This window comes from Actinotignum schaalii (genome assembly GCF_028864145.1).
GTDB lineage: Bacteria > Actinomycetota > Actinomycetes > Actinomycetales > Actinomycetaceae > Actinotignum > Actinotignum schaalii_B.
Window position 1 is genome coordinate 1 of record NZ_JARBHJ010000019.1, and the last position, 44,916, is coordinate 44,916.

The 44,916-nt window shown below is 61.1% G+C and carries 39 protein-coding genes; 11 read left to right on the plus strand and 28 right to left on the minus strand.

Annotation, left to right across the window (positions count from 1 at the left end; genetic code table 11):
- The first annotated feature begins 403 nt into the window (after positions 1-403).
- Positions 404-886 (plus strand): hypothetical protein, encoded by a 483-nt coding sequence (locus PWJ82_RS05185; RefSeq protein ID WP_274735625.1) that lies wholly within the window; start codon positions 404-406, stop codon positions 884-886.
- An 84-nt stretch (positions 887-970) separates the two neighbouring features.
- Here PWJ82_RS05185 and smpB read toward each other — a convergent pair whose 3' ends face one another.
- The 13 genes from smpB to PWJ82_RS05250 form a co-directional block, all read right to left on the minus strand.
- Complete coding sequence (gene smpB, locus PWJ82_RS05190) at positions 971-1,501, minus strand: SsrA-binding protein SmpB (protein ID WP_274735626.1); 531 nt, start codon at positions 1,499-1,501, stop codon at positions 971-973.
- 15 nt (positions 1,502-1,516) lie between these two features.
- Positions 1,517-2,218: a hypothetical protein gene (locus PWJ82_RS05195; RefSeq protein WP_274735627.1), complete on the minus strand. Its 702-nt coding sequence runs from the start codon at positions 2,216-2,218 to the stop codon at positions 1,517-1,519.
- Positions 2,219-2,344: 126 nt separating this feature from the next.
- Positions 2,345-3,658: a M23 family metallopeptidase gene (locus tag PWJ82_RS05200; protein ID WP_155875951.1), complete on the minus strand. Its 1,314-nt coding sequence runs from the start codon at positions 3,656-3,658 to the stop codon at positions 2,345-2,347.
- 86 nt (positions 3,659-3,744) lie between these two features.
- A complete protein-coding gene (gene ftsX, locus PWJ82_RS05205; RefSeq protein WP_274735628.1) occupies positions 3,745-4,659 on the minus strand; it encodes a permease-like cell division protein FtsX in 915 nt (304 codons plus the stop codon).
- The gene (ftsE, locus tag PWJ82_RS05210; protein ID WP_016442972.1) at positions 4,659-5,351 is read right to left on the minus strand and encodes a cell division ATP-binding protein FtsE; all 693 of its coding nucleotides are present in this window, start codon (positions 5,349-5,351) and stop codon (positions 4,659-4,661) included. The genes ftsX and ftsE overlap by 1 nt, the downstream gene beginning before the upstream one ends.
- Before the next feature lie 169 nt (positions 5,352-5,520).
- Positions 5,521-6,672: a peptide chain release factor 2 gene (gene prfB, locus PWJ82_RS05215; protein ID WP_274735633.1), complete on the minus strand. Its 1,152-nt coding sequence runs from the start codon at positions 6,670-6,672 to the stop codon at positions 5,521-5,523.
- Between the two features lie 9 nt (positions 6,673-6,681).
- Positions 6,682-7,113 (minus strand): hypothetical protein, encoded by a 432-nt coding sequence (locus PWJ82_RS05220; protein ID WP_274735634.1) that lies wholly within the window; start codon positions 7,111-7,113, stop codon positions 6,682-6,684.
- Positions 7,110-7,550, minus strand: a complete 441-nt coding sequence (locus PWJ82_RS05225) for a hypothetical protein (protein WP_274735635.1) — start codon at positions 7,548-7,550, stop codon at positions 7,110-7,112. Before PWJ82_RS05225 ends, PWJ82_RS05220 begins: the two co-directional genes overlap by 4 nt.
- Positions 7,547-8,041 (minus strand): hypothetical protein, encoded by a 495-nt coding sequence (locus PWJ82_RS05230; RefSeq protein ID WP_274735636.1) that lies wholly within the window; start codon positions 8,039-8,041, stop codon positions 7,547-7,549. Before PWJ82_RS05230 ends, PWJ82_RS05225 begins: the two co-directional genes overlap by 4 nt.
- Positions 8,038-8,250 carry a hypothetical protein gene (locus tag PWJ82_RS05235; RefSeq protein WP_274735637.1) on the minus strand — a complete coding sequence of 71 codons (213 nt, stop codon included), beginning with the start codon at positions 8,248-8,250 and terminating at the stop codon, positions 8,038-8,040. Before PWJ82_RS05235 ends, PWJ82_RS05230 begins: the two co-directional genes overlap by 4 nt.
- Positions 8,251-8,291: 41 nt before the next feature.
- Positions 8,292-9,197 carry a type II secretion system F family protein gene (locus PWJ82_RS05240; protein ID WP_274735638.1) on the minus strand — a complete coding sequence of 302 codons (906 nt, stop codon included), beginning with the start codon at positions 9,195-9,197 and terminating at the stop codon, positions 8,292-8,294.
- 15 nt (positions 9,198-9,212) lie between these two features.
- Positions 9,213-10,211 (minus strand): type II secretion system F family protein, encoded by a 999-nt coding sequence (locus PWJ82_RS05245; RefSeq protein WP_274735639.1) that lies wholly within the window; start codon positions 10,209-10,211, stop codon positions 9,213-9,215.
- 2 nt (positions 10,212-10,213) lie between these two features.
- Entirely contained in the window at positions 10,214-11,419 is a 1,206-nt protein-coding gene (locus PWJ82_RS05250; RefSeq protein ID WP_274735640.1) for a CpaF family protein, read from the minus strand.
- 197 nt (positions 11,420-11,616) lie between these two features.
- On the opposite strand from PWJ82_RS05250, the gene PWJ82_RS05255 reads away from it, so the two are divergent.
- Positions 11,617-12,675, plus strand: coding sequence for a phosphotransferase (locus tag PWJ82_RS05255; RefSeq protein ID WP_274735641.1), 1,059 nt, complete (start codon positions 11,617-11,619; stop codon positions 12,673-12,675).
- Here the strand turns inward: PWJ82_RS05255 and PWJ82_RS05260 are convergent.
- Both PWJ82_RS05260 and PWJ82_RS05265 read right to left on the minus strand, forming a co-directional pair.
- Complete coding sequence (locus tag PWJ82_RS05260; RefSeq protein ID WP_274735642.1) at positions 12,623-16,465, minus strand: ATP-dependent DNA helicase; 3,843 nt, start codon at positions 16,463-16,465, stop codon at positions 12,623-12,625. The genes PWJ82_RS05255 and PWJ82_RS05260 overlap by 53 nt on opposite strands.
- The gene (locus PWJ82_RS05265) at positions 16,462-19,872 is read right to left on the minus strand and encodes an ATP-dependent DNA helicase (RefSeq protein ID WP_274735644.1); all 3,411 of its coding nucleotides are present in this window, start codon (positions 19,870-19,872) and stop codon (positions 16,462-16,464) included. The genes PWJ82_RS05260 and PWJ82_RS05265 overlap by 4 nt, the downstream gene beginning before the upstream one ends.
- Before the next feature lie 193 nt (positions 19,873-20,065).
- On the opposite strand from PWJ82_RS05265, the gene PWJ82_RS05270 reads away from it, so the two are divergent.
- Both PWJ82_RS05270 and PWJ82_RS05275 read left to right on the plus strand, forming a co-directional pair.
- Positions 20,066-20,290: a DUF3107 domain-containing protein gene (locus tag PWJ82_RS05270; protein ID WP_087070621.1), complete on the plus strand. Its 225-nt coding sequence runs from the start codon at positions 20,066-20,068 to the stop codon at positions 20,288-20,290.
- Positions 20,291-20,549: 259 nt separating this feature from the next.
- Positions 20,550-22,247, plus strand: a complete 1,698-nt coding sequence (locus PWJ82_RS05275; RefSeq protein WP_274735646.1) for a DEAD/DEAH box helicase — start codon at positions 20,550-20,552, stop codon at positions 22,245-22,247.
- A gap of 85 nt (positions 22,248-22,332) precedes the next feature.
- On the opposite strand, the gene PWJ82_RS05280 is transcribed toward PWJ82_RS05275, so the two are convergent.
- On the minus strand, positions 22,333-22,959 hold the full coding sequence (locus PWJ82_RS05280) for a MarC family protein (RefSeq protein ID WP_274735648.1): 627 nt from the start codon (positions 22,957-22,959) through the stop codon (positions 22,333-22,335).
- Between the two features lie 216 nt (positions 22,960-23,175).
- Positions 23,176-24,015 (minus strand): PHP domain-containing protein, encoded by an 840-nt coding sequence (locus tag PWJ82_RS05285; RefSeq protein WP_274735649.1) that lies wholly within the window; start codon positions 24,013-24,015, stop codon positions 23,176-23,178.
- A 72-nt stretch (positions 24,016-24,087) separates the two neighbouring features.
- Between PWJ82_RS05285 and PWJ82_RS05290 the strand changes: the two genes are divergently transcribed.
- Genes PWJ82_RS05290 through PWJ82_RS05310 form a run of 5 tightly spaced genes read left to right on the plus strand, consistent with a single transcriptional unit; the run spans position 24,088 to position 29,425 of the window.
- Positions 24,088-25,614: an aminopeptidase P family protein gene (locus PWJ82_RS05290; protein WP_274735650.1), complete on the plus strand. Its 1,527-nt coding sequence runs from the start codon at positions 24,088-24,090 to the stop codon at positions 25,612-25,614.
- Positions 25,614-26,966, plus strand: coding sequence for a magnesium transporter MgtE N-terminal domain-containing protein (locus PWJ82_RS05295; protein ID WP_274735652.1), 1,353 nt, complete (start codon positions 25,614-25,616; stop codon positions 26,964-26,966). Before PWJ82_RS05290 ends, PWJ82_RS05295 begins: the two co-directional genes overlap by 1 nt.
- Positions 26,959-27,600, plus strand: coding sequence for a DUF1003 domain-containing protein (locus PWJ82_RS05300; protein ID WP_087070615.1), 642 nt, complete (start codon positions 26,959-26,961; stop codon positions 27,598-27,600). Before PWJ82_RS05295 ends, PWJ82_RS05300 begins: the two co-directional genes overlap by 8 nt.
- Complete coding sequence (locus PWJ82_RS05305; RefSeq protein ID WP_274735655.1) at positions 27,587-28,741, plus strand: Mrp/NBP35 family ATP-binding protein; 1,155 nt, start codon at positions 27,587-27,589, stop codon at positions 28,739-28,741. Before PWJ82_RS05300 ends, PWJ82_RS05305 begins: the two co-directional genes overlap by 14 nt.
- Positions 28,742-28,801: 60 nt before the next feature.
- Complete coding sequence (locus tag PWJ82_RS05310) at positions 28,802-29,425, plus strand: O-methyltransferase (protein ID WP_274735657.1); 624 nt, start codon at positions 28,802-28,804, stop codon at positions 29,423-29,425.
- A gap of 167 nt (positions 29,426-29,592) precedes the next feature.
- Here the strand turns inward: PWJ82_RS05310 and PWJ82_RS05315 are convergent, their stop codons facing one another.
- The 9 genes from PWJ82_RS05315 to PWJ82_RS05355 form a co-directional block, all read right to left on the minus strand.
- Positions 29,593-29,760, minus strand: coding sequence for a DUF3117 domain-containing protein (locus PWJ82_RS05315; RefSeq protein ID WP_016442993.1), 168 nt, complete (start codon positions 29,758-29,760; stop codon positions 29,593-29,595).
- A gap of 55 nt (positions 29,761-29,815) precedes the next feature.
- Positions 29,816-30,598, minus strand: coding sequence for a TIGR00730 family Rossman fold protein (locus PWJ82_RS05320; protein WP_274735659.1), 783 nt, complete (start codon positions 30,596-30,598; stop codon positions 29,816-29,818).
- A 58-nt stretch (positions 30,599-30,656) separates the two neighbouring features.
- The gene (locus PWJ82_RS05325; protein ID WP_274735661.1) at positions 30,657-31,817 is read right to left on the minus strand and encodes a mannose-1-phosphate guanylyltransferase; all 1,161 of its coding nucleotides are present in this window, start codon (positions 31,815-31,817) and stop codon (positions 30,657-30,659) included.
- Positions 31,818-31,819: 2 nt separating this feature from the next.
- Positions 31,820-33,118: a YihY/virulence factor BrkB family protein gene (locus PWJ82_RS05330; protein ID WP_274735662.1), complete on the minus strand. Its 1,299-nt coding sequence runs from the start codon at positions 33,116-33,118 to the stop codon at positions 31,820-31,822.
- A gap of 70 nt (positions 33,119-33,188) precedes the next feature.
- Positions 33,189-34,019: an exodeoxyribonuclease III gene (locus PWJ82_RS05335; protein ID WP_274735664.1), complete on the minus strand. Its 831-nt coding sequence runs from the start codon at positions 34,017-34,019 to the stop codon at positions 33,189-33,191.
- A 1-nt stretch (position 34,020) separates the two neighbouring features.
- Positions 34,021-35,025 carry a bifunctional methylenetetrahydrofolate dehydrogenase/methenyltetrahydrofolate cyclohydrolase gene (locus PWJ82_RS05340; protein ID WP_274735666.1) on the minus strand — a complete coding sequence of 335 codons (1,005 nt, stop codon included), beginning with the start codon at positions 35,023-35,025 and terminating at the stop codon, positions 34,021-34,023.
- Positions 35,025-36,335, minus strand: coding sequence for a serine hydroxymethyltransferase (glyA, locus tag PWJ82_RS05345; protein WP_274735668.1), 1,311 nt, complete (start codon positions 36,333-36,335; stop codon positions 35,025-35,027). The genes PWJ82_RS05340 and glyA overlap by 1 nt, the downstream gene beginning before the upstream one ends.
- A 184-nt stretch (positions 36,336-36,519) precedes the next feature.
- Complete coding sequence (locus tag PWJ82_RS05350; protein ID WP_425536588.1) at positions 36,520-38,019, minus strand: amino acid permease; 1,500 nt, start codon at positions 38,017-38,019, stop codon at positions 36,520-36,522.
- Positions 38,020-38,239: 220 nt separating this feature from the next.
- The gene (locus PWJ82_RS05355) at positions 38,240-38,761 is read right to left on the minus strand and encodes a holo-ACP synthase (protein WP_206435388.1); all 522 of its coding nucleotides are present in this window, start codon (positions 38,759-38,761) and stop codon (positions 38,240-38,242) included.
- A 191-nt stretch (positions 38,762-38,952) separates the two neighbouring features.
- Between PWJ82_RS05355 and PWJ82_RS05360 the strand changes: the two genes are divergently transcribed.
- Positions 38,953-40,386, plus strand: coding sequence for a purine-cytosine permease family protein (locus tag PWJ82_RS05360; protein ID WP_016443002.1), 1,434 nt, complete (start codon positions 38,953-38,955; stop codon positions 40,384-40,386).
- Positions 40,387-40,477: 91 nt separating this feature from the next.
- Here PWJ82_RS05360 and PWJ82_RS05365 read toward each other — a convergent pair whose 3' ends face one another.
- Complete coding sequence (locus PWJ82_RS05365) at positions 40,478-41,425, minus strand: hypothetical protein (protein WP_274735669.1); 948 nt, start codon at positions 41,423-41,425, stop codon at positions 40,478-40,480.
- 234 nt (positions 41,426-41,659) lie between these two features.
- Here PWJ82_RS05365 and PWJ82_RS05370 point away from each other — a divergent pair, with 234 nt between their 5' ends.
- A complete protein-coding gene (locus tag PWJ82_RS05370; RefSeq protein WP_274735670.1) occupies positions 41,660-43,309 on the plus strand; it encodes a hypothetical protein in 1,650 nt (549 codons plus the stop codon).
- A 264-nt stretch (positions 43,310-43,573) separates the two neighbouring features.
- Here the strand turns inward: PWJ82_RS05370 and PWJ82_RS05375 are convergent, their stop codons facing one another.
- The gene (locus PWJ82_RS05375; RefSeq protein ID WP_274735671.1) at positions 43,574-44,677 is read right to left on the minus strand and encodes a DNA glycosylase AlkZ-like family protein; all 1,104 of its coding nucleotides are present in this window, start codon (positions 44,675-44,677) and stop codon (positions 43,574-43,576) included.
- Positions 44,678-44,916: the final 239 nt, after the last annotated feature.

Consider the following 44,916-nt stretch of genomic DNA (forward strand, 5'->3'; position numbering starts at 1 on the left):
ACTAGAAGACTCCACTAGACGGTCCAGTAGATCGTCATCAATAAACTCCCGACGCAAAGCATCAGCAGTAGAGCCATTAGCAGTATCAGGAACATCAGTCATAGTCATAGTCAATCCTCAATTTCTTACTCAAATCAAGCATTTACACAAACTATTTGACACCCTCAAAGACGTCAAAGCTACCGGTCTCACCAAATCGCCACCCTGGCCGGGAGAATCACGCTCGGATGATCCGCAGTAGGTGGCAGCTTCGCGGCGAGCTCTGTTAGTGACGGCCGATCACTCCTTAAGCGCTCGAGATTTCTGTCTATGTGGCCAAAAGAATAAGTGCACCGTACCAAGGAGAAATATTGCGGGACTTGTAGCACCGCCCAGCTCAGGGAACCACAACTAAAATTAGGGTGTGAAACGGCAGATTATCTTAACCATGATCGCCGCCCTCGCTCTCACCGCGTGCGGCACCACTAGCAAGTCCAAAGAATCAGCACCAACGGCAACCCCGACTCCCACAACAACGGCCACATTCAATAAATACAAGGGTAAAAGCCTTGAGGTGAGCATCATCGATAAAACACCTTTTGGAAACTCAAAAAATAATGGGGACGGCACTTGCACTCTGCTCGAGAATGTCGATATCGGCGTATACAAGCAAAGTGATACAAATCGGAATAACGTAATTGCCTTCGGCAGTGCCCCAGCGGGAACTCTCGGCGAACTTCGAGATAACTTCTGCGCATATTCGCCAATCCTCACCCTGCCCGCGAAAAGCTGGAACAATGGTGATGCGTGGTTCGTCGACTACATCACGCCAAGTAAAACCTTCATGAAAGCAATGCATGCGGACCGTACCGTCCGACTGGTCATCTCGGCGAACGGTTTGCGGTAGTCCAAGATGCGGCACCGTCACGGGGCGACTTCACCAGTCCCGCGATATACGGACTCAAGCCTTGCCACTTATTGCGCGGAAACGCTACCGCACCAGCCCTTCGCGGCGCCGGGCGGCAGACATCGCCCGCTGCGCCTCCCGATCCGCTTCGCGCCGGCGAATCGTCTCGCGCTTATCCCATTCCTGCTTGCCCTTAGCCACCGCGATTTCCAGCTTGGCCAGCCCGCGCACGAAATACAGCTCGAGGGGCACAATCGTGTAGCCCTTCGCCTCGACAGCCCGCGCCAGCTTCTCGATCTCCGATTTGTGCAACAGCAGGCGCCGCTTGCGGGTGGGCGCGTGATTCGTCCACGTCCCCATCGCGTAAATCGGAATATTGATCCCGTGCGCGTACACCTGCCCGCGATCCACCTCAATCCAGCCGTCCACCAGCGAGGCCCGGCCCATGCGCAGCGCCTTCACCTCGGTTCCAGACAGCGACATCCCCGCCTCGAAGGTGTCCTCGATGAAATAATCATGGCGCGCCTTCTTATTGCGCGCGATCACCTGATGCGCATCGGCCGCCGCTTTCGCCTGCTGGGCCGGGCTCAGCTTTCCTTCTTTTTTCTTCGCCACGCGAGCTTCTCCGTTCTAATCCTTGAGCTCACGCCGGTCAGTGATGAGGAACCACACAAAAACAAGGGTTCCGGCCAGCAGTACCACCGCTGGCGCGCTCACGTCCAGCAGATGATCGGTGAAGAACGACGGCGCAGCTGCCGCATCGATATTCACCGTCAAGGTGATAATCAATCCAATAACAAAAGTAGTCACGCCGGTAGCTACCCCGGCTACCGCGATCCCCCGCCGCGTGGCAATCGTATTAATCATGCGGCGTACCATCGCCAACACAATGAGAGCCGCGAAACCGACCGCGAAAAGCAACGTTCCCACCGCGTAAGGCGAATCGGTGATAGCAGCCCGATCCCAGACAAACCAGGCGAGTACCAGCCCCAGCACCCCGGTGAGCACCTCATAGGCGGTGGCCTTACGCTGCCCGCGCGCGTAGCGCTTCTCCAATTGCCGGCGCGAATACTTGCTCACGTCAGTTTTTTGCTTCTTCTTCGCCGCAGCTGGCGCTTGCCCCGCAGTCGGAGCAACTGCGCCCTCACCAGCCGGAGCTCCCTTCTCCGTTTCGCCGGGCTGGGTAACCGCCCCGGCCGGCTTATCCGTGCCGAGTGAGCTACCTAGCTGTTGCGGCGTCGTCGTACTAGAAACGCCCGGCGCGGTGTCACGTGCGGTTGAGGCTGCGTCGGTGGTGGGAGCGGGATCGGTCGAGCCGTGTGCTTGTGTCATGACATCCTCTTCGTCGATTCGTGGTTGCGCGCTTGGCTACGCCAGCACACCGGGATAGCCAACGTGCCAGGATGGCCAAATGCCGGGGCGCCGGGCTAGCCGCCCTAAGCCGGGCTGCCCCGCACGCTATTCGTAGAATCCAGGCAGGGACATCGGGTCGATAACCACGCCGTCCTGCCACACTTCAAAGTGTACGTGGCAACCGGTGACCATGCCCGTCATGCCGGTCCAACCGATCACATCACCCTGGCCCACGCTTTGCCCCACGGATACATTGAAGCCGGAAAGGTGATTGTAAACCACCACGTAGGACGAGCCGTTAATATAGCCGAGGTTAAGGATGACCTGGTTGCCGTGTGTGCCGTTACCTGAGGCCGGGCGTACCGCCGCGACCACGCCAGCTGCCGCCGCATATTGCGGATTACCACAGGCTGAACGCAAGTCCACGCCCTCGTGCATCCACCAGCCGCCATCGAAGGGGTAGACACGCATCCCGAAGGGCGAGGTCACGTACAGCGGGGCCGGCACTGGCGGAATGAGAGCACCCGAAGCTGCCGGGGGCGCTGCCGGGGCACCTCCCCCACCGCCCTGGGCTGCTGCTTCCGCGGCGCGCCGCCGGTTTTCTTCGTCAATACGGGCGATCTGCGCGGCGGTATCATCGCGGGCCGCGTTCATGGCCGACAGCGAGTTCTGGAATTCCCCGCGCCGCGCCTCCAAAGCCTGGGATTGCTGGGTGACAGAAGCTTCCAGGTCCGCGAGTTCCTTGGTGCGGGCCGCGGCGGCTGCCTCCTTCGATTTCTTTTCCGCCACCGCGGCATCGGCCTGGCTCTTGAGCTGGGAAATCTCCCCTTGTACTGCCTTTTGCCGCTGGGCACGGGTCCGGTTCGCCGCCGTTGTTTGGGTGACGTCGGTGAGAGTTTGGGATTGCACCCGGGTGATAGCCTGGTTCGCGGATAGCGCGTTGAAGAAATCCGCGCTGGACTTCGCGCCGATCAGAAGCTCCACGGTGGAAACCCGGTTATCACCGCGATATTCGGAACGCGCAATCTCGCCGAGGTTATCGCGAGTTTCGCTCAGTTTCTTCTCACCTTGCGCAATCGAGGTGGTGATGGAATCAAGCTCGCCCTTGGCAGCATCCAGGCGTGCCCCGATTTTTTCTTGTTCGCGCTGGGCTGCTGCGGCGTCGTTCTGCGCCTGCAATAACGCGGCCTGCGCCCCGGGAACCTGCGCCTGCGTTTCTTGCAGCTTGAGGTAAACGTTTTGCAGATCCACGTCCACTCCCTCGAGGGAAGAGCGCAGATTCTCAATTTCGGCTTCCTGCTGTTCTTGCTGGCGGACGAGGTCGTCGCGGTCATCGGCACGCGCCGGCGTCGCTAACCCGGCAACGCCCAGCGCCCCCGCAGCCAGCGCCCCCAGCCATCGTCTGCTCCCGATTCTCACCGGTTCACCTTTCCTATATCTATCTTTTCCAGCGGCCGTACCGTCAGGATTGGCGACGACGCCCCGGCGCCGTCGCCCCACCTCCGTTATACGCGTGCGTACCTGCGCAAAGCGATCCAGGACGCCAAGCCGGACACCAGCACTGAACCAATGAGCAGCCAGGGTGCCACCTGGAGGGCCTCGCTCACGCCGATCACTCGAATCCACGGCAGCGATTGGGAAATCCAATCCTCGAGCAGGAATTTCGCTGCCAGCCACAGCCCGCCGACCGCAAAAATAGCGCCGACAAGCGAGGCAATAATTCCTTCGAGAATAAAGGGCAGTTCGATGAAGAAATTCGAGGCGCCCACGTAGCGCATAATCCCTGTTTCGTTACGCCGCGACATTGCCGAGAGTCGGATCGTGGTGGGGATGAGGAGAAGCGCGGTGAGGATCATGACCGCGGCCAGCCCGCCGGCAATCGCGGTGAAGCGATTAAGGGTGGCGAAAACCGGTTCGATTTGCTCACGCTGGTCGTACACGCTCTGCACCCCGGGTCGGTTGCCGAGGTCTTCTACAAGAACCTGGTACTTTTCCGGGTCGTGCAATTTGACGCGGAATGAAACCTGCATTTGATCTGCTGTGACGGTGTCACGCCAGACCGAATCACCCATTTGTTCCCGGTAGTTTGCGAAAGCTTCTTCTTTGGTTTCGAATTCGTAGCGTTCCACCTGGGAAGCAAGCGGTTCGGTGGTCAGTGCGGTATCGATGGCTTTGATTTGTTCGTCGGTGGCTTCGTTACCGGCGCAGGGTTCGGTAGCATCATTCGCCGCGCACATGAACACCGAGACTTCCACCTGGCTGTACCAATCGGCACGTAGGTGGCTGATTTGGGTTTGGAGCAGCGCTGCCGCGCCCACGAAAAGGAGGGAAACGAAAGTGACGAGGGAAACCGAGGCAGCCATCGCCTTGTTATTGATAAGTCCCTTGAATGTTTGGGACAGGACGAAACGACTGCGCATTAGTGTTGCCCTCCTCCGTACTGGCCGCGATCCTGATCACGAACGATCACGCCGTTGGCCAGCTCAATGACGCGTTTACGCATCTGGTTCACGACGCTGGCATCATGCGTGGCCATAACCACCGTGGTTCCCGAGCGGTTGATCCGGTCCAGGAGGCGCATAATCGACAGCCCGGTGTTTTGGTCCAGGTTTCCGGTCGGTTCGTCGGCGAGGAGGATCTCGGGGCGGTTGACCATGGCGCGCGCAATGGCCACGCGCTGCTGTTCCCCGCCCGAAAGTTCGTTCATACGGCGGCGTTCCTTGCCATCCAGCCCGACCATTTCCAGTACTTCCGGAACTTCGGTGCGGATGCGATGGCGCGGGGCCCCGATGACCTGAAGCGCGAGCGCCACGTTGTCGTGCACATTCTTATCGGGAAGGAGCCGGAAATCTTGGAAAACCGTACCGATGCGGCGCCGCAGGAAGGGGACACGCCGCTGGGAGACCGTGGCGAGGTCCTTGCCGAGCACCTCGATTTTTCCGGATGTTGGCCGTTCGGCAACGTTGATGAGCGATAGCATCGTTGACTTTCCCGAACCGGAGGGACCCACGAGGAAAACGAATTCGCCGCGGTCAATATCCGCGCTTACCGAGTCCAGCGCGGGTTTCGCGCCCTTCTGGTAGAGCTTCGTCACCTTGGTAAATGTGATCATAAACTTGCCCTTAGATTACTACTATCGTGCTTTACCCTACGGAACAGGCCGTGAAATCGCGCGGGACGCGCCGCGCACTCGCAAAAGACGCGTCAATCACTCGCGCACCCGCCGCGTGCTCGTGCACCTTACTACTCGGTATGCGCGGTGCGGTCGCGTTATTCACCGTCTACTCCCCCACGTTATTACTTGTCTTTTCCCCTGCCTTTTCGCCCGTGGCACGCCAGCGGATACCAGCGTCGATAAAACCGTCAATATCACCATCAAAAATAGCGTCGGTATTCCCCGATTCGTACCCGGTACGCAGATCCTTGACCATCTGGTAGGGCTGGAGCACGTAGGACCGCATCTGATCCCCCCACGAAGCCTTAATATCTCCGCGTAGTTCTTTCTTTTCGCGTGCTTCCTCTTCCTGTTTGAGCAGGAGCAGGCGCGATTGCAAGACCCGCATAGCGGCGGCCCGGTTTTGAATCTGCGATTTCTCATCCTGCATCGAGACCACGATCCCGGTGGGCAGGTGGGTGATACGTACCGCCGAATCGGTGGTGTTCACGGATTGGCCGCCCGGCCCCGAGGAACGGAACACATCAATGCGGATATCGGTATCAGGAATATCGATATGGTCAGTTTGTTCGATCAGCGGAATAACCTCGACGGCGGCAAAGGAGGTCTGGCGCCGGCCCTGGTTATCAAAAGGCGAGATGCGCACCAGCCGGTGGGTCCCCGCTTCCACCGAGAGGGTGCCATAGGCATAGGGTGCGCTCACCTCGAAGGTGGTCGATTTCAATCCGGCTTCTTCGGCGTAGGAGGTGTCGAGCACTTTGGTGGCGTAGCCGCTACGTTCGGCCCAGCGCAGGTACATGCGTTGAAGCATCTGCGCGAAATCGGCCGCGTCCACTCCCCCGGCCCCGGAACGAATAGTTACCACGGCATCACGTTCATCGTATTTGCCGGAGAGCAGGGTGCGGATATGGAGTTCTTCCAGTGCCTTTTCTGTGCTTGTCATTTCTTCGCCGAGCGCTTCGTAGAGTTCCCGAGCCGAAGCCGGATCTGAAAGCTCTTCTTCTTGCGCTATTTCGAGCAGCGCACCGGCATCCTCGATACGCGCGCGCATGGTCTCGAGTTTCTCCAGTTCGCTTTGGGCGTGGGAGAGTTTCGAGGTGACTTCTTGGGCGCGGGCGGTATCATCCCAGAGCCCGGGAGCGGAGGATTCTTCCGTCAGCGCGGCGATACGCGCGGTGAGGCCCTCCACATCGGTCACCGCTTCGATTTGGTGAAAAACACTGCGTAGATGGTCAAGACGTTCGGAAAAATCACTCACGGCATAAGGCTACCTCAGGTCAAGGCGCGCCCGGGCCTGCGCGCGGAGTGGAACGGGCAGGTCCAGTACCGGCAGCCGTACTGTTTTTTCCAGGGCGACGACGACGCCGGCGCTATCCGCGCCGGTATCTGGCAGCACGCGCTCCGCGGGACATGTTGCGGCAGCGAGCTGGCGCACGGTGGTGGTGCTGGGATGGCAATCGGCCAGGGGCGCGCTGCTGAAATAGCATTCGCGAGTGATCTCTTGGCTGATCGCGAGCGCGGCGGAATCGGCCTGCCCCTGGAGTGCGTGCCGGGCGGTGAGGACGGTGGCGAGGTAGATAAAACCCAAGCACAGTAGGGCGCTGAGCGCCCAGGTTCCCAGGCCGAGGATGAGGATATTGCCGCGTTCCCGGGGTGTTGCTCGTGCCCGCAGTGCCGGAGATTTCGCCAGGGTGTTCACGGCCGCGCCTGTCGAAAACGATCCACGGTTGTTGAGGCACTCTGCTCGATAAGAACAGTGCGCCCAAAATAAACGAGCGGAACCGAGACCCCGACCGTGACGGTGATACGTGCTCCCGGTCTTAGGCACGGGTGGGCGGAGCAGGAGATCCGCGGGGGCGCGCCGCTTAGGGTGGCGCCGCTAACCGCGGCATCGCTCACCGCGGCGTGAACAACCGCCCGAGCTCGCGCTGTTCCACTGGCCGTGTTGTCCGCGGTTGCGAAACTGCGGGCTGCTTCCTGGGCTGCCTGCGCAGCGACCGCGCGGGCGCGGGTAATCCCGGTGCTTTCCACGGTAAATATGAGGAGCGGGAGAACAAGCACAACGAGGATAGCGAAGGCTTCCAGAGTTCCGTTTCCTTTTTCGCGGGTGCTTCGGTACCTCACCTGGTTTTTCATAACGGTGATCCTTTCGCGGGTGGCGGGTGGGTGTGCGCCCTACGAGCGGTGAGGACGTGTGCGTGGGCTCGCAGCTTGACTGGATGTGTTCCCAGGAGGGAGGAATATGTTCCGGCGATTTCGACCCGCAGGAATTCTTCTTCTCCGATGCGGATCGTGCTCGCGCTGGCTGTGCACTGGCAGGCGGGTAGGCGCGCGGTGATCTCCGCGGTGGCCTGGCCGGCTATCTCGGGCAGGCTGAGCTGGCGCACCGCTCCCGCGCGAGCGGCCCGTGCTGCGCAATCACGTATCTGTTCGATTGCAAAGACGCGGGATCCGAGAACCGCAAGCGCCAGGGCGGCGAGGACCATCGCCCCGGCGAGAAGACAAAAATCGACGACTGCACTGCCGCGTTCAGAATCTGGCGCACGAGGAAAGGGAGCGCTGGACACATGCTCTGCGGGGAGTGGCTTGCCGGAAAACAGCGCTGTGGGTTCAGGTATCGGTGTCATGAAAAACTCGAGATGCGTTCGATGGCGGTGGAGAAGAGGTTCGTGAGGGCCGGGCCGGCTATCGCCCAGATGGCGAGCACCAGGCCGACGGTCATGAGGGTGACAAGTACCCAGCCGGGCACGTCTCCGCGTTCCCGAGAATCCGGAACGGTCCACGTTGCGGCTGGTAGATCAGGGTGGATAAGCGCGCTGTGCGTACTGACTGGCATAAGTAGTTCCTTTCGCTAGCGGGGTTGGTTGTGGCGGTGGTTTATGGGGAGGTGAGGGGAAGGAAGGTGAGTCGAGCCAGGCCCGGGTAGAGGGCGATGACCACGATGAAGGGCAAGATGAGGAAAACAACGGGGATCATCATGAGGATTTCGCGGCGGCCTCCACGTTCGAGGAGCTGACGGCGGGCATAATCTCGTGCTTCTTCAGCTTGTACCCGCAAGGTATCTGCGAGCGGAGAGCCGTGGGCTAGTGCGGCAACTAAGGCTTCGCATAGGCTTTGCAAGGCCGGGTTGTGTACCCGTTCGTTAAGGTGGCGCACTGCGGTGGTAAGCGGGTCTCCGGCGTAGACGTCCCCGAGGGTTCGCCGCAGTTCTTTTCCCAGGGCTCCGCCGGCGAAGCTCGCAACATATTCAATAGCTCCCACGATGCTGGTACCTGCCCCGACCGCGATGCTCAGGAGGTGGGCAATATCGGGAAGTTCTGTGGTGATAGAGCCGTCGCGGCGGCGCAGGCGCGCGGTGAGCTGAGAGTCCACGCCGAGGATGGCGCCGATGAGGAAGAACAGTGGGCAGGCGGCCGCGAGCGCAGCGGGTAATCCGCGGGCCAGGCAGGCTAGCCCGAACACGATACCGACCGCTCCCGCGAGTACTCCCGCGCGTAATTGGGCAAAGCGGAAGTCTGCGACGTCGCCCTCCCCTAAACGGTGGAGGCGGCCCGTGACCGATGCGTGAGTGGAACCGAATTTTTCCGCGCCGCGCAGCGCCATTCTGATGATGCGATGGGGCAGGCGCGGGCGGGCACCGCCAAGGTAGGGCACGATGCGCGAAACCAGTGCGGGGCCTGGCCAGAGCCACCACCAGCCGAGGAGCACGAGGCCGGCCGCGCAGAGACTCCCGGTAAGTGCAGGGAGGGGTGCAGGAAGAAACGCGCGAAGGGGAAGAAGCATAGGAGCGGTCCCGTCCTATACTGCGGCGCGCCGGGCGCGACTGGGACGGGGCGGCGAGGACGAGCCGACCTGTGAGGAGGCTGGCGAAGCAGTGGGCAAGGTAGTAGGTAAGGCTCTCGGAGCGGATCTCGAAACCGATCCCGGCGCAGATCCCGGTGAGCCGGCCAGGACTCGTTGTTCTTCGGGGAGTCGGCCCAGGTGGAGCATGAGTCCGTAGGCAAGCAGTGTGGCGCCCAGGCCAAGCAGGAGGATGAGCGTGCCGGTTGGCGAGGTGAAGGCATCCATCGTGCCCGGCCTGGTGGAGAGCAGGAGGAGGACGAGCCACGGGGCAAGAGCGGCCACCCGTGCCCCGTTAACGGTCCATGATTGCCGGGCGAGGAGTTCACCCCGGGCCCGGTTTTCTGCGCGCAGGGATACCGCGAGGGATTCCAGGACGCGGGGTAGATCGTGGCCGCCGTGGCGCACCGCGAGTCGGAGAATTTCGAGGACCCGGTCCGATACCGGGTCGTGGAAGGAATCTTTGAGACGAGTCAGGGAGGCATCAATACTTCCGGTTCTTTGCAGGTGAGTGGCGAAGGAGCGCATTGCGGGCGGGGCGTCTGGCCGAGTGGCGAGATAGAGAAGAGCTTCGGGGATAGTGCGCCCGGCACGCAGGGAAGAGAGCAGCTGATCGATACGGTCGGGCCAGGCCAGACGCTGCGCTTCCCTGGTTTTTCTCCCGGTGTGACGAGCATGCCAGAATGGCAGCCATATTCCTACCGTTCCTCCGGCTACGCCGAGGAAAGGATGACCGGTGGTGAGCAAGGCACCCAGGGCCAGTCCAAGACCGCAACACAGAGCTATCCCGAGTCTGCGTGTGGGAATGGTGATGCGCGGCTTTCTTTGACGCGCAGGCCAGCCCGAGCGATCCCGCCAGCCCGAGCGATCCCGCCAGCCCGAGCGATCCGGCGCGGACAGGGCGCGAATAACTGTGAGAATTCCGGTGGCGAGTAAAGCTCCTACGATCAGTCCCATGATCAACTCGCCTTCCTCGTAAGAATGTGGCCATCTGGCCCAAGGCCGATTACCTCCAGAATCTGGGTAACCCGGCGCTGCCCGCTGGCGGCACGCGCCACGTGAATGACGAGGCTGATAGTGGCGGCAACGGTGGGTGTGACGAAGTTCGGGGTAATATTTTCACCCGCGAGGAGGGGGAGGATCTCCAATTTGGCCAGGGCTTCCCGCGCACTGTTGGCGTGAATCGTGCAGGCCCCGGGAATACCCGCGTTGAGGGCAACAAGAAGATCGAAGGCTTCTGCTCCGCGTACTTCTCCGATCACGATGCGGTCTGGGCGCATACGTAGACTTTCGCGCACGAGGTCACGGAGCGTCACCGCGCCGCGCCCTTCCAGGGAGGGCGGACGCGTTTGCATCGCGACAACATCGGGGAGGTCGATACCCAGCTCAAACACTTCCTCAGCACTGATGAGGCGTTCTGTTGGTGGTATCGCACCGAGCAGAGCACGTAAAAGAGTAGTTTTGCCCGCTCCGGTTGATCCCGATACCAAAATATTGCGCCCGGCGCTCATGGCTGCGCTCAGGTAGTCAGCCTGCGCTTCTTCCAGCATCTGCACATTCACCAGATCGCTGAGCTTGCGGGCCCGCACCGTGTATTTTCTGATATTGATCGCCCAGTGGCGTGCGGTGATATCGGGGATGGCCACGTGGAGGCGTTCTCCGCTAGGCAGCTGGGCATCGACAAAAGGGGTGGAGAGGTCCAGGCGCCGCCCGGAAGCATAGAGCATCCGCTCGACCAAAGTGTGGATCTCACCTTCGGTCATCGTGAGATCAACACGGGCGGATACCCCGGCGCGGGCCACAAAAATCTTATCGGGGGCATTGATCCAGATTTCCTCCACCTGCGGGTCATCGAAGAATTTTTGTAGCGGTCCGTATCCGCTCAACTGGGAGATGAGGTGGGAGCGCACGCTCTCCGTATCCGCCAGTGCCGCGTGCTCTCCGCGAACCGATTCGTCATTAAACGTGGTGAGGGTTTCTCCCACGATGGTTTCCAGGAAGGCGGTATCCCGGCGGGGATCAATTCCGCGGTGCCGAATCGTTGCCCGAACTCGCTCTTCTATGGCCTGCCGGGTGGCGGAGGCAGGGCGATAGGCACGACTGGCCGCGTGCGCTGAGCGAGCCGAGGCGAGGCCCGCTGGCCCCGGATATGCCGTTTCGTGCATGGCGCCCCCTTTGGATATTCGGGTGGTGATCGTGGTGAGGTGCTCTCACTGTAGGGTCTCCCGCGTCCGGGAATAGCACCCAGCCGGCTGGCTGTGGATAGGGGATGCGTTTCGCGATGATGTGGATAGATCCGGTGGCCGATCTATATCCGGGGTGTAGGCAAGCACGTGGCTGAGTTTTCGGATAAATTGAGGGGGTGACTACTTCTCCGCTCTATCTTGCTGCGCTTGCCGTCGGGGCTCTCGGCGTCGAGATTGTCTCCACGCGCCAACCGTTTGTTGAGACGGAAGATTTTGTTTCCGGTTGTGTCCTTGATTCCCAGGGGCGCCACTGGATGGTTAAAGTTCCTCAGAATGGCACGGCGGCAACATCCTTAGAAGCCGAGGCGGCTCTGGCCCCCCAGCTTTTGGAAGAATTACGGGCCGGTCGCCTACCTTTCGATATCATGCGACCGGCCGGTTTTGTTGATGCGGATACCGGGGGCCGCGCGGTGGTCTACCCGGAGCCTTTTGGGCGGGCGCTGGTTTTCGAAGCCCTCGGTGAGGAAGAAGTACGGGAGATGGGCCGCACGCTTGCCGCGATTCACAGTATTGATCGGGATGTGGTGGCTCGATCCGGGTTGCCTGTTTATACGGCTGGGCAGTGGCGTGCTCGGGTGCGGGCCGAGCTGGAGGCAGCCGATCAGGAAACGTCCCTTCCCACGATTTTGCGCCAGCGCTGGATGGATGTGCTGGATAGTGACGAGGTGTGGGATTTTGAGGAAACGGTTGTCCACGGTGATGTGGCTTCCGATAATTTCTTGTGGTCGAATGGCTCGGTTGCGAGCGTGCTCGGTTTTGGTGAGGCGCACGTGGGCGACCCGGCTCGGGATTTAGCGGCGATGCTTGTTCTTGATGACGAACAGTGGCCGAGTTTTATTACGTCGTATGAGAATGCGCGCTCGGTTGAGCTGAGGGAAGCGGATTACACCCGTATTATTTTCACTTCGGAGTTCGCGATTATTCGCTGGCTCATGTACGGGATTCGTACGGGCAGCATGGAGATTAGGAACGACGCCGTCCAGATGCTCGGCGCGCTGGCCGAGGATGTACGTGAAGCCCCGGATTTGCTCCCCGCTCCCCCGGCATCGGAGTCGGCTTTCAGTGAAAGTGCTTCCGATGCCGAGGCGAGCGGTGCGGATGAGCTGACCGGGGAGACCGCGGTTACTGCTCCTGATTGGGCAGACCCGCACGAAGCAGAATTTCCTCCTCGCTGAGCTTCCCGGCCCGTAGTTCCTCAGCTCTGTTTCCCCGCAGGTATACGAAGGAAGCGTCGATGTCCGCAAGGGGAACGCCGTGTGCCCGGGACCAGGCAAGCCGGTAGAGGGCGAGCTGAAGTTCGCGGGCAGCTTTCGTTTCCCCGTAGGGGCGCCGCCCGGATTTCCAGTCAACGATAGTCACCGGGGCACGCCCGGGTACCTGGGAGGTGTCGAAAACAGCGTCGAGCGCACAGTGGACAACATGCCCCCCGATAACCACACCGAGTTGCTGTTCGATGGCGAGCGGCGGGTAGCTCGCCCATTCGGATGCTTCGTAATTCTCATACATATGCACGATTTCTTCCGCGCTGAGAACAGGATCATGTTCGAGGGGATCCTCGCTATCAATATTGAGCACGGCGGCGCTCGCGTAACTATCAGCGATTTTTTCGTGCAGGATCGTCCCCAAACGCGCAGCTCGCGAGGGCTGGCGGGGAACCGGGCGGCGTTTATTGCGCAGGTATTCTTCCCGGTGTTCAGCCCGGTAGACCAGCTCGGTGGCGGTGTAATGCCCGCCGGCCTCGGTGTAGTCGGCTGTTTCCGCTTGCTGTTTGCGTGCGATGAGCCGGCCGATGACCTGGGTGAGTTCGGCGCGCTGGTCAGCATCGAGAGTTTCCGCCTCGATAGGGAGGCTGCGGGCCAGGTCACGCGGCCAGGCAAGCAGATCGGGCGCCTCGAAATAATGCGGTACGGGTTCGAGCACCGGCGGGTATACAACTTCTTCCCCGAAAATATCGACGAGCTCATCCACGCTCAAGCTGTCCGGTGCAATATCCGGGAATCCTTCCGGCAGCTTTACGGACGAAACCGTAGCAGGCGAGGCAACCAGCGTGAGCTCTCCGCTAGCGGCAGCTTCCCGCACCGCGCTCAGGAAGCACGAGGGAGGCCGCGTTTCAACGCCCAGCGCGTTCTCACTCCCATCTGCCGGGGTATCGGCAGCGTTCTTCTTCGCTTGCTTTTCTGCCTTCTGTACCCGGCCGGACACATCCTTCTCATCTTGGAAACAGTATCCGGCCAGCAGGAGCTCCCGAGTGGACCGGGTAAAGGCCACGTAGGCAAGGCGCCGCATTTCTTCACTTTCGTGGTACGCCAATTCGTCAAGGAACCGCGCATAGGTATTCGCGACGGTGATTTTGTCGAGATTACGAGCACCGGCCAGCGTAAATTGGGGCAGATACGAGTAGTCGGTGCGCAGGGGGTACGGGAAAATACCGGTATTGCGCGGCCAGGATTTCACACCTTCGGTCACTTCGGAGAACTGGCCTTTCACGAGTTCTGGTACGACGACGAGGTCACGCCATTCCAAACCTTTGGCAGCATGAACAGTCATCAATTGGATAACGCCGGGGATAACATCGACCGCGCTCTCCACCCGCGGAATATCTGCCCCGGATTCTTCTTCCCCGCCGTGTTCTTCTGTTTCCACCACATCGAGCCATTCCACGAATTCGCGCATACCGCGCTGACTATCACCGTGCGCATAGGTGCGAGCCAGGGAGATGAATTGGTCGATGGAGGTACGGACCCGCTGCCCGCCTTCGCTGCGGGTAGCGGCCGCGGTATCGAGGCCGAGCAGGTGAACGGCCCGATCAATCTGATCGCCCAAAGCATTATGCAAACCGGAACGCAAGGATGCGAGGGTGGCGTTCAAGCGCCGCAGGCGTTCCCAGCCACTGCCGGAGAATTCGGCTTGCGCGGATCGGGCTGCTTGCCCGAGCTCAGCTTCGCCCGTTTCCGCCAGCTCCGGCGTATCCACGTGCTCACCCGTGCGCTCACACGGAGTCGTCGGGGTGCCCGCCAGGAGCATAAGCGCGTGGAGTGCCTCACCCAAATTGGCTTCATCACGGCTGTTGAGAAGGGGTTGCACGGTGGCAGGTGTACCTTCTGCGCCAGGCTCGCCCTCGTGGACGGGTGCGGCGTCGTCGCTTATAAAACTGGCACGCACGTCGCTATTGACTTTGGTGACCGCAGCAGCCGCGTAGCGACGCGCCCAGCGCGAAAGCGCGCGAATATCTGCCACCCCGATATTCCAGTGGGCGAGTAAACGCGCGAGGAGGTCGCCGCGGGCCGGGTTGGCAGCCAGGCCGAGTGCGGCCCGCATGGTAATGATTTCCGGGCGCGCCACCAGTGATTCCCCGCCCACGATCTCAAAGGCGAGGGGCTGGGGCACTGTGCTTCCGGGGTGAGCAGCAGATTCCCTGGCTAGCTGGCTATTGAGTTCCCGCAGGGCGGCGGCCATCATATCGATATAGGAGCGTTTACGGCACAAAACCGCGATCTCTGCTCCGCGCGGTGCTTCACCGCGAGCGCGCCGCTCTTCGTTTTCCGCGGCCACCCGCTCGCGTACCGCGAGGATATGCCGGGCGATACTCCGGTAGGAGTCTTCGCGCAGCAGGGTACGGATTTCGCTGACGCGCCCGGCTCCCGCTCCCGGCCGTTCCCGCAGCCGCAGCGGCGCGATATCTGCACTATCCCCCGCGCTCCCCGCGGTTTCCGCGTTTGTTGGAGCGGGCCTGAATTCGGGTGGGAAATTCGGGTGGTCGCGATCTTCGCGTAGGAACGTGTCCCGTTCCAAGGGAGTGGCGACGGCGTTGCCTGCAGCGAGCACGGCTCGATCATTACGGAAAGCGGTGGAGAGCTGGAGTTTCTCTACGTGCCCGAAAATGCGGGTGGTGTGGCGTGCGAAGTTGGTGAGGGCCGCGGCGCTGGCGCCTCGCCACCCGTAGATGGCCTGGTTCGGGTCCCCTACCGCGGTGATGGATAGGAAGCCGTCTCGTTTCGCGGTGAGTGCGCTGAGGAGGAACTGTGCCTGATTTTCATCTGTGTCTTGATATTCGTCGAGCAGGATCAGGCGATAGCGGGAGGAGATTTCCTTAGCGATTTGGGGATACCGGGTCATGATGCGCCCGGCGATAGCGACCTGGTCGGCGAATTCGGTAACGTTGAGTTCTTTTTTGAGCTGGAGGTAGGCCTCCACTAGCCCGAGCACGACCTGTTGCTGTTTGGGTACTGCCACTCCCCCTTTCAAATTGGTGAATTTCTTGGAGGCATCCGGGTACCAGCAGCGCGCGCTCATGATGCGTGTTGAGTCGGCACACAGCGTTTCCAGGGCTTGATCCTGAGCGGTGAGGAAAGTGCGGGCTTCTGCTAGCTCCACGCCGTTGGTGAGGATTCCTTGGGCGAAGGTGAGGGCGTCGTTGATGAGGCTGGAACGGCTGCGTTCGGCAAGGACCGCGGTGCTAGCGCTGCTGGGCAGGGCGCTCACAACCTGGTCCATGAGCTGGACGCGTTCGGCATCGGTGATGAGGCGGGCGGTGGGATCGGCTCCGACCAGCATGCCGTAGGCTCCGGCGATGTCGTTCGCGAAAGAGTTGTAGGTGGATATCACGGGCCTGCGCATGGCGCTTCCCGCGTTGCTTCCTTCCGGGGCGAGGAGGCCGAGTTTTTCCAAGCTGGTGTTAACTCGTTCAGCTAGTTCTCCGGCGGCTTTCCGGGTGAATGTGAGGCCAAGAACCTCATCCGGGGTGACGTTGCCGCAGGCGAGGTGGTAGGCAATCCGGTCCACCATGGTTTTTGTTTTACCCGATCCGGCTCCGGCAACCACGAGGATGGCCGGCGCGGTGGAGGTGATAACCCGGCGTTGTTCCGCGGTGGGTGGGTGTTCTTGGCCGGCGAGGATGCGGTCTAGAGCGGCATCGGGTTCCGCTGGCGCCTGTGCTTTAACGTATTCGTGGGATGTGGGTGTCATGAGAAAATCCGTCCTTCTTGCGTGAGTGGACTAATGGATTGAACCCGGTCATTGGCTTCTTCCAAACTGGGAGAGACCGGCACGAAGCCACTCACCGCGATCTGGGCGGCGCTGCGTACCCGGTCTTCCGCGCGAGCCGCGCTCACCTCATCAAGAGGCTCTTGGGTGAGAACGGACGGGCTGTGCTGTTTCTTCAAGAAATTATGCGGGTGGACATATACAAGTTCCGCGCCGGCAGGGGTGTGTTTTTCACTCAGGGCCCACTGGTAGACCTGGAGCTGGGCGTGGTCCTCAGCCTGCGCCTCGCTGGGCTTATATTTTCCGGTTTTCAGGTCAATGACCCGCGCGCCTTCCCCGCGATTGACGAGGCGGTCAATAGAACCGGATACCCGTACGGGCGGGGTGCCGGGTAGCTCACGGCTAATCCGGCGTTCCACGCCTAGCAAGGTGTCATCCCGGTGGGAATCAAAATAGATATAGAGGTTATCGACCATGTCACTGGCTTGGTCGAAGAGGAGTTTGTCGTAATGGGTGGGAGTTTCGGATAGTTTTTCAGGCCAGAGTTCTACCAGTCGGGCGTGCATCTGCTCCTGGTTGGGTTCCTCAGCGAATTCTTCGGCGATACGGTGAACCAGGGTTCCGATGGAGGCGCTCTCAGTGCCTTCTTCCGAGCGCAGGCCCACCGCGGAACAGAATCCGTCAAGCGGGCAGGCAAGAAGGGATTCCACCGCTGAGGGACTCACGTAGACCGGACCGGGCACCGCTGCTTCGGTTGAGGTGGTGAGCTCATCCATCCAGGTGTGTGGATCCGCCGCGTTAAATCCGGCGCTGCGCATTTTCTCTAGAGCTGCCCGGGCGAAATCGCTGGATTCTCCCCCGGCGCGTAGTGCCCGGCGCAGTACCCCAACGGTTTCCTCACTGCTGAGGAGCGCGGGCGGAATCGGTTGGGCAACGAGGGGCCGGTGCCCAAGGGGAAGAGTCATACCCCATCGCGGATCGCTGAGTGAGCGCACGGTGCGTGGAAGATTGGAACCGCTCCCACCGGCTCCCGCGCCCGCGCTAACACTTGCTCCGGCTGAATTTTCCGAGATGTCAAAGCCGAGCAGGGGGAAGAAGCGCGAAGGGGTATCTCCCATGCTGTCCGTGGTGGTCACGAGGAGACTGCGCCGGGAACGCGTAACCGCGAAATGTAATTGGCGTAGTTCATCAGCGATGACCGCCGCCGTGGAATCGCGATAGACCGCGCCTCCGTTAGCCGCACTTCCTGTGGTAGCAGCACTTCCTCCACTAACCGCGGTTCCCGCACTAGCCGAACCGTCTGCACCAGCCGCGGCGGCCGAACTGGCTCCGCCGGTAAACCTTCCGGTCACAAGTTCACTCAGGAGTCCGGTACCCGTGAGGGCATCGCGCGGGCGCGGATTGGGCCATACTCCATCCACCACGTGCATGAGGACAATATGATCCCATTCGCGCCCTTGGGCTCCCGCGGGAGTGAGGAGGGAAACGCTATCGGCTTGCGCGCCACCGCGCGCAATGGAATCTTCGGGGAGTTCTTGGGAACTCACTCCCTCCAGGAGAGTATCCACCGTGACGGCTGGGTCACGGTCAGCCATGCGTTGCGCCACCCGGAAGAGAGAAATAACCGCATCGAGATTCCGGTTGGCCCGATCAGCATCCGGGCCGTGCCCGAGGGCTAATTGTTGCCATTCTTCGGATTTTCCAGCGCCCTCCCACGCGGCCCACAGCACTTCTTCCGCTTGCATGGCGCAGGCCTCCCCCGCCTCCCGGATATGAGCGAGCAGGGCCCGCAAGGGTTCGAGTTCCGCTGCGGTAGGCCCACCGCACCCCAGGACGGCTCCGGTGAGAAGTTCTGCTTCACTGCCACGCTGCCCGGAGAGGAGGGCTTGGGCGCGCAGCCACCTGCCTACCCGTTTAATTTCGAGGGGATCCATTCCGATCATGGGTGAGGCAAGTAATGCCGGGATATCAACGCCTTCAGGGGTGGCGAAGGCATGCGGGCCGCTGGTGAAGGCAGCGCGGAGGAGGTCAAAGAGTGCGGCGACTGCCGGTTCGCGGTGGAGGGGTTCATCGCTAGCCTGGGGTGCTACCGGTATTCCGCGCCGCACGAGTGCGTCGCGGATCCGCCCGTGTTCGCTGCGTGCACGGGTAAATACCGCCATCTGCGCGTAGGGGGTTCCGGTGCGCAGATGTACTTCTTCCAGGTAGGAGGCCACGTAGGCAATTTCTTCTTCCATGTGGGCGAAGCTGGCCCCGCGCAGCGCATCATTCCACGGATCGGTTACCGCATCACCGCCACTGCCATGATCCGAAAGTTCCGGCCCGGCTCCGCGGTGGGCGTGCACGCCGCCGCCCACCGGGAGGGCCTGCTCAATGCGCTGGGCTTGGCTAATGAGAACGGAACCGCCGCGGTGCCGGACGTTGAGGTATACAAGATCCGCATCTAGGCCGCGGGGAGCGGGATAGGCAAGATCACCGGGGAGGGAATGCACCCCACCACGGAATCCTTGGACCGCGCTATCGGGATCACCGGCCACGATGATCCGTGTTCCCTGATCGCGCATCACACCTAAGAGAGGAAGCATAGAACGCGGTGCGTTCTGGGCATCATCAACAAGGACCATTGCCCAACGGGGCCGCGGTACCGGGACCGTGCGGCCCGCTGCCGCCAGATGTTCTTCCCAATCCGCAAGCATATGGGTAGCCGCACCGACGAGCTGGCTGTGATCAAGACGATCCGGGCTAGCGGCCGAACCGGCCAGCGCATCCCCCAGAGTGCGCACCTCATCGTAACGGCGCATAAGCGCGCCGGCCAGGTGCCACATCTGCGCTTGGAGTTCGGGCACGCTGCGGTTTTCCGCCCAGGCTTCCAGCTGGCCGGCATCCAGGCCGAGTTCGCGAGCGCGGGTGATAAGGTTACGCAGCTCTTGGCGTAATCCGGGAAGATCACGTACATCCTCTGTAACAAAATCGGGGAATTGTATCCCCGAGTATTCATCACTGAGAATCTCCCGCACGATACGATCCTCATCAGGACCGGAGATCAATTCCGGTTTTTCCCGGCCCAGCGCTTGGGCGTAGCGCTGCACGATGGCGTAGGCGAAGGCAGAAAGAGTGCGGACCTCCAGGTTTTCGGGGCGCACCCCGGCCGCCAAGGTGAGCAGGTGTTGGAGGCGCGCTGCGGCGCGCCGATCCTGGGTGATCACCGCAATATTTCCCTCACGGAGAGCCGCGCGGGCGATATGCGCGAGGACGGTGGTTTTCCCGCTTCCGGGCGCGCCAATAATGCTCAGCGTGCCCGGGGCTAATCCGCCCGCGGACCGTGCCAGAGCCGCGCTGACCGCTGCCTCTTGCGAGGCATCGAGTTGTTCGACGATGCTGTCCACCACGATCCTTTCTTCGCAGGTGCGTTGTTAGGATTAACCATACGAGAGGCTTACGACAAAATTTTTTGTCGTAAGAGGCCGCTACTGTGGAGGCATCGCGAACGCTACTGTGAACGCATCGCGAAGATGAGCTATCAGGCTCCTTCACGGCGGTGCCTTATGGCCCCGCATCCCTAGAGTATTCAAGGAGAAACATATGGAAATCGTGATTGGTTTTCGTGAAACTACCCGTGATTTGATTTTGGAAACGGATGCCTCGGTTGAGGAATTGCGCGCACTTGTCGATGCCAGCCTGGGTGGAGAAGGCAAGCCTTTGCGTATTACCGCGAAGAAGAATCGTGAAGTCACTATTCCCGCCGATGCTATTGCTTTCGTGGAAATCCGCGAACAGGATACCCGCCGGGTTGGCTTCGGTCTCTAGGAGATTCGTGGTGCACGGGAGGTCGCGGCGGCCCGGCCGGGTTAGTGCCGTAGAATAGCCGGGAGCCTGAGGGCGTGTACGCCGCCTCCAGGCGTGATTGATATGTGTAGCTGCCCGGTCGCTGGGGATTGTCGCGATCGGCTGCTACGCCGGGTGGTGTGCTCGGTCGCCGGTGTGTAACCGGCTGATGTGGCATATATCGCAACTGCTGCACCCGCCCCTAGCTCGTGCGCGTTAGCGCACGCAGAAAGGACAGCATATGGCTTCCGGAGTGATTGATTCCTCCCGCGCTCATGAACCCACCGACACCTCCCCCGCCGCCGATATCACCGGTACGGGTGAAGGCCTCGAAACCAAGTCTTTCGCAGATTTCGGAGTTTCCGAACCCATCGTTCGTGCCCTGGCAGAGCACGGCATTACCCACCCGTTCCCGATCCAGGCACTTACCCTTCCCGTTGCCCTGACCGGGCACGATATTATCGGTCAGGCCAAAACCGGCACCGGGAAAACTCTGGGATTCGGCATTCCTCTCCTCGAGGTCGCCGTAGGCCCGGGAGAAGAAGGCTGGGATGCCATTTCTCCAGCAGATCAGGGTAAGCCCCAAGCACTCGTCGTGCTCCCTACCCGCGAACTGGCCAAACAGGTTGCTTTGGAACTGCGTAACGCCGCCGCCCACCGCAGCTTGCGTATCGTCGATATTTACGGTGGGCGCGCCTATGAGCCCCAGCAAGAAGCACTGGCCGAGGGCGTCGAAATCGTGGTGGGCACCCCGGGTCGCATCATTGACCTCATGAAACACGGTGTCCTCGCACTCAGCCGCGTTCGCACCGTGGTCCTTGATGAGGCCGATGAAATGCTCGACCTCGGTTTTTTGGACGACGTCGAAAAAATCCTCTCCGCAGTTCCACCAACCCGCCACACCATGCTCTTCTCGGCAACCATGCCCGGCCCCGTCATCACCATGGCACGCCGCTACATGACGAAACCGACCCATATTCGTGCCCATACTCCCGGTGATGACAGCGCCACCGTGAAAAATATTCGCCAGGTTGCCTACCGCGTCCATGCTCTCAATAAAGATGAGGTGGTCTCGCGCATTCTCCAGGCCCGGGGCCGGGAGCGCGCCATTATTTTCTGCCGCACCAAGCGCAATGCAGCCCGCCTGGCCGATACCTTGCGCGAGCGCGGATTCGCGGTGGGATCCCTGCACGGCGATCTGGGCCAAGGCGCTCGGGAACAAACCTTGCGGGCCTTCCGTAAAGGCAAGATTGACGTGCTTGTTGCAACCGATGTAGCTGCCCGCGGTATTGATGTGGACGATGTTACCCACGTCATTAACTACCAGTGCCCCGAAGATGAAAAGATCTATATTCACCGCATCGGCCGCACCGGCCGGGCCGGGAACAAGGGTACCGCCGTGACCTTCGTGGATTGGGAAGATATGCCCCGCTGGTCACTTATCAGCAAGCAGCTCAACCTCGGGATGGCCGATCCGGTGGAGACATATCACACCTCCGATCACCTCTACACCGATCTTGATATTCCCACCGATGCCGGCCCGACCCTCCCCGAATCCCAGCGGGTGCTAGCCGGCTTAGATGCCGAAGAAATTGAGGATCTGGGCGAAACCGGCCACTCGCGGGGCAGGCGCGGGAATTCCCAACGTCGCGCGGCTCGCCGTGGCGGGCACGAACGCCGTGGCTCACGCGAACGTGGCGGTGCGCGCCATTCTTCTTCCGCCGGTGGATCGCGCCGTGCCACATCCACGGACACAAAGACCGAGGGGCAGCGCTCGGGAAACGGGCGTCGTCGTGCTGAAGAAAAAGAACAGCGCAGTACTTCCGGGCGCACTCGTCGCAAACTCAGCACCCCCAGCACGCGGGCCGAAACTTCCGCGGCTAGCGAGCAGGCAGGAACGCAGCGGCGGCGTCGTAAACTCTCCCGCAAACTGGACTAAGAAGGATTAACAAGCTCAGGCGGGCAGCTCCACATTTCCCGGAGGTGCCCGCCTGCACTTTAAGAAGTGTGCGGAAAAGAAAAACTTAGGCGGCTCCCGGCCACACGGACACCGCGCCGGCAATAATAAGCTGCACCGAAATAGCGGCTAGCAGCATACCTGCGATGCGGGTGAGGAACACCGTGCCGCCTTCGCCGAGGAGCCGGTGCATGGGCGAAGCGAAACGCAAAACCACCCATTCAATAATGTGCAGCAGAATAAAGGCGGCGATGATCGCGAGGATCCCACCCAAAGAATCGCCAGATTCCTCCACCTTAATCATGATGGCAACAATCGCGCCGGGACCCGCCAGCAGCGGAATCCCCATGGGAACCAGGGCGATATTCACCGAGGAAGCCTTCGCTTCTTCTTCTTGCGGATTGGATTCGTCCTGCATGAGCTGGAGGGCAACGAGCAAAAGCAAGATACCGCCGGAAATCTGCATGGCGGCGGTGGTGATTCCCAGCAAATCCAGAATGTATTTACCGAAAACCGCGAAAATCGCCAGCACAATCGCGGAGGTGAGGACCGATTGCCAGGCCGCGCGATTACGTTCTTTATTGGTATTACGCGCGGTAAGAGCAATAAAAACCGGGAGGTTACCCAGCGGGTCGGCGATGACGAACAAGGTCATGAAGGTGGACAAGAAGATCGTGACATCAAAGACGGCCACGGGGCAGTACCTCCTGATTCTCCCCGGCGACCAGGTCCTCCACATCCGCAGGAGCGGTTTTACACCGAGCCGGACTTATAACGACACCATCCTAAGACATCCCCGCGATAATCGAAAAGACATCCTGAAAGTTTTCACGGCCGTGCCCGCACCAGCGAAGAATGGCGCTCGCAGGTACCCGGCTCCCGCCGGAACGCTACGGCAGTGAAGCGCGTTTTAACCTAGCACAGGCAAGGCGCTACCGTCGACCAACTCGGCGATAATTTCCGCGCTCGTGGTGTATTGCCCGAGCCGATTCGTTTTCCCACTCCCGTGATAATCACTCGCCCCGAAACCGCGTAGCTGCAGCCGCGCGGCAATGCGTTCCAGGCCCGGCACTAGCTCCGGAGCATTTTCCGGGTGGCGTAGCTCCACCCCAAAAAGCCCGGCCGCGGCCATCTCATCAAAAGCACGCTCGGGCACGACCTTATTGCGTGCCGGTGCCACCGGATGAGCCAGGACCGCTTTCCCGCCCGCCGCCGTGACCATCCGGATGGCCTCGCAGGCCTGCGGCACATAGTGGGACACATAATACGGCCCGTGCACGGAAAGATAGTGGGTAAAAGCCGCGCTCCGGGTGGGAACCACACCGGCCGCCACCAGGGCATCGGCAATATGGGGACGCCCGACCGTCGCCCCCGGAGGGGTATGAGCCACCACGTCATCCCAGGTGATCGGCACATCCGCGCTGAGCTTATCCACAATGGCCCGGGTTCGCGTCAGACGCGATGCCCGCGTGGTGACGATATGTTCCTGGATCGCATGATCGCTCGGATCGAAAAGATAACCAAGGATATGGCAGGTGATCCCTTCCCATTTCGTGGATAGCTCCATGCCACGGATAAGAACGACGCCGCAGGAGCCCGCCGCAGCGGCGGCCTCCTCCCACCCAGCCACCGTATCGTGGTCGGTGAGCGCAATTCCGGCCAGACCGATACGCTCAGCTTCCTCCACGAGTTCGCGTGGAGTGACCGTGGAATCGGAAGCGGTGGAGTGAGTGTGGGTATCAACAGCCATGCCCTCCAGCTTAGCCGACGGTGAGTGCGGGAAAAGTTCCCGGGGCTTTTTATGTCGGGAAAGGGTGCGATAATGGACGGTATGACTACCAAGGGACAGCACGATCAGGATACTGCGCAGCAAAATTTGCGCGCTCGCGGAAATAACCGTTCTCAGCAGCCCAGTAACCTCGAATTTCGGGAGTTCATGGGCTCGGATTGGGGCCCGCGCCCCGAACCGGCGCCACGCACGGAGGTGGCAGATTATTTGCCGGCACGCCACGCTGCTCTTTCCGCACTTTTCCCGGGTGAACGGCTCGTTATTCCAGCCGGGGAAACCAAGGTGCGCGCTAATGACACCGATTACCGCTTCCGTGCTCACTCTGCTTTCTCGCATATGACAGGCCTGGGCGGGGAACAGGAACCGGGCGCGGTGCTTGTTTTCAACCCGCGTGAAGAGGGCGGGCATGATGTCACCCTGTACTTCTACCCGCGCGCCTCGCGTTCCTCGGAGGAGTTTTATTCGGACCCGGCCCACGGGGAATTCTGGGTGGGAGCCCGCCCCTCCCTGGAGGAAGTGAGCCGCGCCACTGGATTGGCCACCGATTCTCTCGATAACCTGCCCGATGCCCTCGCGAAGGATCTCGGGGAAGGCCAGGTGAGTCTCCGGGTGCTCGCGGAAGCATCGGAACAAATCACCGCACAGGTAAGCGATTTGCGTGCCGCGGCCGGGCTGTCCCAAGATGCCGCTCAGGATATGGAGCTGGCCCAGGCCCTCTCTGAACTTCGCCTCATTAAAGATGATTTCGAGATCCGAGAAATGCGCAAAGCTGTGGCCGCTACCTATTCCGGTTTCGATGAGATTATTCGCAGCCTGCCCCGCGCGGTTGCCCACCATCGCGGGGAGCGCGTGGTGGAAGGTGCATTCTTTGCACGCGCCCGCGAAGAAGGAAACGGCTTGGGATATGACACCATCGCGGCCTCCGGTAACCACGCCAATACCCTCCATTGGATGACAAATGACGGCGAAGTACGCGAAGGTGATCTCATCCTCGTCGATGCCGGCGTGGAACTCGATTCTCTCTACACCGCAGATATCACCCGCACCCTCCCGGTCAGCGGCACCTTCACCGCAGAACAGGCGGAGGTGTATAACGCTGTGCTCGAAGCTGCTGAGCGCGCCCTTGAGGTAGCCGGTACCCCCGGCGTGAAATTCAAGGATGTGCATGCCGCCGCCATGGAGGTTATCGCTAGCTACCTAGAAAAGTGGGGTATGCTTCCGGGCACCGCCGCGCAGTCCCTGGCCCCCGAAGGCCAGTATCACCGGCGTTGGATGCCGCACGGCACCTCCCATCACCTCGGCTTGGATGTGCATGATTGCGCGGCCGCCCGCCGGGATATGTACCTGGATGCGGAACTGAAACCGGGGATGATCTTCACCATCGAACCGGGCCTGTACTTCCGCGAAGACGACCTCAAGGTTCCCGAACGTTTCCGCGGAATCGGGGTGCGTATCGAAGATGACATTCTCATCACGGAAAACGGCGCTGAGCGCCTCTCGGAAGATATACCGCGGACCATCGCCGATATCGAAGAATGGTTCACGCGGGTGCAGCGCTAATGAAAACCTCGCAAAATTCTCGCGTTTTTATCGGGCGGCTGGCCGGTACCCCCGTCTACGATCCCATTGGCGACCAGGTGGGTACCGTCCACGATGTCGTCGTGGTGTTCCGCGTCAAGGGTGTGCCTTCCGCGGTCGGGCTCACCATTGATGTGGTGGGGCGCCGCCGGGTCTTCCTGCCCATTACCCGCGTCACGTCCATCGCGAACGGCCAGGTCATCATTACGGGTGTGCTCAATATGCGGCGCTTCCAGCAGCGCAGTTCGGAAACACTCGTCATGGCTCAGCTCATTGACCGCGAAGTGGTGGTGCGGGAAACCGGCACCCGCATGAGCGTCGTGGACGCGGCCATTGAGCCCCTGCGCGGGCGCGAATGGGGCCTCACCCAGGTGTACGTACGCGGAATCGGCACGAATTCTCGCCATTCGGAAATCCTCAAGGTGAGCGAGGTGGCCGGACTATCCACCGCGAGCCACACCCAGGGAGCCGCCTCTATTGTCTCCCAGCTGGTGGATCTCAAGCCGTGGGATATTGCGGAAATTTTGCGTGATTTACCCGAGGAACGCATGCAATCAGTGGCCCGGGAACTTACGGACGAAAAGCTCGCGGACGTTCTGGAAGAACTCGGTGATGAGGACCGCGTAACGGTATTGGCCGGTTTGGATGTGGAACGTGCCGGTGACGTTTTGGACGTGATGCAGCCCGACGACGCGGCCGACCTCATGGCCGATCTGCCCTCCGAAACAGCAGCGATCCTCCTCGACTCCATGAGTGAAGGCGAAGCGCAGGATGTGCGCCGCCTCCTCACCTATGATGAGCGCACCGCCGGTGGTCTCATGACCCCCAACCCGGTGATCCTCGGCCCGGATGACACCGTGGCCCAGGCCCTGGCCGCGGCATCCCGTCCGGATATTCCCCCGGCACTGGCCGCGGTGGCTTTTGTGTGCCGCCCGCCCTTGGAAACTCCCACGGGGCGGTATCTGGGCGCGGTGCATATCCAGCGGGCGCTGCGCGAACCCCCCACCACGATGCTCGGTTCTATCCTGGATCGCAATACTGAAGGGGTGGATCCAGAAGCCCCCATCGGCTCGGTGACCCGCGAATTAGCAACCTATAACCTGACCGCTGTTCCGGTGGTGGATCAGGGGCTCCTCCTCGGGGCAGTCTCCGTTGATGACGTCCTCGACCATCTCCTCCCCGAGGATTGGCGTGATATGGACGATTCCTGGGAGGGCGCGGATTCCGAGGACGTGAATTCTACGGGAGCGCCCAACGATTCCGCCGCATCAGAAAACCCCACAGCATCGGAAGCCCCCGCCGCATCCACGACGAACGAGGTGAACCGTGGCTAATGATTTCAATGAACCACTCGAACGCCGCAGCCGTTTGTTTCGGCGCCGGCGGCGTAAAGATCCGGAAGCTGCCGGGCGCGCGGCGGAAAGCATTGCCCGTTTCCAGGGCACCGCGAGTTTCCTCGTTTACCTGACTATTTTTGTGGTGGCCTGGCTGGCGTGGAACACCATGGCCCCCGAGAAATGGCAGTTTGATTCCGCGGAATTCGGTTTCACCGCGCTCACGCTCATGCTTTCCTTGCAGGCCTCCTACGCTTCGCCCCTGATCCTGCTAGCCCAGAACCGCCAGGATGCGCGTGACAAAGTGAGCGCCGAACAGGACCGCCAGCGGGCGGACCGGAACCTGGCGGATACCGAATACCTCATGCGTGAAATTGCCGGCTTGCGCGACGCGGTCGGCGATATGGCCACCCGAGACTTTGTTCGTTCAGAATTGCGCGATTTACTCCACGAGCTTGATGACCGCAATATTGATCGTGCCGCCGAACGCGAAGAACGCATCCGCGAATTGCAAGAAGAACTCGATGCGGTTAAAGCCCAGCGCGAAGCACGTGACGTTCCCGTTGATCCGGGAGATGACCACGCCCGCGCCGCGCTTGACCGCCCTAGGGAGGAGCCCGGTGCCCACGAGTGACCCTGTTTCCGATTCGGTGCCGCGCTCACCCGCGGCCACTCCCCTCACCAAGGATCGGGTTCTGGAGGCCCTCTCCGGGGTTATCGACCCGGAATTACGCCACCCGATTACCGAACTGGATATGATTCACGGGCTACGGGTGAGCCCGGAAGGTGATGTCACCCTCACGGTACTTCTCACCACCGTGCACTGCCCACGCCAGGACGTGATCGAACGTGAGGTACGCGAGGCCATCGCCGCACTTGACGGCGTCAGCACCGTTGCCATCACCATGGGTGCCATGACTCCACTCCAGGTGCAACACCTGCAGCAAAAGCTGCGTGGCGGGCGCACCACAAGGGAGATTTCTTTTGCGCGACCCGATTCCCCCACCCGCGTTATCGCGGTGGCCTCCGGGAAAGGCGGGGTAGGCAAATCCTCAATAGCCGCGAACCTCGCGGTTGCACTGGCCGCCACCGGACAGCGCGTGGGCCTCATCGATGCCGATATTTACGGTTTTTCCATCCCCGGAATGATGGGAGTGGACACTCCCGCTCAGCAGCTCAACGGCATGATCATTCCCCCGGTCGCACACGGCGTGAAAGTCATGTCCATCGGTATGTTTGTGCCGGGTAATACCCCGGTGGTCTGGCGCGGCCCTATGCTTCATAAAGCCCTCGAACAATTCTTCGCGGACGTGTACTGGGGGGATCTTGATTATGTTTTCCTCGATTTGCCGCCCGGGACGGGCGACGTCGCTATTTCATTGGCGCAGATGCTACCGCGCGCGGATATCCTCGTTGTGACGACGCCGCAAACGGCTGCCGCGGACGTGGCTGAACGAGCCGGTGCAGTTTCTAAACAAACGGAGCAGACAGTTATCGGCGTCGTCGAAAATATGTCCTACCTGGAACTACCGGACGGAACAAAAAATACAATTTTTGGTTCCGGCGGTGGACAGCTCGTCGCCACGAATCTCAGCGCAACGCTCGGGTACCCGGTCGAACTTCTCGCCCAGATTCCGCTGGAGCCGGCACTGCGGGAGGGCTGCGATGCCGGAACACCATTCGTCCTCGATATGGTGGACTCCCCCGCGCGTGATATTTTGCGAGCCCTAGCGGCACGTATCCAAGAGCTGCCGCGGCGCGCATGCCCCGCGTAATGGCACAGCGCACTATGATAGAAACATTGCTGCGCACGATCCCTGTTATGGAGGAGGCTTATGTCCGATCGGACCCTGGCGTGGACATACGCTGAAGATGCCGTTATCGAAGGGGATATTACCCGGGCGGCCCGCGCCACCGCCGCTGAATTCTCTATCCGGTGCGTGAGCCCAGCCTGCGGGAACTTCCTCACGGTCCTGGCTGCCTGCGCGAAAGTCAATAACGCGGTCGAAATCGGAACGGGCAGTGGAGTTTCCGGCCTCTACCTGCTGCGTGCCGGGGATATTCACCTCACCACGATTGACGTGGAGTCCGAAGCCCAGCATGTGGCACGTTCCCTCTTCGCTCGAGCCGGGGCCCGCCCTGGAAAAGTGCGCATTATTAACGGGCGCAGTGCTGATATTTTGCCGCGACTAGCGGCCCACTCCTACGATATGGTGCTTGTCGACGGCGATCCCCTCGAGGCGGCCGGTGACTGTGAAGAAGCTTTGCGGATTTTGCGACCCGGGGGCCTATTGGTAGTGGCTGGCGCCCTCCAGGGCGGTAAGGTCGCTGACCCGGCGCGCCGCGAAGAACCCGTGGTGGCCATTCGCCATCTCATTAAAGCACTTATGCAAGCCGAAGAACTCGACACTAGCCTGGTGCCTCTGGGCGATGGAGTACTAGTCTGCCGGCTGCGCTAACCGGGCCATTCTTCGTTTAAAAGGAGTTTTATCTGGTACCGGTGGCTGACTAGTTAGCCACTCACCCTTTCACCAGGATGCTCCGGTTATAAGCATGCATGTATCCGGGGGCCGCGCCTGCCGGCCGGCCCCCGGATAGGTAGTCGATGCAGATACTTCGGTGGTGGTTACTTCTCCACACTTGCGAGAGCTTCTTTAAGGCTCACGCATTCTTCATCGTTGAGTTCCAGGACGAGGCGTCCGCCGCCATCCACTGGGATGCGGACCACGATTCCGCGCGCTTCACGTTCGACTTCCAGCGGTCCATCACCCGTGCGTGGCTTCATAGCTGCCATAGTGGTTTCCTTCCTGTTCGCCGCAACTATGCGACTAACGTCACCCCTAATTCTACTAGAAGTCCGCCACCTGTTCGCGGCGAGCTTGTCGCGTGGCTTGTTCCGCAGTAAGGGACCTCTGACCTGCGATAAGAGCATCGACAGCCTCATGTGCGGTATCCACCACGGTGAAAATATTCGGATCTGCGGGCGAAATCATACCTTCGCTCACGAGGCGCCCGCGGATCCATTCCACGAGACCGCCCCAGAAATCGCTACCCACCAGCACCACCGGGAAACCGGCGACTTTACCTGTTTGTACCAGGGTGAGGGCTTCGAAGAGTTCATCGAGGGTACCAAAACCACCGGGGAGCACCACGAAACCTTGAGAATACTTGAGAAACATTGTTTTGCGCACGAAGAAATACCGGAATTCAATGCCGAGATTGACGTACTCGTTGAGGCCCTGTTCGTGCGGGAGTTCAATTCCCAGGCCGATGGAGAGACCGTCATTCGCCGCCGCGCCTTTATTGGCGGCTTCCATAATCCCCGGCCCGCCACCGGTAATAATCCCGAAGCCTTGCTGGCTGAGAATATCGGCGGTTTCTTCGGCCACCCGGTAGTAACGGGATTCGCGCCCGATGCGCGCCGAACCGAAAATCGAGACGCAGGGTGGCACGTGGGCGAGCGCCCCGAATCCTTCCACGAATTCGGATTGGATGCGCAGCACTCGCCACGGGTCGCTGAGGGTCCAGTCCCCGTTGCTCCGGTTGGACAGCAGCTTGGTATCCGCGGTGATGGGCGGGATCTGGGCACCGCGCCGGGTTTGTGCCCCGCGCCGATAGTCGCGTGTATTCATGGTTTCTATTGTCCTTCGCTACCTACGCGCCTTCCACTTCGCTACGCGGAGCGGAAAACTACCTGAGCTCGGCCAGCCCGGCCGCGTCCAGGCCGTCAACGGCTTTTTTGACATCCTGAGCTTTATCGCGGGTGGTTACTAGCAGGGCACTTCCGGTATCGATAACGACGGCGCCCGGCACTCCCACCACAACAACGGGCTTCGTCGAGCTGTACACCAGAGAATCCGGCGCATCAACGGCAAGCACCGGAGCCCCCGTGCTTCCCGGGGCGCGTTGGGTGGTGAGCTCCCCCGCAGGGATACCTTCAGCGAGGGAATCGTAATCTCCCGCATCGGACCAGCCCATATCTGCTGGTACCACGGCAACCCGGCCCGCAGCAGCTGCCGGTTCCGCTACCGCCCTGTCAATGACTTCCTTCGGGATGGACGCCCATATTTCTTCTACCTGCGGATTTTGCCGGACCGAGTCCAGATCCCACAATTGAGCAAGCTGGCGCAGCGGTGCGGCGATATCAGGGCGGTATTCGGTGAGCATATCCATAAGCGTGGCCGCCCGCGCCACGAAAATCCCGGCGTTCCAATAGTAGCCGCCCTGCGCGAGATAGCGCGCGGCGGTTTCCGCATCCGGTTTTTCTACGAATTGTTCTACCTGCAAGGCGGCGGTGCTCTCCAGCGGTCCACCGGCGTTCTCCGTGTTCTCTCTGCTAGCGGGCGATCCGCCGGCCGGAGATTGACCGGGAAGTGCCGCGCCCGCACGGATATAGCCAAATCCGGTGGCCGGTCCGGTTGGAGTAATCCCGAGGGTAACAAGATAACCGCGGGAGGCAGCCTCCAGCGCCTTGCGCACGGCCGCGGTGAACGCCGCGGTATCGGAAATACGGTGATCGGCCGCGAAGGAACCAATCAGAGCATCCGGATCTGCGCGATGGGCGAGCGCCGCGGCAATACCGATAGCGGCCATAGTGCCACGCGGACTCGGCTCAACCACATAGTGAAGGGGCGTTGTAATACCAGCCAGTTGATCGCGCACCGCCGCGGCATGTGCGGTGCCCGTCACGGTGTAAATACTGGACGCCAGCGGGGCAAGCCTGGTCACCGTATCGTGAATCATGGTGTGCCCCGAACCGAAATCAACCAGGAACTTCGGGTGGCTGGCCCGCGAGAGTGGCCACAGCCGCGAACCGGCTCCCCCGGCGGGAATAATCGCATGGAATGTCACGCCTAGCTATCCTTTCGCTGCGAGCGCGCAAGTTCGCGTTGTCCGCTCACGTAGTGTGCGCGAGCTTCCTCAGCTTTAAGCTGTGCCTCACGCGCCTTTGATTCTAGCTTTTCGGCCCGGCGGCGGGCCAGGTTACCGGCCAGGCCTCCCCATTCGGGGAGCTCTTCTTCCTCCTGGCCGGTGGCATTATTCGGTTCGGGCAGGAGGGAACCGGTGATGGGATCATGGGGCCACGTGAGTGTTTCCGGAACGGAGAGGGTGACGTAATTGGGCGTGGTGGTACCCCGCAATTCTTCCGGATCCTGCGCTACGTAAGCCCTTGGCGGGTTCGCCATATACGCGGAGACCATGAGCACAATACGCGAAGCGAGGTTGAGCCACAGCAGCAGGGTGGCAATAGCGGCGAAGGGCGCGAGGAGCGGGTTTCCGGACACGCTGGATACCGCGGAGGTCCCCACCACCCGAATGATGGAGAGGAGGAACGCGCCGAGGGCCGCCCCCGTGATGAAATCACGGCGGGGCACCCGGATCCCGGAGGTGAAGCGAATAATGAACATGATGACGAGCGCGTCCACGGTGGCCGCGAGCAGGAAGACCGCGATTTTGGTTCCGAATTGTACGAAGGCCCCGTCCATTCCAACATGGGTAAGGAGCATGGTTCCCACCGAGCCAACGAGGGAACCGATGATCGCGGAGGTAAGGATCCCCAGGGCGAGCACCACGAATCCGGCGAGGCGGAAGAAGATGCTCACCACCCCATTTTCGGTTCGTTGATTCACCCCGAACATGGCACCGATGGCAGTGGAGAGCCCGGCCATAATGGACATGGCCGTCCACAGCAGCACCGCGCCAGCGATGATGGTAGCCACCACGGAGGTTCCCGAGAGGATGAGGTCATCGGGATTGATGAGGCCTTCCCCGGAGGAATCTTGGAGAATACCGGGCAGGGCCGCATTGACGCCATCCACCACGGTTTCCCGCAGCTGCGCGTTTCTTCCGAGAGTAGCCATAAAAACGGTCCAGGTTATGGTGAGAGCCGCGGTGATGGCGAAAAGCGCCGAATAGGCGATTCCACCGGCGAGCAGACCCCCACGGGCCTTTCCGTAGCGACCCAAGCCCCGCATAATACGCGTGCCTTGCGCCCATTCGGCCAGGGCTTTTCCTTTGCGAACGACGCCGGCTATCCCGCTTTCCGCCCCTTGTTCTCCGCTGGGTGCACCGCGCCGAGCGGCTTGCCGCCCCTGCCGGTCCACGCCGAGAGCTTGAGAGATACCGTCCATCATTGAATTCCGCTTTGTCACATAGCCATCGTACGTGAGGCCTACGACAAAAACAGACGTTTTGATTCCTCAACGGTTCTGAATAGTACGCCTAGAGCTGGTAGTCCACCGTGAGCGGGGCATGGTCGGACCAGCGCTCCGCGTAGGAGGATGCTCGCCCGATAGTAAAGGCTTGCGCGGTGGCGGCAAGTGCCGGGCTAGCCATATGGTAGTCGATGCGCCAACCCACGTTGTTGTCAAAAGCTTTGCCGCGCTGGCTCCACCAGGTGTAGGGGCCTTTGCCCTCATGCCCGCTGCGTTCTAGCAATGCGCGTTGCACATCCACCCAGGGGCCACCGAACCACCGATCCAGGTAGGCGATTTCATCGTCAAGCACCCCGGAGGTGCGATTGTGGTTGGACTTCCAGTTCTCAATATCAGCTTCGGTGTGAACGATATTGAAGTCCCCGGCAACTAGGGTGCGTGCGGCCGGGTCGAATTGTGCTAGGCGGGCACTCACCCGCTCGAGGTGCGCGTATTTTGCCGCCATTTTTTCCGGATTATCCGCCACTCCCGAATGCAGGTAGGCGCTCACCACCCGCAGCTGGAGATCCGGGAGTTCCACTTCAAGCCAGCGCCCGCTATCCACCGGGGCTTCAAAGCCAACAGGTTCCCCATCAGCTCCCACGCCCAGGTGATCCCGAACTTCACCTACGCCAATGCCTTCGCGTACTGCTACCGCGACTCCGGCCCGGCCTTTGAGTTCGGAAACAGCCGTGTAGACCTGATAACCGGTGCCCGCGAAAATTTCTGCGGTGATATCCGCGGGGGCACGCACTTCTTGGAGCAGGACGATATCCGCCGCGGTAGCCTCCAACCACGCCGCGATTCCTTTTCGCGCCGCCGCGCGAATCCCGTTGACGTTGACAGTGCTGATCCGCATATCATTCCCTTTCGTGTCCAGTCCCGGAATGCTCCGGGAGGATATGTGCTGCCGCGGGTGATCCTGCTGGGATCTGCTGTTCTGCGGCACACGGGACCGACGCGTATTCACCAGCCGTGCCGTGTTGTTCCGCCAGGTAGCGTTCAGCCATATCGACAACGTTGCTGAGCAGCATCACCCGAGTCATCGGGCCGACCCCGCCAGGATTCGGTGATACCCAGGCTGAGTGTTCACGCACGCCCGGGTCTACATCCCCAAGGGTGCGCCATGTGCCTTCCGCGGTGCGCTCCCGGGTTACCCCCACATCAACAACAACGGCGCCGGGCGCCAACCATTCCGAACGAACGAAACCAGCCTGGCCTACCGCGGCGATAATGACATCCGCGTGCCGGCATAGCTCGGGAATATTCGGAGTGCCGGTATGGCAGAGCGTCACGGTGGCGTTAATGTTCTTCCGGGTGAGGAGAAGGCCAATGGTTCGCCCCACCGTGATGCCGCGCCCGAGGACCACTACGTGTTTTCCCGCAAGATTGAGCCCGTGGCGTTCGATCAGCTCCACTATGCCGGCCGGGGTGCAGGGCAGCGGGGAGGTGAGCTGCCCGCTCACGCCTGCCACCAGACGCCCGAGGTTAACCGGGTGAAGGCCATCAGCATCCTTATCCGGAGCGATTGCTTCGATGAGGCGGGATTCGGGCATCCCGGCGGGAAGCGGGAGTTGGAGAATATATCCGGTGCAGGCCGGGTTGGCATTGAGCTCATGCAGCGCAGCGGCAACTTCTGCCGCGCTCGCGCTAGCCGGCAGCTCTACTTGCAGAGAAGCGATACCTACCTCCGCGCAATCACGGTGCTTACCGCGTACATACGCCGCGGACGCCGGATCATCGCCCACCAGCACCGTTCCAAGCCCGGGAGTGTAGCCGCGGGCGCGCAGGGCATCCACCCGCACCCGCAGTTCATCTTTAATAGTGGCGGCGACGGCGCGCCCGTCCAGAAGTTGTGCTGCCATTACTGACCTTCCCCGCTCCGGGTGGCGCCAACCTGGTCCAGACCAGCGTAGAGCGGGAAGCGGTCCGTGAGCGCGCGTACCCGAGTGCGCAGTTCTTCGACCGGTGCCGCGTGGCCCCCGATGAGGGCGCGGGCGATAATATCGGCAACTTCCGTGAATTCTTCCGGGCCGAAGCCTCGAGTGGCCAGCGCCGGGGTGCCGATGCGCAGCCCGGAGGTGACGAACGGCGGGCGGGGGTCATAGGGAACCCCGTTGCGGTTGACGGTAATACCGATACTACCGAGCAGGTCCTCCCCTTCCCGACCGTTGATCGCGGCATTGCGCAGATCCACAAGGACCAGGTGGACATCCGTGCCCCCGGAAATAATCGAGATTCCGGCCTGAGCCACATCAGCTTCCGTGAGCCGCGCGGCCAGAATCCGGGCCCCTTCCAGGGTGCGGCGTTGGCGCTCGCGGAATTCTGCCGTGGCCGCGTACCCGAGAGCCACCGCTTTCGCGGCAACCACGTGCATGAGCGGGCCTCCCTGGTTGCCCGGGAATACCGCGGAATTAAGCTTCTTGCCGTATTCCTCCCCGCGCGCGGAAAGGATCATCCCCGAGCGAGGCCCACCTAGGGTTTTATGGATGGTGGTGGTGACCACATCCGAGTACGGGAGGGGGTTGGGGTGCAGCCCGGCGGCTACCAGGCCGGCGAAATGGGCCATATCAGTCCACAACACGGCACCGACTTCATCGGCAATGGAACGGAAGGCCGCGAAATCCACATGCCGCGGATAGGCGGACCACCCGGCGATAATCATGGCGGGGCGTTCGCGCCGGGCGGTTTCACGCACCTCATCCATATCGAGAAGATAGGTTTCCGGGTTGACGTGGTAGGCAGCCACATCGTAATTGCGCCCGGAGAAATTAAGTTTCATGCCGTGGGTAAGATGCCCGCCCTGATCAAGGGCCATACCCAGTACTTTCGCCCCCGGTTTCACCATCGCGTGGTAGACAGCGGCATTCGCTGAGGCACCCGAATGCGGTTGCACGTTCGCGTAATCCGCCCCGAAGAGGCTTTTTGCCCGCTCTATGGCGAGGGTTTCGGCCTTATCCACCCATTCGCAGCCCCCGTAATAGCGCCGCCCGGGATAACCTTCCGCGTACTTATTGGTGAGAACAGAGCCTTGAGCTTGCAAAACCGCGCGGGAAACAAAGTTTTCCGAAGCGATCATCTCCAAGCCTTCTTGCTGGCGACGCAATTCCCCGGTGAGAATCGCGGCAACTTCCGGGTCCGCCACGGCTAAAGGTTCATCCAGTGGTGTACTCATGTCTCTCCTCCACACCTTCCACGCCTTCGCTGTTAGGTCGACAGTCTACCGCGGGGTTACGACACAAAAATTGTGGCGCAGCTTTCCGGACCACGCGGGCCGTTGCGGCGTCGTCGTACACAGGCTCGTAGAAAATGCAGCCGTTCCGCGCAGAAACACCGCGCCGCACGCAACAACGCGTCGTTCAGGAAATCTTGGGGGCGCTCAGGTCCGCGCGGGAGAGATCCGCGGCGGGGCTCTTGGTGATGAGTTTGTGGCCCCACCACAGGCCGAAGAACAGCGGCAATCCGATATAGGAGGAGAGCAGGTCGAGGGCTCCACCACCTGAGGTAATAATGAGGTAGCTCTGCCCCACGATCACCACCGCGCACATCACCAGCGCCACAATGGGGCCGGCCGGGTAGAAACGCGCCTTGAAGGGGAGTTCGTCGAGGCTACGGCCCTGGGCGATAAAAGCGCGCCGGAAATTGTAATGGCTCCACGCGATACCCATCCAGGTGATAAAACCGGCCAAGCCGGAGGCATTGACGAGCCAGGCGTAAGCTTTGCCGTCGCCCATAAAGGAGGAGATGAAGCAGGCGGTAGCCACCAGAATCGTGATGATCATGGCGTTGAGCGGGACGCCGCGGCGGGTCAGACGCGCCAGGAATTTCGGGGCGCTGCCCTGCTCGGCGAGCGCAAAAAGCATGCGGGTGGAGACATACAGGCCGGAATTACCCGCCGATAGCACCGCGGTAAGAATAACGGCGTTCATGACGGCGGCCGCGAAAGCCACCCCGGCGCGCTCAAACACCAGGGTGAAGGGCGAGACCGCAATATCGGAAATATCGGTGCGCAGCAGGTTCGGGTCGCTATAGGCCACCAGGGTGCCCACCACCACGATGGCGCCGATGTAGAAGATGAGGATGCGCCAGAAAATTGTGCGGGTGGCACGCGGAACCGTGGTGGCGGGGTCGCGAGCCTCCCCCGCGGCGATCCCCACCATTTCGGTGCCCTGGAAGGAGAAACCGGCCACCATGAAAACCGCGAGGATTCCTGCTCCGCCGTTGACGAAAGGCGCCTCGCCTTCCGTCCAGTGAGCCAGTCCCGGGCTCGCCCCGAAAACACCGGCAATCATGAGGAGCCCCACCGCGATAAAGGCGAGAACCGTCACCACTTTAATAAGAGCGAACCAGAATTCACCTTCCCCGTAGGTGCGCACCGAGAGCGCGTTGAGCAAAATGAGCAGGGCCAGGAAGATCGCAGACCACACCCAGCCGGGCGTATCCGGATACCAGTACTTCATCACGAGCGCCGCGGCGGAAAGCTCTGCGGCCACGGTGATCGCCCAGTTGTACCAGTAGTTCCAGCCGGTGGCGAAACCGAAAGAGGGCGAAACGAAACGCCGCCCGTATTCTTCGAAGGACCCGGCCACCGGCAGGTAGGCCGCCATCTCCCCCAGCGATTGCATGAGGAGGTAGACCATCATGCCGATGAGCCCGTAGGCCACCAGGGCTCCGCCCGGGCCGGCTTGGCTGATTGTTTCTCCGGAGGCCACGAAAAGCCCGGTGCCAATCGCCCCGCCCACCGCGATCATGGTGAGGTGGCGGGCGTGCAGGCCGCGCTGCAGCTGCGGCTCGGCGGATTGTTCCGATTGCCCGGACGGCCCGGTCTGCTCGGATTGTCCAGCTTGCTGTGGTGCCACGTTTTCTCAGCTCCTTCATCGCGGCGCCTCGCCCCGTGCGGGCTCCGCTCCCCGCGGTGACCGTGCCACCGCCTCAGTGCTTCGTTCGTACCGGCACACGGTAGTGTACGCCAGCGGTGGCGCGCCACTGCTTCTCAGAGCGTGAACCGCGGGTCTATTTCCGGCCACTTCGGGGTGTAGTTACGGCCAGGAGCTGGGTGTAGCGCGGTTTAGGCGCGGTTTATCGGGTGGGTGCGGCCCGGTGCGGCGCACCGGTGTTCTGGTATTCGATAAGAACGACGGCGCTGGCCACGTTCCCATCGTGACTCATCGAAACATGAATATTGACACTCCCCAGGGTTTTATGAACCGCCCCGGCTATCGGTGCCCCGAGGATAATCGCCGGGCGCCCCCAGCGGTCATTGGTGACCTCGATGGCGTCCCAATGCCCCTCGGGCAGTACCGGTTGGGAGCCGTAAAGAGCCGCCGACCACGCTTTAATAAAGGCCTCTTTGGCGGCCCACCGGGCCGCCAGGTGCGGGGCGAGTTCCGCGGCCGGAATAACGGTCTCAAATCCGGCATCTTCCGCGGCCGGGGTGGCGAAAGCTCCGGCGGCCTCGGTGCGGGTGTGGCGCTGGGCCCGGCGAATCGCGTAGCGCATTTCCCGCGCGGTAAAAACGTTGCGGAAGCGGGAGCCGGGTAGATCCAGCTGCTGGGCGAAGGCATCGATTGCGACGGTATCGGTTCCAATTCCGGCGATCACCGCGTGCTCCTTCCTGGTGACGTATCCGTGTGGCCAGCTCAAAGCCAAAGCGGCGCCGTCGTTCCCCGTGACTTTCGCTCCCGCGTAACTATTCCCTTTTATGGTAAACGAGGCCACCGCTTCCTGTCTGCTCGTCCCGAATTTCGCTGTCCCTCTACCATTCCCCGCTGAGCTGGAGAAAGATAGTACCTATGGCATCGATAGAGACAACCGGCATCGAAATAGTCGACGATAGTGAGCGCACCGCGAAACCCCGGCATCTTTTCCTGCCGTGGTTCGCCTCGAATATCTCCGTTTTTGGGATGAGTTACGGGGCGTGGGTGCTTGGATTTGGTATTTCTTTCCCGCAGGCGCTGGTTATCACGGTCATCGCCGTGATTCTTTCCTTTGCTATTTGCGGGGTCATCGCGCTGGGCGGCAAACGCGGCTCGGTGCCTACGATGGTCATGTCCCGGGCAGCTTTCGGGGTCAGCGGCGCGAAAATTCCGGGCATTATTTCCTGGCTGACCTCCATCGGCTGGGAAACTTCGCTGGCCATTACCGCAGTTCTGGCCACCAATACGGTGCTCGCGCGGCTGGGGTGGGCCGGGGAAGATTCCACCACGGTCAAAGTGGTAGCGGCCGCAATTGTTGCCACCCTCATCGTTTTGGGCGCGGTGGCCGGCTACCACATTATTATGAAAATGCAGGCGGTTCTCACGTGGATCACCGGCATCACCACCATTATCTATATTATTTTAGTTTTCCCGCATCTCGACGCCGGCGCGCTCTTCTCCCACTCTTCCGGCTCAGTTGCGGCCATGCTCGGAGCTTTCGTCATGGTACTCACCGGCATGGGCCTGGGCTGGGTGAATATCGCGGCGGATTGGTCGCGCTACCAGAGCCGGGAGGCGCGCGGAAGCCACATTATTTTCTGGAATACCCTGGGCGGTTCCCTCGGCCCGGTGGTGCTCATTAGTTTCGGTCTTATGCTGGCCGGTTCAGATGACGCCCTCTCCGAAGCCATCGGCTCTGACCCGGTCGGGGCACTGGCCACCATCCTGCCCACCTGGTTCCTTCTCCCCTTCCTCCTCACCGCAATTCTTTCGCTGCTATCGGGCGCGATTAACGGTATTTATTCTTCCGGGCTCACGCTCCTGACCCTAGGGATTCGGATTCCGCGGCCGCTCGCCTCCCTTATCGACGGTGTCATTCTCACCGTGGGAACCGTATACGTCACCTTCTTCTCGCCCACGTTTATCGGCCCCTTCCAGTCCTTCCTGGTCACCTTGGGGGTACCGCTTGCCGCGTGGACCGGCATCATGATGGCGGATATTACTTTGCGTAAGCGTGATTACGACGACGCCGCACTCTTCTCCCCCACCGGCCGCTACGGCAAGTACAACGTGACCTCACTGGCCATCTTGGCGGTGTGCTGTGTGATCGGCTGGGGTCTGGTAGTCAACGGCTTCTCCGATGCCCCCTTCAATGATTGGCAGGGCTACCTCCTCCCCCTCATCGGCGGGGTGGACGGGCCGCTCGGCTCGGGCAATATCGGCGTGATCCTGGCCCTCATCATCGGCTTCGTGGCCTACTACGCCCTGTGCGGGGCGCGGGTGCGGCGCCAGGAAGTAGAGATGATTTAGCGCTCGCATACACAAGTGGGGCGGACATGTTAATGCTGTCCGCCCCACTTTTATGATTTTACTTTTTCTCGCTATGCGCAGGCTTTCCTCGTTATTGCTGCTTTTTGACCACCAGTACGATAGCCCAGATGGAGAAGGCAATATTCACGATGGTGGCGAGGATGAAGAGAATAAAACCAATACCTACGCTGGCAACCTCAGAGAATTCAGAAAGCTTCGACAGCGCGTTCATGCTCCCGATGAAGAGCAGAATTCCGAAAAGCAAACCCACCCCGCCGGCGGTGGCCATGGTCCACTTCTTCTTAATGACAAGAGCAAGCGTGGCGAATACCGCCGCAATGAGGTAGCAGAGAATGACCATCCACGCCGACTCGGCATCCCCCTTCATCATGCTGGCGGAAAAACCGAAGGCAGAGGCAAAGGGCAGGAAAACGCTGAGCATCGCAAGCACCTGAGCACCAATGAGCACGGCCGGCACAATCGTACGCCAGTTAATGCCGCCTGTTGCGGAAGCGTTCGCGAAGCCCTGGCGCATCGCACCGGCCTGCTGGGCGACAGCCGGCGCCACCCGGTTACTAACAAATTCTTTGGCGCCGGTGGCGAATTGCTTGAGGCCCTCTTTCATATCCCCCACGGAATTATCGGAAACACCCGGCCCGGCCACGGCGCCCTGCGCCACGGCCTCCTGGTATTCCCGTAACGTGGGTTCACGCCCGTTATCCAGCTGGAAACGAGCTTGCCACTGTTCGGCAGTGAGGGGCTGCGAGGCATGCGCGGCGGGCTGCTGGAACTGAGGTGCGGACTGCTCTTCCGGCTGCGCTGCCGGTTGCTGAGCCTGCGCACACTGCGGAGCCTGCTGCGCCGGGGCTTCGGCCTGGCGCTCGCGAATCCAGGAGACCAGTGCCGGATAGCACTGCGGGTGCACCGCGATAGCATCCCAGAGGTCGGGACGCTGGGCCGCGACATCGGCAAGATCCCGCGCGGTAATCTGCGGGTCTCCCAAGTTTTCAAGGGTCATCGTGCGCGGATCGTACATCATAGCCGTTCTACTTTCTCCCATAGAATTTTCGTTCCGTGACAACGCGGACGAAAACCCGTGTAGCTACTAATAGTTTCTATGGTTAATATACGGAGTTTTCTCCTGTAGCAACTGTATCCCAGCTACCCTGGATACGTGGAGTTTATGAAAAACTCTACAGGTACGACGGCGGGGCTCATCACGCGAGTTCCACCTTCCACGTCACCGTACTCCATCTGTGAGGAAGGACTTTCTATGACTAACGGACCTGACCAGTTCCCACCGTCCACGCCGGTGCCGCCACCCCCACCTCCGCCTCCGCCGACTTCCGCGCCGACGCCCGAGGACGCGGAGCTGACCCGGACTATTCCGCCCGTCGAGGAGGTGCCGGCAACGCAGCAGGAAGCTACCCCGGCGCATCCGCTCGCGGTTCCGGTGCCTCCCCCGCAGCCCGATCCGGAGGCCACATTCTCCGCTGAGACCCCGGCGGGTGATTCGCCCGCGCCAGCGGCGCCGTCGCCCCTGCCCCCAAGCGGGCCTGAAGCATGGCTCACCACCGAGGCTGATGCGGGTGCGCCCACCCGTATCGCACTTCCGCGAATGCTCGAGGAGATTCCGAGTGCTACCAGTGCCGGGACCGGCACGGATGCGGTACCAGCTCCGGATGCGGTACCGGTCCCGGGGTACCCGCCCGCTCCCGGCTATGCGCCGCAGCCCGGTTACGGCGCCCCGCCGCAGGGCTACGCACCTCCGGGCGGGTACGGCACCGCGCCGAGCCCGGCCGCCGGCCCCGGAATGCCGGGCGGAATGTACGCCGCTGCCCCGGCCCCAGCGCTCCCGCGGGAAAAGAAATCACATAAGAAATTGTGGATCAGCCTGGCGGTTTTGCTGGTGCTCGTCGTGGCGGGCGTTATTGGTTTTAAGGTAACGGCCAGTAAATTCGCGCCGGAGAAAACTGCCGAGGCATACCTCTCCGCGATTGTGGAAGGGAAAGCCAGTGCAGCGCTCGAGGTGTACGACCCGAATGTGCGTTCCGGGGAGCGCCTATTCCTCAGCGACGAAATCTACAGCAAGGCCACGAACCGGCCCACGGATTTTGAGGTTATCTCCGCCTTTAAGCAATCGCAGCCGGGCGGGAAAAATACCGTGCACGTGAGCGCGGAATTCACCATCGATATGAAGAAATATCCCGTTGATCTCACCCTCAGCGAGCGCGGCAAGAAATTCCTGTTCTTCTCCGAATGGCAGGTGACCGATGCACCGCTGGGAACAGTGGAGTTACGTTCCGCCACGCCGCTGGTGAATGTTAATGGGGTCGACGTCGATCTTTCGGCCACGATGGACCCGGCCACGAAGGGCGAGCGCGCTAGCGAGTACTATTCGCTGCCCGCTTTCCCAGGGACCTACACGGTGGGTGCCCAGGGCGGTGATACCTTCGTGAGCTTCGGGGAGGCGGAGAGTGTATCCGTTCCGGTTAGTGGCCCGGGTTCCTCGGCATCCATTGAACCGAGCTTCACTCCGGAGGTGGCCGCGGAAATCCAAAAACAGGTGAATGCCCGGTATGAGGCGTGCATGCCCGCTAATACCTTCGAGGTGAAAGACTGCCCCGAATTGAATATGAGCGATCCTCTTTTCCAGGCCGTGACGGAGATTCGACGCTCGTGGAAGGAAGAACCCAAGGTCGAGGTGGAGGCCTCCAGCCTGCGCTACGAGAATGGCGCTTATGTGGGCACCGCCAAGGTCAAGGGCAAGGCGATTATTAATTACAAGCAGCGCTACAGCGAGAAGGATCCCTGGAAAGAATCGGAGTGGCCGGTCAATATCTGGGTGAACCGCACCCTGCGCTTCGAAGTGAAGGACGGGGCGATCACGGTGGATTTCTCCAAGGATAATTACGGCTGGTAAACGTGGTCTCATAACGGCATACCGTTAGCTCGGATCCAGTCCAGTACTGCATGAACCGGGCCCGGTGCCGCACGACGGACCGGGCCCGATGCCGCACGGTGGACCGGGCCCGGTATGTGTTTTCCGGGGTGTACTGCGAATGTCGTACATACGAAGTACAGCGCTGAAAACACCTGGCGCCCCCGCAGATGCTGGTGTGACTCCTGCGGTTTGACTTATAGGACCTCAGTTCGACTATAGGAACTCAGCTCACCCAGGATTCCCTCAGCTCACCCAGGATTCCAGAAGAGTCGTTATCTCGCTTCGAATACTTTCGGGTGAGAAGCCCTCATCCACCTCAAGGTTTTCTATTCCCACGTGGCCATCTTTTACCCGAGCCGCGACACGCCCGATAATCTGCTCATCACACAGAATCGGCATCCCGAAATATCCAAACTCCCGTTTATGCGCGGGCTTATATGCCTCGAGTCGATAATCTTTTCCGAAAAGCTCACGCTGGCGCGAGCGCGTCCAGATAAGCGAATCGAAGGGAGATAGCAGCGTCATACTGCCCGTTTCCCAACGGGCGTTATGTAGTTCCTCCATGAGGGCCTCGTGAACAAGCCACGTTCCGGCCAGCCCGCGCACCTCAACCGCTACATATCCGTCCGCAAAACAATGCTCGCGGATATTCGCGCTTTTCGGGAACCTGAAATAATCCACCACATCGTCAAGGCGCGCAATCCCGAGTGCCCTCAGGGCTAGCACAACGGTTTTATTCAGGCTTGTATCCGCATCGAGAAGCTCCACGTCCGGCAAACCCGCTTGCTCGGGCGTGCAGTAAATTCTTTGCCACTTCTCGTCTCGGCTGATCACCGCGAGTTCACCAATGCTCAGCAACCATTCACAGGCAGTTTTAACCGGGCTGCTGCGCTCCCACCCCTGCCCCACCGCTCGCCCGAGCTGCGAGTGCACCATCGGGCCGTTCTCGCGTATGCGTTCCAGCACGGCCCGCGCCACATCGTCATCGACCTGGGGACCGGATAACCCGTGTTGTTTAATGAGGCGACGACGCCAATGGAGCAAGGGCCATATTAACCTGGGCATAAGCGAATGCGCGTGGCCCCAAGTTTCGAAGAGGCCAGTCGAACTCTCGTGCAGCAGCGGTAAGCTCTGTTTATCGACCCCGCGGGCGAGCAGAACCAATTCTTGAGATCTGCGTACGGCCTGTAGCGAATCAATCTGGACGCAGCCGAGGCGCTGGAAAACATCGGCAATAGAAGGCTCGGCGCTGCGAGCTTCCGGGGCAAGCCCCTGCGCCGTCACCGCAATTCTTCGCGCTGTTTCGATATCGATGCGATACCGCGGCTCACTATCAGGATTCACCATCACGGTATTCAAACATTCGTGCCCGATCACAAGCAAGCGCGCGCACAGATAGAAGCAAGCGCGCACAGAGACGCAAGCAACGCACACACAGAGCGGGGGGGGGGGGGCGGGCCCCCCACCCCCCCCCCCCCCCCGCGCGCCCCCCCCCGCGCCCAGCTCCGCGCAGACCGCGCAGTCCGGCGAACCCGAACAGCCCACACAGAACGACGACGAGGAAGGAACGACCCATGCGTAAGGCC

Excerpts from the sequence above, each read along its gene's own strand:
- PWJ82_RS05245 (WP_274735639.1), bottom strand. The coding sequence starts at position 10,211 with ATGGGACTGATCGTAGGAGCTTTACTCGCCACCGGAATTCTCACAGTT.
- PWJ82_RS05270 (WP_087070621.1), top strand. The coding sequence starts at position 20,066 with ATGGAAATCGTGATTGGTTTTCGTGAAACTACCCGTGATTTGATTTTG.
- PWJ82_RS05335 (WP_274735664.1), bottom strand. The coding sequence starts at position 34,019 with ATGCGGATCAGCACTGTCAACGTCAACGGGATTCGCGCGGCGGCGCGA.
- PWJ82_RS05375 (WP_274735671.1), bottom strand. The coding sequence starts at position 44,677 with ATGGTGAATCCTGATAGTGAGCCGCGGTATCGCATCGATATCGAAACA.
- ftsE (WP_016442972.1), bottom strand. The coding sequence starts at position 5,351 with ATGATCACATTTACCAAGGTGACGAAGCTCTACCAGAAGGGCGCGAAA.
- PWJ82_RS05315 (WP_016442993.1), bottom strand. The coding sequence starts at position 29,760 with ATGGCAGCTATGAAGCCACGCACGGGTGATGGACCGCTGGAAGTCGAA.
- PWJ82_RS05290 (WP_274735650.1), top strand. The coding sequence starts at position 24,088 with ATGGACGGTATGACTACCAAGGGACAGCACGATCAGGATACTGCGCAG.
- PWJ82_RS05260 (WP_274735642.1), bottom strand. The coding sequence starts at position 16,465 with ATGACACCCACATCCCACGAATACGTTAAAGCACAGGCGCCAGCGGAA.
- ftsX (WP_274735628.1), bottom strand. The coding sequence starts at position 4,659 with ATGCGCAGTCGTTTCGTCCTGTCCCAAACATTCAAGGGACTTATCAAT.
- glyA (WP_274735668.1), bottom strand. The coding sequence starts at position 36,335 with ATGAGTACACCACTGGATGAACCTTTAGCCGTGGCGGACCCGGAAGTT.
- PWJ82_RS05295 (WP_274735652.1), top strand. The coding sequence starts at position 25,614 with ATGAAAACCTCGCAAAATTCTCGCGTTTTTATCGGGCGGCTGGCCGGT.
- PWJ82_RS05310 (WP_274735657.1), top strand. The coding sequence starts at position 28,802 with ATGTCCGATCGGACCCTGGCGTGGACATACGCTGAAGATGCCGTTATC.
- PWJ82_RS05195 (WP_274735627.1), bottom strand. The coding sequence starts at position 2,218 with ATGACACAAGCACACGGCTCGACCGATCCCGCTCCCACCACCGACGCA.
- PWJ82_RS05320 (WP_274735659.1), bottom strand. The coding sequence starts at position 30,598 with ATGAATACACGCGACTATCGGCGCGGGGCACAAACCCGGCGCGGTGCC.
- PWJ82_RS05225 (WP_274735635.1), bottom strand. The coding sequence starts at position 7,550 with ATGAAAAACCAGGTGAGGTACCGAAGCACCCGCGAAAAAGGAAACGGA.
- PWJ82_RS05360 (WP_016443002.1), top strand. The coding sequence starts at position 38,953 with ATGGCATCGATAGAGACAACCGGCATCGAAATAGTCGACGATAGTGAG.
- PWJ82_RS05285 (WP_274735649.1), bottom strand. The coding sequence starts at position 24,015 with ATGGCTGTTGATACCCACACTCACTCCACCGCTTCCGATTCCACGGTC.
- PWJ82_RS05340 (WP_274735666.1), bottom strand. The coding sequence starts at position 35,025 with ATGGCAGCACAACTTCTGGACGGGCGCGCCGTCGCCGCCACTATTAAA.
- PWJ82_RS05250 (WP_274735640.1), bottom strand. The coding sequence starts at position 11,419 with ATGCACGAAACGGCATATCCGGGGCCAGCGGGCCTCGCCTCGGCTCGC.
- PWJ82_RS05370 (WP_274735670.1), top strand. The coding sequence starts at position 41,660 with ATGACTAACGGACCTGACCAGTTCCCACCGTCCACGCCGGTGCCGCCA.
- PWJ82_RS05235 (WP_274735637.1), bottom strand. The coding sequence starts at position 8,250 with ATGCCAGTCAGTACGCACAGCGCGCTTATCCACCCTGATCTACCAGCC.
- PWJ82_RS05230 (WP_274735636.1), bottom strand. The coding sequence starts at position 8,041 with ATGACACCGATACCTGAACCCACAGCGCTGTTTTCCGGCAAGCCACTC.
- PWJ82_RS05240 (WP_274735638.1), bottom strand. The coding sequence starts at position 9,197 with ATGCTTCTTCCCCTTCGCGCGTTTCTTCCTGCACCCCTCCCTGCACTT.
- PWJ82_RS05275 (WP_274735646.1), top strand. The coding sequence starts at position 20,550 with ATGGCTTCCGGAGTGATTGATTCCTCCCGCGCTCATGAACCCACCGAC.
- PWJ82_RS05365 (WP_274735669.1), bottom strand. The coding sequence starts at position 41,425 with ATGATGTACGATCCGCGCACGATGACCCTTGAAAACTTGGGAGACCCG.